A 55,231-nucleotide genomic window follows, 5' to 3' on the forward strand; every position below is an offset into this window, starting at 1 on the left:
CGCCGCGGCCGGACCCGACGCCTCCGACAACGCCGACGGGGAGCGCCCGTCGTGAGCCTGCTCGGACCCGATCCGACCGATCCGGCCGGGCACCGGGGCCTGCTCATCACCTTCGAGGGACCGGAGGGCAGCGGCAAGACGACCCTGATCCGGGGCATCGCCGAGCGCATGGCCGCGCGCGGCGAGCAGCCCCTGGTGATCCGCGAGCCCGGCGGCACCGAGGTGGGCGAACGAATCCGGAACATTCTCCTGGATCCGGCGTCTGAGGGGATGTGCAGCGAGACGGAGCTGCTGCTCATGGTGGCCAGCCGCGCCCAGCTCATCCGCGAGAAGATCGTTCCGGCCCTGGCCGCGGGGATGATCATCCTCTGCGACCGCTTCGCCGACGCCTCGGTGGCCTACCAGGGCTTCGGGCGGGGCCTGGGCGAGGATCTGGTGCGGCGGCTGAACGACGTCGCCCTCGGCGATCTCGCCCCCGACCTGACGTTCCTCTGCCTGCTGCCGCCGGCCGAGGGGCAGGCCCGCCTGGCCGGTCGCGACAAGTCGGACCGGCTCGACCGGGAGAGTCTCGATTTCCATGAGCGGGTCCACGAGGGCTACCGGGCCATGGCGGAATCCGGGGAAATGCGTTTTAAAGTGATCGATGCGGCAGCTTCCCCCGCGGCCATGCTCGACGCCGCGCTGACGCATCTGAAGCGACTGGAACACGGCTTGCTGAAGTACCTCTGACCCGCGATGCCGCCCGACCGGCGCCGCTTCCGCACCAGCACAGAAGGACGGGACATGAAGAATCTCCGCACCCCGAAGTCCATGCGGCCCAACAATTCCGACCGGTTCCGGCGCTTTTTGCTGCTGACGGTGCTCGGTGCCCTGTTCCTCGCCGCGGTGGACGTTTCTGCCGCCGAGACGGCAAATCGCCGCAAGGAGTTCTACGACAACCTGAAGATCATGACCGAGGTCTACGAGCGGATCATGAACAACTACGTCGACGAGAAGGACCCGCACGAGATCATGCAGGCGGCCGTCGACGGGATGCTGATGGAACTCGACCAGCATTCCAACTACCTGTCCCCGAAGCACTACGAGGACCTCGTGATGAGCACCGAGGGCGAGTTCGGCGGCCTCGGCATCACCATCAACATCCGCGACCACTTCCCGACGGTCGTCTCGCCCATCGAGGGGACCCCGGCCTACTACATGGGCATCCAGGGCGGCGACCAGATCGTCGAGATCGAGGGCGAGAGCTGCCGGGATTTCACGAGCAACCAGGCCGTGAAGCTCCTGCGCGGCGAACCCGGCTCCCAGGTGAACATCACCATCCAGCGCCCCGGCACCGAGAAGCCGCTGCCCTTCACCATCACCCGCGACATCATCAAGATCGAGAGCGTGCCCTACGCGTTCATGATCGACGACATCGGCTACATCCGGATCGCCAACTTCGCGCGCACCACCAAGGACGAGGTGCGGGACAAGCTCGAGGAGCTCACGGCGGCCGGCATGAAGGGCCTCATCCTCGACCTGCGTTTCAACCCCGGCGGGCTGCTCGACGCGGCCCAGGGCGTCAGCGAGCTCTTCCTCGAGAAGGACGAACTGATCGTCTTCACCAAGGGCCGGCTGCGCAGCCAGAACCACAGCTTCTACAGCGAGACGCGCGGCAAGGTGTACGACGACGTGCCGACCATCGTCATGATCAACGGCTCGTCGGCCTCGGCCAGCGAGATCGTCTCGGCCGCGATCCAGGACCACGATGCGGGCCTGGTCGTGGGCCAGACCAGCTTCGGCAAGGGATCGGTGCAGACCGTGTTCCGCCTCGACGAGGACGAGGCCCTGAAGCTGACCACGGCACGCTACTACACGCCGAGTGGCCGCAGCATCCACAAGGAGCGGCCGCGTCTCACCTACAAGGAACTCGAGACCATGGTCAACGAGGGCGTCGGCCCCCACGACGAGCTCGAGGAGGATCCGGCCGAGAAGGAGAGCCGCTTCGGCCACGAGAAGTTCTACACCGACAGCGGCCGGGTCGTGTACGGCGGCGGCGGCATCAAGCCCGACATCGAGATCGAGCAGGACTTCCTCAGCGACTTCGAGGTGGCCGTCGAGCGTGACGGGGCCCTGTTCAGCTTCGCCGTGGACTACGTGGCCGGCCATCCGGACCTGCCCGAGGACTTCCAGGTCGACGACGAGGACTACCGCCAGTTCAAGGACTTCCTCAAGGGCCGCGAGAACATCGAGGAGTACCTCGGCGTGTTCGAACTGGCCTACAGCGACTCGCTGGTCGACGCCAACGCCGACTTCATCCGCCGCGGCATCCGGCGCGAGGTGGCCCGGCGGGAGCACGGTCCGACCGCCGCCTACAAGGTCGCCATCGAGGCCGACACCCAGCTGCACGAGGCGCTCGAACTGTTCCGCAAGGCCGCCACGCTGCCCGAGCTGCTGGCGGTGGCGCAGCAGTGGAACGAGGCCGAGCTGGCGCGGATCGCCGCCGAGGAGGCGGCTCCGAGCGAGCCCGTCAAGAACTAGCGGCCGGGGTCCGCCGGCGGTTGGGACCGGGCGGGCTTCGCACCTGACGAACGCAGAGGCCCGCGAACGTGCGGGCCTCTGCGTTCGTCGGTGAAGGCGCCCGCCCGGCCCCAACCGCCGGCGCACCCCACGACCCGGTCGACGTGGGCCTCGCTCGCTGCGCTTTGCTCGGCGCCCGTGGGGACATCGGGGGCGAAGAGGGAATGCGGCGGCCTCGCGGGGATGTGGTGGAGGGGGTGGGGGATCGCGTTCCTTGTCGTGGTCGACGCGGCCGTGGTGGCGCCGGTGACCGCCCAGGGACGCCGCCTGCGAGAGCACGGCGGGTCCGCCATCACCTTGCCGCATCCGGGCACCGAACAACGGCCTCACCCGCCGTCGAGCACCACGCCTCCGTCCTCTCCGCCTCCCCCCGTGCCCTCCCAGCGGAGTTCCCCTGCGACCGCCGTCGCTCCTCAAGGCACCAGCCCTCTCAACCCCCTCGAGAGCGTCGGCTGGGGCGGTGGGCTCCGGCGGGGCGCCTTCACCGAGGACGGGAAAGGGTCCGCATGTTCGCGGACCCTTTCCCGTCCTCAGGTGCGAAGCCCCGCCGGAGCCCACCGCCCCAGCCGACCCTCCTACGTCCTCTTGATGAGGGAGGAAGCCGCCGCCACCATCCCCCCCACATCGGACAGGTCGGAGGGGATGATCAGCGTGTTCCCTTCCTTGGCCAGCTTGCCGAACTCGCCGAGGTACTGCTCGGCCACGCGCAGGTTCACCGCCTCCTTGCCGCCGGGCTGCTCGATGGCCTCGGCGATCTTGCGGATGCCCTCGGCCGTGGCGATGGCCACGAGTTCGATCTCGCGCGCCCGGCCCTCGGCCTCGTTGATGCGCTTCATCTTCTCGCCCTCGGAGTAGGCGATGGCCTCCTGCTTGGTGCCCTCGGCCACGTTGATCTTGGCCTGGCGCACGCCCTCGGACTCGAAGATGGTGGCGCGCTTCTCGCGCTCGGCGCGCATCTGCTTCTCGAGGGCGTCGCGCACGGTCTGCGGCGGGTGGATGTTCTTGATCTCGTAGCGGGTGATCTTCACGCCCCACGGATCGGACGCCTTGTCCACGGCGGCGATGATGGCGTGGTTGATGGCCTCGCGCTCCTCGAAGGTCCGGTCGAGCTCGAGCTTGCCGATCTCCGAGCGCATGGTGGTCTGCGACAGCTGCGTCGAGGCGAAGAGGAAGTTCTCGATGCCGTAGCTGGCCTTCACCGCGTCGACGACCTGCAGGTACAGCACGCCGTCCACCTCGACGGCGATGTTGTCGCGCGTGATGCAGATCTGGGGCGGCACGTCGACCGCGACTTCCTTCAGGCTGTGCTTGTAGGCGACCCGGTCGAGGAACGGGGTCAGGATGTGGAAGCCGGCGTTGAGCGTCCGCGAGTACTTGCCCAGGCGCTCGACGATGTAGGCGCTCTTCTGGGGCACGATGCGGGCCGTGTTGATCAGGGTGATGATGACCAGCAGGGCGATGCCGGCTCCGAAGATGGTCCCGATTTGCATGGCGTTCCTCCGTTGGGCGTCAGGTGGCGATTGACGAGAACTCAGTCCTGCGGCCGGACCATCAGGGTGATCCCGTCGGTGCGGACGATGACGGCGGTCTGGCCGTCGACCAGGGCGTCGGCGCTGCGGGCCTTCCAGTTGGCGCCCTTGTATTCGACCTCGCCGCTGCCGCCGGCGGGGATGGCGCCGCGCACGACGACCTCGTGCCCGGCCAGGTCGTCGAGATTGGCGGCGGGGTCCTGGTCGGCGCCCACGTAGCCGAAGAAGCGGGTCCGGAAGCGCCGCCGCAGGATGACGAGCAGGACCACCGAGCTCACGGCGAAGGTGAGCATCTGGCTCGTCCAACCGGGCGTCAGGCCCAGCCACGACGTGAGGGCCGTGAGCCAGGCGCCGGCGCCGAAGAAGACGAGGATGATCCCCGGCAGCATGAACTCGCTGAGGATCAGCGCGAGTCCGGCGACGAACCAGATCAATTCGGGTGAGAAGGACATCGGGCCCTCCTTAGCGGGGTGATGAACGGGATCTCGCTCGATCTACACTTCGGTGAACGGGGTTATTCAACCAGAAAACCGGGTGGGGCACCAGAGCCGATCGGGGGCACGGCAAGGCCCCCGCCGCGAGGCGACGGGGGCCGGGAAGGACCGATGCGCCGGGGCTCAGGCCAGGGCCGGCTCCGGGGCGGCGGTGTGGGCGTCCAGGAGGTTCACCAGCTCCTTGAACTGGGGCTTGGTGATGTAGGCGTCGGCGCCCACCTCCTCGCACTTGCGCGCGATCTGCTCGTTGATCAGCGAGCTGAAGATGATGACCGGGATCTCGCGGGTGGCGGGGTCCGACTTGAGGGCCCGGCACAGGGCCAGCCCGTCCATGGCCGGCATCTCGATGTCGGTGATGAGCACGTCGATCCGTCCCGCGAGGGAGGCGCCGCCGGACTCCGTCCGCAGGGCGCTGATGGCGTCGAAGCATTCCTTGCCGTTGGCGAAGGCGCGGATGTTCCCGTAGTTGCCGCGGCCCAGTTCGGTCTCGACGGTCTCGCGCACCACCGCCGAGTCCTCGGCGAAGAAGACGGTCTTGGCCGCCCGGCCGGCGAACAGGGGGTGGTCGGCGTCGGCGGCCACGGCGTTGCGGAGCTGGTCGCCGGGCAGGATCTCGGCCACGATCTTCTCGAGGTCGACGATGAGGATCTCGCGGTCCTCGATCTCCAGCGAGCCCGTGAACTTGCTGTCCGGGGTGTTGAGGAAGGCGCTGAGCGGGCTGATGGACTCCCAGCTCACCCGGTGGATGCGGTTGACACCGTCGACCAGGAATGCGGTCTTGCGGTTGTTGAACTCCATGACCAGCACGAGCCGGTTGTCGCTGTCGGCGCTTTCGGCGCCGATGACGGCGGCGGCGGTGCCACCGGCCTCCTCGATCGAGACGGGCGTGTCCATCTCCGCCCGCAGATCGACCAGGGTGATGCAGCTGTCGCGGAAGAGCAGCGTGCCCACGATGGAGGGATGGGAGAGCTGGATCTGCGTGACGCGCGAGGGATCGTACTGCTCGATCGCCTGGATCTTCAGCACGTTCACCCCGAAACTCTGGCTGTTCAGGACGAACTCGAGGATCTCGACCTCGTTGGTGCCCGACTCGAGCAGGATGCCTTCTTTCGCCATGGTCTTCCCTTCCTGGCCGTTCGTGTGTGCGTTCCCGCCGGGCCTGGTCAGCCGACGAGATTCAGTTTGTGCATGACGTCCTCGAGCAGGTAGCCGTCCTCGCCCGGCATGTTGAGGAACTGGGCGCCGACCTTGTAGAACGAGGGGTTGGCGTCGGGCTCGCACCAGACGACCTTGGCCTCGACGACGACGTCGGTCTTGTTGCGGGCCATGACCGGCAGGATGATGCGCAGCTTGTAGACCTTCCCGATCCGGGGCGGCTTCTTCGCCACCATCATCAGGCCGTCGGCGGTGATGTCCACGATGCGGCCCACGTACCCGCCCCGGGAGGCATCGTAGGCCTTGACCACGTGGGGGGTGTTCTTGCGGGGCCGATGGCGATAGTCTTCCATTGCCGTCCTTTCGGGCTCTGAGGTTCCTCTAGGATCATCGGCTTCCGGCGCGGGAACTTGAGCCCGGACGACGCCCGCGGCGGCGCCGCGGACCCCGCCGGTTGCCGGGGCGCGTCCGCCACGCTATCCTTGCGGAAATCATGGGATTGACGTGGCCGCGAGGAGGCTTCATGAGCGACCGTTTCGACATCAGGGTGGATTCCGAGGTGGGGCGCCTGCGCGGCGTGATCGTGCACGAGCCTGGGCCGGAAGTGGCCAACATGACCCCGGAAACCGCCGAACGGGCCCTCTACAGCGATATCCTGAACCTGACGGTGGCCCGGGCGGAGTACGCCCAGATGCTCGGCGTGCTGGAGAAGCGGGCCCGGATCCTCCGGGTCGGCGAGCTGCTGGGCGAGATCCTCGACAACGACCGCGTCCGGCGCGGGCTGGTGCGGCGCATCTGCGAGGCGGAGGGGGTGCCCGACGTGGCCGTCGACCTGCTGGAGGTCCCGTCGGCCGAACTGGCCCGGCTGCTGATCGAGGGCGTGGCGCTGCGCAAGGACAACCTGTCGCGCTTCCTCTCCCAGGACCGCTACAGCCTGCCGCCCCTGCACAACTTCTTCTTCACGCGGGACTCGGCGGTCGCCGTGGGCGATCGGGTGCTGATCAGCCGCATGGCGAACCGGGTGCGGGGACGCGAGACGCGGATCATGGAGGCGATCTTCGACTTCCATCCGCTCTTCGACGCCCGCACGGTGAATCCGGCCCGTCTCGGTGGCGCCGATCCTTCGGTGACCATCGAGGGGGGCGACATCCTCGTCGCCGGGCCGGAGGTGCTGGTCATCGGCTTCGGCGCCCGCACGACCCGTCAGGCCATCGACTTCCTGATCGAGCGGATCAAGGGCCTGGGCCGGCGCATGCACATCCTGGTGCAGGAGCTGCCGGAGTCGCCCGAGTCGTTCATCCACCTGGACATGGTCTTCACCTTCCTCGACGTGGACACCTGCATGGTCTTCGAACCGGTGATCATGCAGACGCACCACTTCGACACCGTCCACATCCACATCGAGGCCGGGCGCGTGGTGAGCATCCGCGAGGAGGACACCCTGCTGACGGCGCTGGCGCGGCTGGGGATCGCGGTCGAGCCGCTGTTCTGCGGGGGGCGGACCGACCGCTGGGTGCAGGAACGCGAGCAGTGGCACAGCGGCGCCAACTTCTTCGCGCTGGCGCCCGGGCAGGTCATCGGCTACGGGCGCAACACCCACACGGTCGACGAGCTGGCGGCGGCCGGATTCGCGGTCGTGCCCGCCGCCGACGTCATCGAGGGGCGGTCAGATCTCGAGCAGATCGGCCGCTGCGTCGTCACGATCGACGGCTCCGAACTGGCGCGGGGCGGCGGCGGGTGCCGCTGCATGACCATGCCGGTCGCCCGGGAACCCGTGGCCTGAGCCGCCGCCGCGGCGTCCGGCGCGCGGGGCGCCGGCGGCCTGGCCGTCGACGACGCCCTGGAGCTGCTTCACGAGATCCTGCAGCACGGCCGCCTGGGCCGAGAGCTCCTCGCTGGCCGCGGCCGACTCCTCGGCGCTGGCGGCGTTGGCCTGGGTCACCGCGTCGACCGTCGTCACCGAGCCGTTCACGTCCCGGACCTGGCGGGCCTGGGCGCTGTTGCTCTCGTCGACCTGGTGGGCCAGGTCGCCCACCGCCGTCACCTTCGCGGCGATCTCGGTCAGGATCCCCGATACCTCCTCCGAAACGGTGACGCCCTGGTTCGCGCTCTGGGCCGATTCCTCCAGCAACCGGTTCGTGTCGGCGGCGGCCTCGGCGCTGCGCTGTGCGAGGTTGCGCACCTCCTCGGCCACCACGGCGAAACCCTTGCCCGCCTCGCCGGCGCGCGCGGCCTCCACGGCCGCGTTCAGGGCGAGCAGGTTCGTCTGGAACGCGATCTCGTCGATGGTCTTGATGATGGTGGCCGTCTGGTCGGCCGAGTTCTTGATGCGGTCGATGGCCTCGCCCATGCGGCCCATGACCTGGCGGCCGTGGGCGGCGGCGTCGGCGGCCTCCTGCGACCGCGTGCGCACCTCGTTGGTGCGGGTGGCGTTGCGGGCGGTCTCCTCGGCCACATCGCCGAGGGTGCGGGCGATCTCCTGGAGGCTCTCGGCCTGGTCGATGGCCCCCTCGGCCATCCGGGTGCTCGACTGGGCCACGTGCTCGCTGGCCGACGACACCTCGCCGGAGTTGGCGCGCAGGTTGGTGATGACGCGGCGCACCGGATCGACGACCGAGCGGGTCACGACGAAGTAGAACACGCCCGAGCCCACGAGCAGGAGCACGAGGGTGGCGCCGATCTGCTTGAAGAGGCTGGCCCGGAGCATGGCGTCGACCGCGTCCATGCTCTGCAGGACCTCGAACGCCCCGTGCACTTCGCCGACCCGCCAGTTCTCCATGCGCGCGCCGGTGGGGTCGAGACCCTTGTCGTTGCCCCAGAGCTCGCGGCTGTCGGCCGGATCGCCGTGGCACAGCAGGCACTCGGCGGTCAGGTGGATGGGTTTGAAGTAGCGGATCCGGTTGGCTTCCTCGTCGAAGTGGACGTAGCTGGCCAGATTCTCGGTCTCGAAGCGGCGGAGCACCTCGGCTTCGAGTTCGTCGGGCATGTTCTCGGGGTTGCGGGGTTCGAACTTGGGGACGCGGAAGGTGTACCCTCCCTCGGCGGACTTGGCCATGGTCGTCTCCCAGGCCGACACCACGGGCACCGCCGCGATGACCCGCTCCATCTCGCCGTTGGCGGCCCACTCCTGGAGCATCTCTTTCGAGAAGAGGCCCAGGTCCCACTTGGCGGCCATGTTCTCGCGGGCGGACTCGGCGGCCAGCACCACGCTCTGCGCCTTGTCGACGTAGAGGCCGAACGCCTGTTCCCGCGCATCGCGGTAGGAGACGACGTTCAGCACGGTCGCCAGGATCACGAACCCGACGACACCGACGATGACGATTTTCATGCGCAGATCGATTCTCATGATTCCTCTCCGGGACGGAAGGGGCCCTGGGCGAGAGAATTCCGAGTGGATCCTGTATCGGGGAGTTGAGCGAAATCTTTATCGAATTCGGTGGATCAGGGCCCTGCGTTGTTGCGGGGGGCGGGCCGTGGTACATTGGGGACGACCGGGAACGCGCGTTTTCCGGCCATCCGGAGGCGCTCCCGACCAGCCGGCGCCCGCACCCGCAGCTCATTTCCGGTTCGCGGCGCCCCCGGCGGTGCCGAAAGCACCGTCCGGGAGGGTCCCGTGTCCCACGCCGTCGCCCGACTCCTGAACTTCAAGTCCGGTGAGATGCCGTTGGCCCTGCGGTCGGCGGCCTTCTACTTCACCGTCCTCTGCGGCTACTTCTTCCTGCGGCCCGTGCGCGAGGCCATGGGCGTCTCGCGGGGCATGGGCGACCTGCGCTGGTTGTTCATCACGACCTCGGCGGTCTCGCTGGTCATCGTGCTCGTCTTCGGCGGGGTGGTCAGCCGCACCGATCGGCGCCGATTCATTCCCGTCGGCTACGGGTTCGTGGTCGTGTGCCTGCTGGTCTTCGCCGGGCTGCTGACCGTCGACGCGTTCGCCGGCGGCGGGCTGATCGGCTCGGACGCCGAGACCGGGACCGCGCGTGCGGTCGGGTACACCTACTACGTGTGGCTGAGTGTCATCAGCCTCTTCGTGAACAGCCTGTTCTGGTCGTTCATGGTCGACGTCTTCGATGCCGACCAGGGCAAGCGGATGTTCGCCTTCATCGGCATCGGGGGCACCCTCGGGGCGCTCGTCGGCGGTTGGGCCACGACGACGGTCAGCGGGCTGACCGACTCGGTGCACCTGCCGGCGGGGTTGATGCTCGTGGGTGCGGCCCTCTTCGCTGGGTCCATCGCGCTCATGCTGGACCTGGACCGGCAGGCGGTGGCGTCGCGCCACTCGCGCCTGGGGGCGGACGTGTCCGGCGGCGGGAGCGCGGCGCCCGTCGGGGGCCAGTTCTGGACCGGCCTGACGACCCTCGTCCGGTCGCCCTACCTGCTGGGGATCGCCCTCTACATCATGCTGATGGCGGTCTCCAATACCCTGATCTACTTCACCCAGGCCAGCATCATCCTCGAGAGCACCGACACCTTCAGCCAGCGTGTGGGCAGCTTCGCCCAGTTCGACATGCTCGCCCAGCTGGCGACCCTGCTGACCCAGATCTTCGTGACCACGCGCCTGATCCAGCGCCTGGGCGTGGGCGGGACGCTCCTGGTCATGCCCCTGGTCACGGTGCTCGGCTTCGCCGTGCTCGCCGTCTGGCCCCTGTACGGGGTGATGATGATCTTCGCCGCCCTGCACCGGGCCTCCCGCTACGCCGTGTCGCGCCCCGCCCGGGAGACGCTCTTCAGCGTCGTGCCGGCCGAGACCAAGTACAAGGCGAAACCGTTGATCGACGTGTTCCTCTACCGCGGTGGCGACGTGGCCGGGGCCGGCCTCGAGGGCGGGCTGAAGGCGGCGGGGCTGACCATCGCCGGTCTGGCCTGGGCCACGGTGCCGCTGGCCGGGGTGTGGGGCGTGCTCTGCCTGGCGCTGGGCCGGGCGCAGCAGCGGAAACTGGCGGGAGAGCCGTCCGGGCGCGGGCGCTGAGGGGCGGGTGCTCAGCTGGTGACGGTGTGCGGCGGCTGTGCGGCGAGCGCCTTCTCCACGGCCGCACGCAGGTCCTTGGCCTTGATCGGCTTGGAGACGTATTCGTCCATGCCGGCGATGAGGCAGCGCTCGCGGTCGCCCGCCATGGCGTTGGCCGTCATGGCCACGATGGGCGTGTGCCGGTCCGTGCCCTCGGCCTTGCGGATCAGGTGGGTCGCCTCGAAGCCGTCCATCTCCGGCATCATGCAGTCCATCAGGATCAGGTCGTAGGGGGTGGTTTCCCACTTCGCCACGGCCTCGGCGCCGTTGTTGGCGGTGTCCGGAACCACGCCCAGCCGCTTCAGGATCCCCCGGGCCACCTTCAGGTTGACCAGATTGTCGTCGACGAGCAGCACCCGCAGGCCGGCGAACGGGCCGGTGGGCGGTTCCGGGACCGTCCGCGGGGACGCGTCGGCGGGCGCTTCCTCCCGCAACCGCTCGAGCCCGCGGCCGAGATTCTCGAACCGGACGGGTTCGGTGACCAGGACGACCCGCACGCCGTCGACGGCCGGAGGGCCGTCCTGCGCATGGCCGGGTCGGACGATCAGGACGACGTTCAGGCGGCGCTCGGGGAGCGTGTCGCGCAGGTGGGCGATGCGGCGGGCACCGGCCACGCTGCGGGTCACCACGGTCAGGGGGCCGTCGCCGCTCGCGAGTTCCGGCGGCGGCGGCTCGCGGCGCGAGATCCGGCGGCAGATCGGGTCGGCGCCCAGGGAGCGCAGTCCGGCGGCGACGGCGTCGGCCAGGGCCCCGGGCGGCAGATCGATCAGGGGGCGATCGCCGGCGGGAAGCGGGGCGATGGCCGGGACGTCGGCGTCGGCCACGGCCGGCAGGTGGGCCGTGAAGCGGAACGTCGAGCCGCGCCCCACTTCCGATTCCAGCGCGATGCCCGGGCCCATGAGCTCCGCGAGGCGCTGCGAGATGCTCAGACCGAGGCCCGTGCCGCCGTACTTGCGGGTCGTCGAACTGTCGGCCTGGGAGAAGGGCTGGAACAGGTTGGCCGCCTTGGGGGCGGCAATGCCGATGCCGGTGTCGACGACGGCGAAGGCCAGGAGGTCCGGTTCGGCGGCCGGGGCGGGCCGTGAGACCGTGATGGTCACCGAACCCTGCTCGGTGAACTTGACGGCATTGCCCGCGAGGTTGATCAGCACCTGCCGCAGTCGCGTCGGGTCGCCCTGCACGGCGCGGGGGACCTCGGGGGCGACGATGCCGGCCAGGGCCAGACCCTTCTCGTCGGCCCGCACGCCGAGCAGCGCGAGCACCTCGTCGACGACGTCGCGCGGGTCGAAGACCACCGTCTCGAGCTGCAGGTGCCCGGCCTCGATCTTGGAGTAATCGAGGATGTCGTTGATCAGGGCGAGGAGCGACTCGGCCGAGGACTGGACGAGATGGGCGTATTCCTCCTGCTCGGGCGTGAGGTCGGTCTCCAGCAGCATCTCGTTCATGCCGAGCACCCCGTTCATGGGCGTGCGGATCTCGTGGCTCATGGTGGCCAGGAACTCGCTCTTGGCCGCATTGGCCGCCTCGGCGGCCACGGCCATGTCGTTGGCCTTGGCGGCGACCCGCTCGAGTTCGAGGTTGGCGCCTTCGGCATCCTCCTTGGCCTGCCGCAGGGTCTCGCGGGTCATCACCATGTCGGTCACGTTCTTGCTCGAGCCGCGGATGCCGGTGCATGCGCCGTCGGGGCCGGTCACCGGCTCGCAGTTGAGCAGCATGCAGTATTCGGTGTCGTCGGGTCCCACGGCCCAGGACTCCTGGTTCACGATGGACGCCCGTTCGGCGAAGAGGCAGCCGCAAGCGGCGGCGATCGCCTCCCGTTCGTCCTCGGCGAAGAGCTCGAGCAGGGGGCGTCCGGCCCAGGCGTCCGCGGCCCGGCCCGTCAGGCCTTCGGCATCGCCGGCCAGGAAGACGAGGTTCAGGTCGACGTCGGCCTCCCAGACGAGGTCGCCCGTCAGCAGGGCGAGCCGGGCGAAGCGCCGCTCGGAATCGGAGAGCCGGGAGGCCACCGCGATCTCGTTGCGCCGGATCTGCCCGATGGAACGCGTGATCATCCGGGCCAGGGAGAGGAAGAGGGCCAGGGCGGCCAGGGTGGCCAGGGCGCCCGAGGCGACCCTCAGCTGCAGCTGTTCGTCGATCCGGTTGCGCAGCCGGGTGCTGTGGGAGCCCATGTCGGCATCGAGATCGGCGAGAGCCGCGGCGATGTTCTCGAAGTCCTCCCGGAACCCGAGCATGAGTTCGCGGATCTCGGCCTTCAGCTCCTGTTCCCGCCCGAAGAGTTCGACGAAACCCGCGGTGCGTCCCGCTTCCGTGCCGGTGCCGAAGAGCAGGTCGGCCAGACGCGCCTGACGCTCGCGCAGGGGGGCGGCCGCCTTCGTCCCGGCGAGCCGCTCCCAGTCGGCGAGCTGACCGGCGAGGACGTTCATGGCGGAGCGGAGGCGGTCGTCCCCGAGGGCGCGGACCTCGGCGGCATCGGTCGTCAGGCGGAGCAGCAGGATCTGCTCCTGGCAGGTCTCGGCGGTGCGCAGGGTCTCCCGCAGTTGCATCACCCGGAGGGCGTCGTCGCCGGTGAGAGCCCGGTCGATGGCCTGCCCCAGGCGGTCGCCGCCGACACCCGCCTCGGCCAGGATGCGCAGGTCGCGGCGCCGGCCCGCGTCGGCGATCATCGCGGCGTCGGTCTGCTCCTCGAGGTCGGACACCAGGCGGCCGGCGGCTTCGGTGGTGCGGGCCGCCAGGGTAGCCGTGCGGCTCTGCAGCACGAGGCGTTCGGCGCGCAGGTCGAGGGCCCGCATCGACTGGAACTGCCAGCCGGCGACATGGGTGGCGAAGCGATCGTAGGTTTCGTGCAGGCCGGCGGCCTCGACCGCGGCGGTCATCCGGTCGCGCGAGGCGTCGGTCCGCTCGCGGTGGCGGATGTACTCGGCCATGTCGCGGCGGGCGGCGCCGTCGTCGCGGTCGTTGGACAGCAGGGACGTCAGATGCCGCATCTGCAGGTTCATCTCGTTGCTGAAGACCTGCTCGGCGTGCTGGTGATCGGCGATCCGGACCGACAGGTCCTGCCGGCGGTGGGCGAACGAGCGTTCCTGCCACAGGAAGGCGGCCCCGAGGAGCAGCCCCGTGGACATGCCGGCCACCACGAGCAGCCAGAGGCGGCCCTCGATGGTCGAACGAAACGAAAACGGTCGGTGGGCCACGCACCCTCCCCCGTGGCGGAACGATCCGGGAGACCGTCCGGTCGGGACGGCCTTTCCCTCCGGTTTTCGGTCGCGATGACCCCTGCATTTAGCGAATGCTGCGGATTTCATTAGGTCGACGCGGTTGACAAGAGGGCCTTCCGCCACTAATCCTGTCCCGAATCCCACTGTTCAATCGTCCCAAGGAGAGGTCCCATGTCCGAGGCCCTGAAACGCATTCACCACGTGGAGTTCGTCGTGGGCAACGCCAAGCAGGCGGCCTACTTCTACCGCAAGGGCTTCGGATTCGACCAGGTCGCCTACCGGGGCCCCGAGACCGGCACGCCCGAGCGGGCGTCCTACGTCCTGAAGCAGGGCGACATCTTCCTCATCCTGACCACTCCGCTGCGCCACGACGACCCCCTGAACATCTGGCTGACCCTGCACGGGGACGGCGTCCGGGACGTCGCCTTCGAGGTCACCGACATGGACGACACCTACGGCCGCGCGGTGGCCAACGGGGCCGTCCCGGTGGCCGGGCCGTCCTTCAGCGAGGACGCCCACGGCAAGGTCCAGACCGCGGTCGTGAAGGCCTACGGCGAGGTGCTCCACACCTTCATCCGGCGCGACGGCTACCGCGGCTTCCTGCCCGGCTTCCAGGCCGCCCACGTGCCGGGCGAGAGCGTCGGGCTCGAATGCATCGACCACATCGTGGCCAACGTGGCCGACCAGCAGATGGACAACTGGGTGCGCTGGTACGACAGGACCCTCGGGCTCTCGCGCTTCGTCAGCTACGACGACAAGGACATCAGCACCGAATACACCGCCCTGCGCAGCACGGTGGTCGCCTCGGACAGCCGCAACATCAAGTTCCCCATCAACGAGCCGGCCGAGGGCCTCAAGAAGAGCCAGATCCAGGAGTACATCGACGCCAACCTCACCGCCGGCGTGCAGCACCTGGCCCTGAAGACCGACAACATCCTCGAGACCATCGCCCGGCTCCGGGCCAACGGCGTCGATTTCCTGCCCGTACCCGACGGCTATTTCGACACGGTCTGGGATCGCGTGGGGGCCGTGGCCGAGGACAAGGATCGCGTGCGCGACCTGGGCATCCTCGTCGACCACGACGACCAGGGATACCTGCTGCAGCTCTTCACGCGTCCGCTGCAGGATCGGCCGACGTTCTTCATCGAGATCATCCAGCGGCGCGGAAGCGAGAGTTTCGGGAAGGGCAACTTCAAGGCCCTCTTCGTGACGATCGAGCAGGAGCAGAAGCTGCGCGGCAACCTGTAGTTCCGGGTCCGGGCCAGGGGTCCGGACCGCAGACCGAAGGACACCCATGCCTTTCTACCAGCGACTGGGGGACATCCCGGCCAAGCGTCACGTCACGTTCCGGCGCGAGGGCGGGGCCCTGCTCTTCGAGCATCTCATGGGCAATCTGGGGTTCACGGGCCAGCAGTCCCTGCTCTACACGATCCGCCGCCCGACCAACGTCAAGCATATCGAGACCGCCTGGCGGGCGCCCCGCGAGGCGGCCGACGACCGCTTCGCCATGCGGCACCTGCGCACCCATCGCCTGGAACCGGGGCCCAGCGCGGTGCGCGACCGGGCCCTGCTGCTCTTCAACGACGACGTGGCTCTATCGCTGGCCAAGCCGCGCCGCGCCGACGATTTCCTCTACCGCAATGCGCGGGCCGACGAGGTCGTCTACGTGAGCTGCGGCGCCGGCGTGCTCGAGTCCCAGTTCGGCAATCTGGCCTACCGCGAGGGCGACTACGTGGTCATCCCGCGGGGCATCATCCACCGCTTCGTGCCCGACGCGGGGGAGCAGATCCATCTGGTCATCGAGAGCCGGGGCCACATCCGCACCCCGCAGCGCTACCGCAACCGGCATGGTCAGCTGCTCGAGCACAGTCCGTTCTGCGAGAGGGACATCCGCACCCCGACCGAACTCATGGTGCGCGACGAGGTGGGCGACTACGAGGTCATCACCCGCGTGGGCGACACCTGCCAGCGCGTCGTGATGGACCACCACCCCTTCGATACCGTCGGCTGGGACGGCTACTACTTCCCGTGGGCCTTCAGCATCCACGACTTCGAGCCCATCGTCGGGCGCCTGCACCAGCCGCCGCCGGTGCATCAGACCTTCGAGGGCGACGGCTTCGTCATCTGCTCCTTCGTGCCGCGGCTGTACGACTTCCATCCGGAGGCCGTGCCCGCTCCGTACAACCACTCGAACGTCATGACGGACGAGGTGCTGTACTACTGCAAGGAGGAGTTCATGAGCCGCAAGGGCATCGAGTTCGGCTCGATCACCCTGCATCCGGACGGGCTGCCGCACGGGCCCCAGCCCGGGCGCATGGAGGCCTCCATCGGCGCGAAGGAGACGGACGAACTGGCCGTCATGCTCGACACGTTCAAGCCCCTGCGGGTGGCGCGCGATGCGGCCGGCGTCGAGGACGACACCTACGGAACCTCCTGGCTCGACGGCGGCCGCACGTGAGCCGCGCCCTCGACCATTTCATGTCCGGCCTGGTGGACTACGCCGGGCTCTTCCCGCCGGCGGCGCTGGACGTGCCGACGGCGGTGGCCGCCTACGCCGCCCATCGGCGCGAGGACGCGGCCTGGATGCTCGGGCGCTTCATCGCGCCCGCCGGCCGGTTGGCCGAGGTGGGGCACGCGGCCGCGGCGGCCCTGGGCGCGGGGGAGAGCTGGGAGTTCTCGGCCCTCGTCGGCGCCCGCGACGACGCGGCGGCGGCACTCGGTGCGGTGGCCGCGCAGGCCGAGGCCATCGCGGCGTTCGAGGCCGACCACGACGACCGGCTGCTGGTGACCTGCCTCGAGGCGCCGGTGCCGCGCGATGCCGGTGCCGGCTTCGCCGCCGAGTTCGCCGCTGTCCTGGCCGACGAGGGCCTGGGCGGGCGCGAGCTCTTCCTCGAGGTGCTGCCCGGCGACGACGACGAGGCCGCGCTGGCGGCGATCGCCACGGCGGCGGCCACCTCCGACGACTTCGAGCGGATCGGGGCCAAGCTGCGCTGCGGCGGGGTGACGGCCGACGCCTTCCCCTCCTGCGAGCGCATCGCGGCGGTCATCGGCTCGTGCGCCCGGCTCGCCCTGCCCCTCAAGGCCACGGCGGGGCTCCACCATCCGGTGCGCCACCGGGCGGCCGAGCCGGACGTCATGATGCACGGCTTCCTGAACGTCTTCGGCGCGGGGCTGCTGGCGTGGTCCGGCGCGACCGACGCGGCCGGGCTCCTGGCCTGCGTGGCCGAGACCGAGGCGGCCGCCTTCGCCTTCGACGACGAGGCCTTCGCCTGGCGCGAGCGCCGCGTCGCCGCGGCGGACGTGGCCCGTCTGCGCGGCCGGGCCCTCTGCGGGTTCGGCAGCTGTTCCTTCGCCGAGCCGCGCGACGACCTGCGCACGCTCGGCCTGCTCGCCTAGCTCCTGACCGCTTCCGAAAGGCTGGTTTTCCGGATGGATCCCACCGTCGACCCCAAGATCCGCAGCTTCGTCGCCGTGGCGCCCGAGAGCCACTTTCCCCTGCAGAACCTGCCCTGGGGCGTGTTCTCGCCGACGCCCCGCGACGAGCCCCGGGTCGGCACGCGCATCGGGGACTTCGTGCTCGACCTGGCGGTGATCCAGAACGCGGGGCTGCTCGATGCGGCCGGGTTGCCGGAAGGGCTGTTCAGCCAGCCCGTGCTGAACCCGTTCATGGAGCTGGACCCCGTGCAGCGACGCGCCGTGCGCCTGCTCGTGCACGGCCTGCTGCGTGCGGACGAGCCGACCCTGCGCGACGACACCGTGCTGCGCGGGCGGGCGCTGCTTCCGGCCGACGCCGTCACCATGCAGTTCCCGGTGCACGTGCCCGACTACACCGATTTCTACGCCTCCCGCGAGCACGCCACCAACGTGGGCATCATGTTCCGCGGCAAGGAGAACGCCCTGATGCCCAACTGGCTGCACCTGCCGGTGGGCTACCACGGCCGGGCCTCTTCGCTGGTGCTGTCGGGGCACGACATCGTGCGGCCGAGCGGACAGGTCCTGCCCGCGGACGCCGAGACGCCCGTCTTTTCGCCCTGCCGTCTCCTGGACTTCGAGCTCGAGATGGGCGTCCTGATCGGCGGCGCCAACGCCATCGGTGCACCGGTGTCCATCGACGCCGCCCGGGATCACATCTTCGGCTACGTGATCGTCAACGACTGGTCCGCCCGCGACATCCAGAAGTGGGAGTACCAGCCGCTGGGGCCGTTCACCGCCAAGAACTTCGCCACGAGCATCTCGCCGTGGGTGGTCACCCCCGAGGCTCTGGCGCCCTTCCGCTGCCCCGCGCCGGTCCAGGCCGCGCCGGAGCCGCTGCCCTATCTGCGCGAAAGGGACCGCGGGACCTACGACATCTCCCTGGAAGTGCACGTCCGGGCCGAGGGCCAGACCGAGGGCCTGCGGGTGTGCGCGAGCAACTACCGGCACCTGTACTGGACGGCGGAGCAGATGATCGCCCACCACACCGTCACCGGCTGCAACCTGAACACGGGCGACCTGCTGGCCAGCGGCACCATCAGCGGTCCCGACAAGGAGAGCCGCGGCTCGCTGCTGGAGATCACCTGGCGCGGCACCGAGCCGATCACCTTGCCCGGCGGCGGCGAGCGGAAGTTCCTGCTCGACGGCGACACCGTCACCATGACCGGCTGGTGCGAGGGCGACGGCTACCGCGTCGGCTTCGGCGAGGTCGCCGGCACGGTGCGGCCGGCCGTGGGGGCGGGCCGGGCGGCGGGCCGATGAGCGACGGGATCGGCGACGTCCTCTGGCGCCCCGGACCCGACCGGATCGCCGGCGCGCTCGTGACCCGCTTCGCCGCCGCGGCGGGTGCGGCCGCAGGCCGCGACCTCGGCGCCCCCGCCGCGCTCCACGCCTGGTCGGTCGATGATCCCGCCGCGTTCTGGCGGGCGGTGTGGGACTTCACCGGCGTGATCGGCGAGGGCGGCATCGGCCGCGTGCTCGTGGACGGCGACCGCATGCCGGGCGCCCGCTGGTTTCCCGACGTGCGCCTGAACTTCGCCGAGAACCTGCTGGCCGACCGCGCGGGGGCCGACCCCGTGGCTCTCGTCTTCCGCGACGAGACCGGCGCCACCCGGCGCACGACCCGCGACGAGCTGCGGGCCGCGGTGGCCGCCCTCGCCGCGGCGCTGCGGGCCGACGGCATCGGCCCCGGTGACCGCGTCGCCGGCTTCCTGCCCAACATCCCGGCGGCCGTGGTGGCCATGCTCGCCACCGCGAGCATCGGGGCGGTGTGGTCGAGCTGCTCGCCGGACTTCGGGCGGCAGGGGGTGCTCGACCGCTTCGGCCAGATCGCGCCCCGGGTCCTGTTCACCGCCGACGGCTACCGCTACGGCGGCCGGGAGATCGACTCCCTCGCCACGGCCGCCGAACTGCGCGCGGCCCTGCCCTCGCTGGAGCGCGTCGTCGTGGCGGGCTTCCTGGCGCCGCACCCGGCGCTCCCCGACGGGGCCACCGCCTGGGACGACTACCTCGCCCCGCATGCCGGTGCGGCGCCGCAGTACGAGCGGCTGCCCTTCGACCATCCGCTCTACGTCATGTACTCGTCCGGCACCACCGGCCTGCCCAAGTGCATGGTCCACGGGGCCGGCGGCACGCTGCTGCAGCACCTCAAGGAGCACCAGCTCCACGGCGACCTGCGTCCCGGCGAGAAGCTCTTCTACTTCACGACCTGCGGCTGGATGATGTGGAACTGGCTCGTCAGCGGGTTGGCTTCGGGCGCGACGGTCATGCTCTACGACGGCCACCCGCTGAACCCGCGCACGGTCTTGTGGGACTATGCCGCGGACGAAGGCATCGCGGTCCTGGGCACCAGTGCCCGCTGGCTCGCGGCCTGCGAGAAGGCCGGATTGCGGCCGCGCGACAGCCACGACCTGGGCGCCCTGCGCGCCGTGCTCTCCACGGGGTCCCCGCTGGCACCCGAGAGCTTCGACTGGGTGTACGACGCGGTGAAGCCCGATCTGCAGCTCAGCTCGATCTCGGGCGGCACCGACATCATCTCCTGCTTCGCCCTGGGCAGTCCGGTCCTGCCGGTGCGGCGCGGCGAACTGCAGTGCCGCGGTCTGGGCATGGCCGTCGCGGTGTGGGACGACGAAGGCCATGCCGTTGCCGGTGCGAAGGGCGAACTCGTGTGCACCCGGCCCTTCCCGTCCATGCCCACCGGCTTCTGGAACGACGACGACGGATCGCGCTACCGCGCCGCCTACTTCGAACGCTTCCCGGGCGTCTGGTGCCACGGCGACTTCGCGGAGCTCAGGCCCGGCGGCGGGCTGGTCATCCACGGCCGGTCCGACGCGGTGCTGAATCCCGGCGGGGTGCGCATCGGCACGGCCGAGATCTCCCGGGTCGTCGACCAGTTCCCGGAGGTCCTCGAATCGGTGCTCGTGGGGCTCGAGCGCAAGGGCGACGTGCAGATCGGCCTCTTCGTGAAGCTGCAGGAGGGTCTGGTGCTGGACCAGGAATTGAAGGACGCGATCCGGGCGCGGATCCGCGCCGAGAAGTCGCCGCGGCACGTGCCGGCGGTCGTGCGCCAGGTACCGGACATCCCGCGCACCATCAGCGGCAAGACGGTCGAGCTGGCGGTGCGGGACGTGCTGCACGGGCGTCCCGTGAAGAACAGGGACGCGCTGGCCAATCCCGAGGCCCTCGAGCACTTCGCCCGCCTGCGCGACGAGATCAGTTGAGCAGGTCGCGCACCGCGGCCAGGATGTCCGGATTCTCGATCGGCTTCTGCATCGACCGATTCGCGCCGATGAGGCGGGCCGAGTGCAGGTAGTTGCGCGACACGTCGGCCGGACGCCGGTCGCCCCCGCTGATGGCGATGATCTTCAGGTCCGGATGCGACCGCTTCAGATCGGTGATGGTCTCGATCCCGTCCTTCTCCGGCATGACGATGTCCGTGATCACCAGATCCGCCGGACTGGCGTGGAACCGGTCCACACCCTCCTTGCCGTTGGTGGCCGCGATCACCTCGTAGCCGTTGCGGGTCAGCAGCGACTCGAGCCATTCCCGGGTCAGGGCGTCGTCTTCGATGATCAGGATGCGCGCCATGTCTTCTCCCCTTCCGCGCAGACCTCGAAACAATGAAATCATTATAGGGACATCGAGGTCGGATTTCCACCCCATCCCGGATGTTTCCGGTCTCCGCTTCAGACCGGGTCCGCCGCGTCGGCGGCGGCCGCCCCGGCCTCGGCGAGCACCCGCCGCACCGTGTCGCGCAAGGTGTCGCCCCCGAAGGGCTTGCGCAGCACGCCCTTGATCTGCGGGTGGCCGTCCCAGGCGGACGCGGGCAGGTCGTTCAGGCCCGTGATCAGGAGGATCGGCAGGTCGGGCCGGATTCGGCCCACTTCGGCCGCGATCTGCTGCCCGGTCATGTGGGGCATGGTCAGATCGGTGATGAGCAGGTCGAAGTCCGCCGGCGCCGTTCTCAGGCGGGTCAGGGCCACCCGGGTGTCGTCGACCGCGGTCACCAGATGCCCCTGCTTCTCCAGGAGGGCCTTGCCCAGCGCGCCGATGTCGGACTCGTCGTCGAGGAAGAGGATGCGGCTGCCGGCCATGATCTGGGCCGCGGCGCCGGTCCGGGGCACGTCGCCGCCGGCACCGACCTCGGCCTCGGGCCGATGCGCCGGCAGGAAGACATGGGCCCGGGTGCCCCGGCCGACCGCGCTCTCGATGACGATCTCGCCCTCGTGGGCCGCCACGATGCCGTGCACCACCGACAGCCCGAGTCCGGTGCCCTTGCCCACGTCCTTGGTGGTGAAGAAGGGGTCGAAGAGGCGGGTCAGCGTCTCGGCGTCCATGCCGCAGCCGGTGTCCGCGACCGTGATCTGCACGGTGTCGCGACCGCGGAGCGACTCGGGCACGATCTCGGGCGGCTTGCCGCCGGGCAGGAACCGCGTCGCGAACTCGAGCACGCCACCGCCCTGCTCCATGGCGTGGAAACCGTTGGTGGCCAGGTTCATCAGCAGCAGCTCGACCTGGGCGGGATCCGCAAGGACCGGCGGGCAGCTCGCGTCGAGGCGGGTGGTGATCTCGATGGTCGCGGGAATGGCATTCACCAGCAGCTCCACGGTCTCCTCGATGATCGCCGCGGCCTGGATCGGCTGGCGCTCCTGCTCCTGGCGACGGCTGAACAGCAGGATCCGGTTCACGAGCTCCCGGCCGCGCTGGGTGGCCTTCACCACGCGGGCGAGATCGTTGGCGATGAACTCGCCGCGCTCCTCATGCAGGGACTGGGCCTCCTCGAGCGCCAGGGTCGTGAAGCCGAGCACCGCCTGGAGGATGTTGTTGAAGTCGTGGGCGATGCCCTCGGCCAGGGCGCCGATGGCCTCCATCTTCTGGGCCTGACGCAGCTGGCCCTCTTTCGATTTGTTGGCCAGGTGGAAGTCGAGGATCGGCGCGAGGTAGCCGGCCAGGGACTCGAGGTCGCGCAGGTCGTTCGGGTCGTAGTCCCGCGCCCGGTCGCCCACGGCCACCATGCCGAGCACCCGGTCCTGCCTGAGGATCGGCACGAGGACCGCCCGCGCGACCGGGTGGGCCACGCCGGGCATGGGCGGGGCCACGTTCAGCGTGCGCCCGCGGGCCTGCTCGAGGATGCTGCGCCACGCTCCGGGCAGGGAATCGCGGCCGATCACCAGCTCCTCGTCGCGGGGGCCGCGCCGATCCTGGGCGGCGAGCCGGACGGTGGCCCCGGACTCGAAGGTGGCCAGCACGCCGACGGGGCTGTCGAGGGCGTCGCGGATCAGCCCGAGCACGCGGCCGAAGACCTGGTCGGGCGTCGCGATGAGGAAGGCCTCGGCGATCCGGTTCCGCAGTTCCAGGGCCAGTTCGGCCTCCTTGCGGGCCGTGATGTCGCGGTGGGTGCCGGTCATGCGGAGCGGCCGGCCGTCGGCGGCGCGCTCGACGACCTTGCCGCGGTCGAGCACCCAGATGTAGTGGCCGTCGGCGTGGCGCAGCCGCACCTCGACCTCGAAGGCCGGCGTCCGGCCCTCGATGTGGTCGCTGGCCGCCGCCAGGGCGCGCTCCTTGTCTTCGGGGTGGACCAGGTTCGCCCACGTCTCGGGACTGTGCTCGCCCACGAGGGGGTCGAGCCCCAGCATGCGGGCCCAGGCCTGGTTGTACACCAGACGGTCGTTGACCATGTCCCAGTCCCACACGCCGTCGCGGGCCGCTTCGAGGGCCAGGCTGAGGCGCTCCTGGCTGGCGGCGAGGCGCTTGCGCGTGGCGTGCTCGTCGGTGACATCGCGCACGAAGGTCAGCACGGCCGGCTGGCCCTCGAAGGAGATGCGCACCGAGCTGACCTCGGCCATGCGGGCCACGCCGTCGGGCAGGTTGAGCCGGATCTCCACCGCGCCGGGGACGTCCTCGCCGTCCAGGGCGCGCGTGCGACGCTCGAGCGAGCGCGCCCGGTCGTCCGGATGGATGAAGGTCTCGAGGGGAACCCGGGCGAGCTGCTCCGGCGAGTACGTGCCGAGATAGCTGCGGGCCATGCGATTCATGAAGAGGATGCGTTCGTCGCGATGGACGATGATGCTCTCGGGGCAGTTCTCGACCAGGTCGCGGTAGAGGTCCTTGGAGGCCTGCAGGGCGGCGCCCATGCGGATCCGTCGCCGGATGGAGATGCGCCAGATCACCGCCGCGCCGACGATGACCGCGCAGCCCATGCTGCGGATATAGACTTCGTGGGCGTCGGGGCTCAGCAGTTCGCCGCCGAACTCGTGTTCGGAAAAGAAGACGGCCTCGATGGTCGCCTCGACGATGCAGAAGGCGACGAGCAGGGCCACGATCAGGGCCACGAACCGGAATCTGTCCGCCATGGGCACCTCCGGGACCATCGTATCGCGTCCCTTGCGCCGGGTCAACCCGCTGGCAGGGGCCGATTTCCGGTGGACACCCCGGGCCCGTCCCCCATAATGCCCCCATGCAGATTCCCGCCGACAACTCCATGGTCGTCCTGGCCGTCCTGCTCGCGTTCGGCGCCGTGTGCGGCCAGCTCGCCCGCCGTGCCCACCTGCCCTCGGTAACGGGGCAGATCCTCGCCGGCGTCGTCCTCGGGCCGTCGGTGCTGCACGTCTTCGGGCACGAAGCCACGGTGAGCCTGCGGCCCATCGTCCACTTCGCCCTGAGCCTGATCGCCGTCGATGTCGGCACCCACCTGCACCTGCGCCAGCTGCGCAACGCCTTCCGCCGCCTCGGCCTCCTGCTGCTGCTCGAAGCGACCGTGACGCCCCTGCTGGTCTACGTGGCGGTGGTGTTCGGGGCGGGCGAGGACTGGACCCTGGGCACCCTCTTCGGCGCCCTGGCCATCTCCACGGCGCCGGCCACGGTCATCGCCATCGTCAAGGAGACCCGCTCGAAGGGCGTCTACGTGCGCACCCTGGTGGCGGCCGTGGCCCTGAACAACATCGCCTGCATCGCCCTCTTCGAGATGGCCCACACGGCGGTCACCGTGACCATGGACCCGGCGGGCGGCGTCTCGGCGGCCAGCGTGCTCGTGGCGCCCCTGGGCCAGCTCCTCGGCGCCCTGGCCATCGGCGGCTGCGTGGGGGCGGCGCTGGTCCTCGGCAGCCGGCACGTGATCCACGCCGAGCAGCTGACCACCGTCTCGATCATCGCCATCTTCCTGGCCACCGGCCTGGCCGACTGGCTGGGCGTCTCGAACCTGCTGGCGTGCCTCTTCGTGGGCATGACGATGGTGAACCTGGCCCCCGAGAAGGAGGAGATCGGCCACCGCGTCTTCGCCAACTTCGAGCCGGCGATCCTGGCCGTCTTCTTCACCCTGGCCGGCCTCGAGCTCGACTTCGGCTTCCTGGCCCAGGGCTGGATCATCGTCGCGCTCTTCGTGGCGGCGCGGGGGCTGGGCAAGATCCTGTCGGGCCTGATCGCCATGCGGCTGGCGGGCGCGACCGACAACGTGCGGCGCTACCTCGGTTTCGGCCTCGTGCCCCAGGCGGGCGTCGCGGTGGGCCTGCTGCTCGAGGTCCAGGACAACCCCGTGCTGGACGAGATCAGCGCCTTCATCCTGGCCATGGGCGTGACCGCCGTCGCCATCAACGAGATCGTCGGTCCGATCCTCGTGCGGATCGGCCTGGCCCGTTCGGGCGACCTCGGCAAGGACCGGGCGCGGCTGATCGATTTCATCCACGAGGAGAACATCGTCACCGGCTTCCGCGCCGATTCGAAGGAGGCGGCCATCCGGCAGCTCACCGACCTGCTCTGCGAGAGCCACGGGCTGCAGATCGACCGCGAGCGCTTCGTGCAGGGGGTCCTCGCACGCGAACACGCCATGTCGACGTGCATCGGCCGCGGCCTGGCCGTGCCCCACGGGCGCCTCGACACGGGCGACAGGCTGGTGGGGGTCATGGGGGTCAGCCGCGAGGGGCTGGCGTTCGGCACGCCGGACGGCCTGCCGGTGCGCTGCATGGTGCTCATGGCCACCCCGCCGGACGCCCGCCGCCGCCATCTGGAGGTGCAGGCGGCCCTGGCGCGGTCGGTGGGCGCCGACTGGAGCCTGCAGCTGCAGCTCTACAACGCCCGCACCCCGGCCCACGTCTACGAGATCCTGCACAACGAGGAGTTCGAGGACTTCAACTACTTCCTCGACGAGGCGAGCCAGGAGCGCGAAACCCGTCCGGCTGCCGCCGACTGAGCCGCTCCCGGCGGTCAGACCAGGGCCAGCGCCTGCCGCAGGTCCCCGACGATGTCCTCGACGTTCTCCAGACCCACCGAGAGCCGCACCATGCCGGGGTCGATGCCCACCTGCCGCAGCTCGTCCTCGCTGTAGGTCGAGTGGGTCATGGTGGCCGGATGCTCGATCAGCGTGTCCACGTCGCCGAGGCTCACCGCCAGCGTGCACAGCTTGACGTTGTCCATCACCACGCGGCCGGCTTCGCGCCCGCCCTTGACCAGGAAGCTGATCATGCCGCCCGGCCCGCGTTGCTGCCGCCGGGCCAGGGCGTACTGGGGGTGGGTCTTCAGGCCGGGGAAGATGACCTGGTCGACCTTGGGGTGGTAGGCGAGGAACTGGGCCACCTCGGTGGCGTTGGCCATGTGCCGGTCCATGCGCACGGGCAGGGTCTTCAGGCCGCGCAGCAGCAGCCACGCGTTGAAGGGGCTGATGCAGCCGCCCACGTCCCGCAGGGTCTCCATGCGGGCGGTCATGATCCAGTCCTGCCGGCCCACCAGGATGCCGGCGACCGTGTCGCCGTGGCCGCCGATGTACTTGGTGGCCGAGTGCATGACGATGTCCGCCCCGAGCTCGAGCGGGTTCTGCAGGTAGGGCGTGCAGAAGGTGTTGTCCACCAGCACGGGGATGCCGCGGGCGTGGGCGATCTCCGCCACCGCCGCGATGTCCGTCAGCACCAGGGTCGGATTCGCCGGCGTCTCCAGGTAGATCAGCTTCGTGTTGTCCTGGATCGCCGCCGCGAAGTTGGCCGGATCCTGCGCGGGCACCTCGGTCACGGTGATGCCGAACCGGGGCAGGGTCTGGGTGAAGAGCTGGTGGGTGCCGCCGTACAGCGTGTCGCCGGCCACGATGTGGTCGCCGGCGCGGCAGCAGGTGAGCACCGCGGTGGTGGCGGCGGCCATGCCGCTGGCCAGGGCCAGGGCCGCCTCGCCCTTCTCGAGGTACGCCATCTCGGTCTCGAGGGCGGTCTGGGTCGGGTTGCCCAGGCGCGTGTAGACGTAGCTCGGGTCCTCGCCGCGGAAGACCGCGGCCCCGTGCTCGGCGTTCTCGAAGGCGAAGGTCGAACTCTGGAAGATGGGCGTGCTCACGGCCCGGATCGGCTGGTCGCCCTCGTGCTTGTCCAGGTGCTTCTTGCCGTGGATGCACAGGGTCGCGAAGCCGGGTTCGTTCTTCTTCTGGTCCATCAGCGCCCTCCCTTGGCGCGGCCCGAAAAACGGGCCCGCAGCGCGGCCACCCGGTCCTCGGCCTCCCAGGGAAAGTCCAGGCCGGGCCGGCCGAAGTGGCCGTACACGGCCGTCGGGCCGTAGATCGGCCGCCGCAGGTCGAGGCTCTCGATGATGCCGGCGGGCGAGAGGTCGAAGACGGCCGCCACCGCCTCCTCGAGGCGCCGGTCGGGCTGTGTGCCGGTGCCGAAGGTGTCGACGGTCACGCTCAGGGGCTCGGTCATGCCGATGACGTAGGCGATCTCCACGCTGCAGCGCCGGGCCAGGCCCGCCGCGACGATGTTGCGGGCCACCCAGCGCGCGCCGTAGCTGCCGCTGCGGTCGGGCTTGGTGGGGTCCTTGCCGCTGAAGGCCGAACCGCCGTGTCCGCAGGCGGGCCCGTAGCAGTCGACGGTCTGCTTGCGGCCGGTGAGGCCGGCGTCGGCCCGGGGGCCGCCCTCGATGAACGTGCCCACCGGATTGATCAGCACCGCGGTGTCGGGCGTCAGCAGGCCGGTCGGTTCGAGCACGGGCTTGATCACCAGGCGCTTGAGGTCGCGGCGCAACCGGGCCAGGTCGGCATCCGCATGGTGGTGCGCCGAGACCACGACGGTGGTCAGGGCCACGGGTTTTTCGTTCCGGTACCGAACCGAAACCTGCACCTTTCCGTCTGGATAGAGGAAGGGCAGCTTGCCGCGCGTGCGCACCCGGCCCAGCTGCTCGGCGAGCCGGTTGGCCAGGAAGGCGGGCACCGGCATCAGTTGGGTGTCCACGGGCAGAGTCCGGCCCTCGTCGGTGGCGTAGCCCACGCACACGCCCTGGTCGCCGGCCCCCTTGCGGTCGACGCCGAGGGCCACGTCGCCGGACTGCTCCTCGAGCATCACCAGCACGGCGCAGCTCTGGTGGTCGAAGCCGGTGGTGGGGTCGTTGTAGCCCACCGCGGCCAGCGTCCGTCGGACCACCGCCGAGATGTCCAGGTAGCACTTGGTCGTGATCTGGCCGGTGACGATGACCATGCCGGTGGTCGCCATGACCTCGCAGGAGACGCGGGCGTAGCGGTCCTCGGACAGCACCGCGTCGAGGATCGCGTCGGCGATCTGGTCGCAGATCTTGTCGGCGTGGCCGGCGGTGACGGATTCGGCGGTCTGGATCCACTCGCGGGTCTTGGCGGCGGGCATCGCGAAAGCCTCCGGGAAGGGGTCCGGGCGGGCGGACCGGGGCCGGGCCGGCGGGCGAAGTTCGCGCTTTGCAAATGCCCGGCCGGCTGAAACAATCACGGTTCGGAAGCGTCTAGTGCGCGTTCCGCTTCTTCAACAATGGATGGGCCCGTGAACAAAGTCAACCGCAGCCGGACGGGGTCGGACTTCGGCATCTCCGTGTCGGACCTGAACTTCGCCTACCTCAAGACGCCCGTGCTGAAGGGCGTCGACTTCCGTCTCGAGAAGAAGGCCGTCGGCCTGCTCGGGCCCAACGGGTCGGGCAAGACGACGCTCCTGCGCTGCCTGCTCGGCCAGGTGCCCCTGAAGGCGGGCCACGTGTCGGTCCTCGGCTGGGACATGGCGGGCCAGGCCCGGGCGGCCCGGGCCGGCCTGGGCTGGATGCCCGAGACCGGCGGCATCATCCCCGGCATGAGCGGCGTCGGCCTGGTGGCCTACATGGGGGAGCTCTCGGGGCTGCCGGCGCGGGACGCCATGCAGCGCGCCCACGAGGTGCTGCATTTCGTCGGCCTCGCCGACGAGCGCTACCGGCCCTGCGACAAGTACAGCCAGGGCATGAAGCAGCGCCTGAAGCTGGCCCAGGCCCTGGTCCACGACCCGGACTGGATCTTCCTCGACGAGCCCACCAGCGGGCTCGATCCGCGGGGGCGCGTGGCCATCCTCGACCTGATCCGCGACCTCGCCCGCAACAAGGGTCTGGGGGTGATCCTCTCGACGCACCTGCTGGCCGACGTGGAGACCGTCTGCCAGGAGATCCTGGTGCTGCGGCAGGGCGAACTCATGGCGCGCGAAGAGGTGGGCGCCGGCACGCGCGAGCCGCGTCAGATCTTCGAGGTCGAGGGCTTCGGCGACAAGGAGGCCTTCGTGAACGGCCTCGCGGGTCTGGGGGCCGAGGTGGGCGAGGAGAACCGCCTGCTGCTGGTCACTCTCGATCTGGGCCGCATCGAGGGCGCCGCCACCGGCGACGGTTTCGACACGGCGGCCGGCGTGCGCGCCATCCTGGGCGTCGCCCGCACCCACGACTTCGCCCTGCGCCGCCTGCGGCGCCGGCCGGTCACCCTGGCCGAGGAATTCTATCGCATGGTGGAGGCCTGACATGCCCGTCTACGACCGCGGATACACCCACTGGGAACCCTCCGGGCGCCGGGCCTACCCGGCCTGGTGGGTCATCGCCCGGCGGGGCATCACCGAGCCGCTGAAGAAGCGCTGGCTGCTGCTGCTGGTGCTGGCGTCGTGGGTGCCGGCCATCGTCAAGGGCGGCATCATCTACTTCAAGCTCAAGGCCGGCAACCTGGCCGACATCGCCGTGGGCAACTGGACCAGCATCGACCCCGAGGGCTTCCTCGCCTTCATCGAGGGCCAGCGCTTCGCGGTGTTCGTGATCCTGGCCATCGTCGGCGCGGGGCTCATCGCCACCGACCGGCGCGACAACGGGCTCTCGCTCTACTTCTCGCGCCCCCTGAACCTCGGCCACTACGTGGGCGGCAAGGCCCTGATCGTCGTCTTCTACTACTTCCTGGTGACGCTCTTCCCGGTCTACGCCCTGTGCCTCTTCGCCTTCCTGATCGCGCCGGACGCCACGGGCCTGGACATGCTGCTGCTGACGCCCCTGCGCGCCACGGCCTACTGCGCCCTCGCCGGCGTGAGCATCAGCCTCGTGCTGCTGGCCTTCAGTTCGGCGGGCAAGCGCTCGATCTTCGTCATGGTGTGGTGGGCGATCATGGTCTCGGGCACCGAGACCCTCAGCGCCGTGGCCGAGGGCCTGGGCAAGGACAACCTGCAGGTGCTGAACTTCCTGGGCCAGTACCACAACGCCGGCGCGCCGCTCTTCGCGGCCCCGGCGCGGCTGGGGGTGTCGCCCGTGGCCAGTTTCATCGCCCTGCTCGTCTGGACCCTCGGCGCCGTCTGGCTGCTGCGCCGCCAGATCCGGCCGGTGGAGGTGGTCTCATGATGGGGGCCGGCGTGGGCAACGAGGCCGCCCGCATCAGCGCCGAGCGGGTCGGCAAGTGGTTCGGCGAGGTCATCGCCGTCAACAACTGCACCCTCAGCGTGGGCACGGGCGTGGTGGGCCTGCTGGGCGCCAACGGCGCGGGCAAGTCGACCCTCTTCAAGATGCTGGCCGGGCTCATCGAGCCCAGCCACGGCACGGTGCGCGTCTTTGGCCGCGAGCTGCGCAACGACGTGGGCTGGTACCGCCGCGTGGGTTTCTGTCCCGAGAGCGACGCCCTGCCGAGCTGGATGACCGGGCGCGAGTTCCTCTCCCTGATGCTGCGCCTGATGGGCCTGGAGAAGGCCGAGGTCGAGCGCCGCACCGACTACTGGCTCGAGCGCTTCGAACTGACCGGCGCGGCCCACCGCCGCATGGGCGGCTACTCCAAGGGCATGCGCCAGAAGATGAAACTGGCCCAGGCCCTGGCCCACGATCCGGACGTCATCTTCCTCGACGAGCCGCTCAACGGCATGGACCCGGTCAGCCGCAAGCAGAGCATCGACCTGGTGCAGGAGCTCGGTCGCGAGGGCCGCACGGTGCTGGTGTCGAGCCACATCCTGCCCGAGGTCGAGTCCATGACCAGCCAGATCATCCTCATCGACCGGGGCAAGGTCCTGGCCGAGGGCGGCGTGGCCGAGATCCGCGACAAGATCCCCGAGCATCCCACGACCGTGGCCCTGGTCTCCGACGACGTGCGCCGCCTCGCCGGCTTCCTCGTCGGCCAGGACCACGTCAAGGGCGTCGACATCGAGGCCGCCGGCCGCGTCGTCGTGCGCACCGACCACGCCCTCGGCTTCTACCGGGCCCTGCCCGGCTGGATCCTCGAGAACGACCTGACCGTGGACGAGATCCTCACCTTGGACGACAGCCTCGAGGCCGTCTTCCAGTACCTGACGGAGCGATAGGCCATGAGCGACACCCTGAGATCCGCCGCGCCGGCCCCGCGCCCCGCCGCCGTCGACACCGGCCACGCGCCGCTGCCCAGCCTGACGGCCGTGTCGTGGCTGGCCTGGTTCAGCTTCCGGGAGATGTCCCGCCGCAAGCGGCTGCTCAGCCTGGCGGCCATCAACCTGCTGCCGGTGCTGGTGGTGCTCTCGATCCGCATCTGGTTCCCCGACGAGGGCATCACCGCGCAGATGCAGCTGGCGAGCCTCAGCTACGAGGTCATCATCCCGTTCCTGATCCCCATCACCGCCATGGCCGTGGGCATCCCGGCCATCGGCGAGCAGATCGACGACGGCACGATCGTCTTCACCTGGACCCGTCCCATCAAGCGCCGCGCCATCTTCCTCGGCCGCCTGCTGGCGGCGCAGGTGGTCTCGATCGCGCTCATGTCCGGCGCGCTGGTGCTCTGCTTCCTGATCATGGTCAGCCAGGGCCTGGGGGTCATCGACTGGGCCTTCCTGAAGCTCTACCTGATGACGTTCCTGATCATCGCCATCGGCGCCGTGTCCTACGCGTCGGTCTTCGCGGCCATGGGCACCCACTTCCGCAAGCCGGTGCTGCCGGCCATCCTCTTCGCCTTCGGCTGGGAGAACCTCGTCACGAACATCCCGGCGCGGGTCCAGGAGTACGGGCTGCGCTTCCACCTGCGCAACCTGATCGAGCAGCCCCAGTCCGTGCCCGACGACCTGCCCGGCCTGCTCGGCGCCATCCTGACCCAGGCCTTCCAGCGCGACCCGGTCCCCAAGCTCCAGTCGGTGGCGGTGCTGCTCGGCGTGGCCCTGGTGGCCACCCTGGTCGGCACCTGGCTGCTGAAGCACAAGGAGATCACCAACTGAGATGAAGCCGGTCGGAGCCGAGTTCTTCGCGCGGGCCGCGCCGGACGTGGCCCGCGATCTCTTGGGGGCCGTGCTGCGCGTGCGGGCCGCCGACGGGCGCGCGACCGCCGGCCGCATCGTCGAGGTCGAGGCCTACGGCGGCCGCGACGACCCCGCCAGCCACGCCCACCGCGGGCCCACGCCGCGCAGCGCGGTCATGTTCGGCCCCCCCGGCGTGGTCTACGTGTACCTGATCTACGGCATGCACCACTGCCTGAACCTGGTCACGGGACCCGCGGGCGAGGCCGGCGCCGTGCTCGTGCGCGCCGTCGAACCCCTGGAGGGGCAGGCCCTCATGGCCCGTCGCCGCGATCTGGATGCCCACCGCCACCGCCCGCGCGACCTGGCCGCCGGCCCCGGCCGGCTCTGCCAGGCCTTCGGCATCGATCTCGCCTGGAACGGCCTGCCCGTGGACGACGGCGGCCCCGACGAGGGTGACGGTCCCCGGTTGGGCATCGTTCCGGCAGCGGCCCCGCCCACCTGCGCCACCGGTCCACGCATCGGCATCACCCGGGCCGCCGACCGGCCCCTGCGCTTCGTCATCCCGGACAGCCATTGCCTCAGCCGCTGAATCCGCTTATCCATGTCGGGTGCTCCGGAGCCGGCACGGCGGCAATTGTCCTGCAACCCGTGCCCGGCCGGTTCCGTAGGGTCGTTTGACATCGCCGAGGGGGAGTGTTAGCCTGCGGCGCGGATTCCCACCCGATTCGCGCGAGGCCCCGGATTCCAATGGCCTTGTTGCTCCAGTTTCCCATTCCGGACGGAAGCGACGTTTCCGCCGGTCCGTTTGCGCCCGGTTCCCGGCCCCTCCGGCCGGGAGCCCCAACCGTGGAGGCCTCCATGCCCGCGAAGTTCCGAATCCCGAGCCTTCTGGCCGCGGTCGCCCTGCTGCTGACCGCCGGCCTGGCCGGCGCCCAGACCTACCTCGATCTCGAGAGCCAGGTCCAGGAGTTCACCCTCGACAACGGGGTGCGCTTCATCGTGCTCGAGGACCACTCGGTCCCCGTCTTCAGTTTCCGCACGTTCGTCAACGTCGGCAGCGCCAACGAGGTGCGCGGCGTCACCGGCCTGACGCACATCCTCGAGCACATGGCCTTCAAGGGCACGCCCGAGATCGGCACCGACGACTACAAGGCCGAACTGAAGGCCATGGCCGGCGAGGACGCCGCCTTCGCCGCCCTCAAGGCCGAACGCCTCAAGGGCGTCAACGCCGACCCCGCCCGGCTCGAGGAGCTCGAGGCCGCCTTCACCGCGGCCAAGGACGCGGCCCGCGAGTACGTCGTCACCAACGAGTTCGGCAAGATCGTCGAGAACAACGGTGGCCAGGGCCTGAACGCCTACACCAACAGCGACGTGACGGTGTACCTGTACAACATGCCGAGCAACCGCCTCGAGCTGTGGGCCTACATCGAGGGCGCCCGCATGGCCAAGCCCGTCCTGCGCGAGTTCTACACCGAGAAGGACGGTCCGGTCACCGAGGAGCGCCGCATGCGCACCGACAACAACCCGATCGGCCGCATGATCGAGCAGTTCCAGAACCTGATGTTCATGGCCAACGGCTACCACCACTCGACCATCGGCTACATGTCCGACCTCGAGAACATCAGCCGCGCCGACTGCCAGAAGTACTTCGACGACAACTACGTCGGCCGCAACATCGTCGTCTCCATCGTGGGCGACGTCGACGCCGCCGAGGTGAAGAAGTACGCCGCGAAGTACTTCGGCGACATTCCCGCCGGCGATCCCGAACCGGTCGAGACCCTCGAGCCGAAGCAGCTCGGCGAGAAGCGCCTGGTCATGAAGGATCCCAGCCAGCCCGTCTTCGTCGCCGGCTACCACATCGAGAACGTGCGCCACCCGGACTGGCCGGTGTACGAGGTCATCGCCGACGTGCTCGGACAGGGCCGCACCAGCCGCCTCTACACCAGCCTGGTCAAGGAGCAGGGCATCGCCGTGCAGGCCATGACCTTCCCGGGCTTCCCGGGCCAGAAGTTCCAGACCGGCCTGCTCGCCTTCGCGATCCCCGTCAAGGGCAAGACCGCCTACGACATCGAGGACGCGGTGTACGCCGAGATCGACAAGATCGTCGCCGACGGCATCACGCAGGACGAGCTCGACGGCGTCAAGCAGCGCGCCCGGGCCAACTTCATCCGCGGCCTGCAGGGCAACGCGGGCATGGCCAGCCAGCTGGCGTGGTACCAGACCTACTACGGCGACTGGCGCGAGCTCTTCAACGAGGTCGCCCGCATCGAGGCCGTGACCCTCGACGACGTCAAGCGCGTCGCCGCCGACGTCTTCGCCCCGACGAACCGCACCGTCGCCCTCATCGAGACCGAGGACAGCGGGTCCTGACCGGAAACCGCGGCTCCCCGCAGCGGAGCCGGAAAGGATTGAGAACATGCAGCGAACGAACCGGAAGGCGGGCCTGGCGCTCCTGGCGCTGGCGGCCGTCATGGCCGTGGCGGCCCCAGCCGCCCTGGCCAAGAAGCCCTGGGAGAAGATCGAGATCCCCGAGCTGAACCCGATCCAGATGCCCGACTACGAGCGGGTCCAGCTGGACAACGGCATGGTCCTGTACCTGGCCGAGGACCACAAGTTTCCCCTCATCGAGCTGAGCGCGACCATCGACGCGGGCAGCATCTACGAGTCGGCCGACAAGGTCGGTCTGGCCGAGATGGCCGGCACGGTCATGCGCACCGGCGGCACCGCGACCCGCAGCGGCGACGACATCGACGCGCTGGTCGAGGCCCGCGGCATGTCGGTCGAGACCTGGATCGGCCAGAACAACGGCGGCGCCTACCTGTCCGCCCTGAGCGAGGACGTCGACCTGGGCCTCGAGCTCCTGGCCGACATCCTGCGCCATCCGGCCTTCCCCGAGGACAAGATCAAGCTGGCCAAGGAAGAGCAGAAGGCGGGCATCAGCCGGCGCAACGACCAGCCCATGTCCATCGCCCAGCGCGAGGGCCGCAAGGCGATCTTCGGTCCGGACCACCCGCTGGCCCGGCATCCGGAGTACGACACCATCGCCGCGGTGAGCCGCGACGACATGGTGGCCTTCCACCGCGACTTCTTCGGCCCCGACCGCACCTACCTCGTCGTCATCGGCGACTTCGACCGCAAGGCCATGGTCGACAAGATCAGGACGGCCTTCGACGGCTGGGCGCCCGCGGCCAAGCCGAAGCCGGCCGACCCCGAGATCCCCGACTTCCCGCGCACGGTGAACATCGTCGACAAGGGCGACCTCACCCAGACGACGATCCTGATGGGGCACAAGGGCATCCGCGCCGACGATCCCAACTACGCCGGCGTGCAGGTGGCCAACAAGATCCTGGGCGGCGGCTTCGCCACACGCCTGTTCAACGAGGTGCGCAGCCGCCAGGGCCTGGCCTACAGCGTGGGCAGCAGCTCGGGCACCGGCTTCCGCAACCCGGGCCTGTTCATGGCCTTCACCATGACCAAGAGCGAGTCGAGCCAGAAGGCCGCCGAGGCGGTGCTGGCCGAGGTGAAGAAGATGACCACCGAGGAGGTCACGGACGAGGAGCTGGCCCAGGCCAAGGACGCGATCCTCAACTCCGAGGTCTTCAACTTCGATACCGAGCGCGAGATCCTCGATCGGGCCGTCATGTACGAGCGCTTCGGCTACCCGGCCGACTTCCTGCAGAAGTACCAGGAAGAGGTCAAGAACATGACCAAGGCCGACGTGCTCGCGGCGACGCAGGCCGTGTGGCGGCCCGACGACATGACGGTCTTCGCCGTGGGCAACTACGCCGACTGGGACGGGGACTTCTCGACCTTCGGTCCGGTGACCATGGTCGACATCACGATCCCCGAGGCCTCCCTCGACATCCCCATGGCCACGCCGCTGAGCCTGGAGAAGGGCAAGGCCCTGATGATGGCCGCGGCCGAGGCCGCCGGCGGGCAGGCGAAGCTCGCCGCCATCGGCTCCTACAAGGAGACCCTCGTGCTCGACGCCACGGTGCAGGGCATGGAGCTGACCTTCACCATCGACAAGACCGTGGTCTATCCGGACAAGATCCACACGGTCCAGAAGACGCCCTTCGGCAACATGAAGAGCGTGGTCAACGGCGACAAGGGCTGGGCCGAGTCCCCCATGGGCAACAAGGACATGGAGGCCGCCGACGTGGCCGAGGCCAAGGAAGAGCTGAAGACGGACACCATGGGCATGATGCGCTACATGGACGAGTTCACCTTCCAGGCCCTCGAGCCCCGCACCATCGAGGGGCACAAGTGCAACCCGGTGTACGTGACGGGCGTCGGCGACTACCGGATCGTCTACCTCGACGCCGAGTCCAACCAGGTCGTGATGGTGCAGCAGCAGGGACAGAATCCCGGCACGGGGGCGCCTGCCACCCAGAAGGTGTACGTGGACGAGTACCAGGAGCTCGGCGGCCTGGTCATGCCGAAGAAGCTGCGCATGACCTACGACGACGAGCCGTTCGCCGCGGGCACCGTGGAGTCGTTCACGGCGAATCCGCAGGTCGACATGGGCCTGTTCGACAAGTAGGACCGGCGTCGACAGCCGGAAGAAGCGACGGGCGGCCCTGCGGGGCCGCCCGTTCGTCTGCGGGGGACAGGCCCGCGGTTGACCGTCGCGGGGGCGGGTGATACCCTTCGTCCCGGATGAGATATAGCTGCTTCACGGTCTACCCGAGAGATGAAAAATGAAGTGCGCGAGCTTCGACATTCCTCGGGGGCGTCGCCAATGAAGCAGCTATGTCTTTATCATAGCACATAAACACACATGAAATCGAGATCTTTTTGTGATTTTATAATAAAGTTCGGCATGAGGGCAGAATCGGCCAAAGAACCCCGGCCACGGAGGAATGGGGCCATGGCGCCACCGCGAATAGACGCGGATCCGGCGGGTATTTTTCCGGCATTCCCGCCCGTGCAACCCGTTCGCGGCCGTTGCGTAGGGGAGGGGTCGCCACCGTTCCCGTCTGACCTGCCGCCCTGGAGGACGCCCCATGTTGCTCGAAGCGATCGTCCTGCTGACCCTGCTCATGGTCGCCCTGAGCGTCGGCATGCTGCTGCTCAAATTCGTCTTCGCCGTCGTGATGATTCCCGTCAAGATCGCCTTCGTGTTGACCAAGGGACTGCTGGGGCTGGTGCTGTTCCTCCCGTTGCTGCTGCTCTTCGGCGTCCTGTTCTCGGCGGTCGCCCCGCTCGCCGCGGCGCTGCTCTTCCTGCCCCTGCTGGTCTTCGGCGGCGTGGCCGCGAAACTCGTCGGCTGCTGACCGGACGGCTTCTGGCCGCCCTGCTCCTGCTCGCGGCCTCCGGGGCCCGGTTCGCCCCGGGGGCCGCGTACGCTGCCGCATCGGCCGCGGGCGATCTCGGGCCGGTCGAACTCGATGCCCGCACCGTACCCTGGTCCGACGTGAACCGCTTCGCCCTCGCGGCGGGCTTCTTCCCGCCCGCCACCCGCCCCGTCTCCGGGGCCGAACTCGCCGACCTGCTCGATCGCGTCGACGCCGCCGCCCTGGGCGGCGCGGCGCCCGCCCTCGCCGACGATGCCGAGTACGCCCGCCTGCTCTGGCTGCGCGCGCGTTTCCGCGGCGAGTCGGGGCTCACGTGGTCGGGCTGCCCATGCAAGACGCACCCGCCGCGCGTCCGCATCGGCGGCCGCGTCCTGGCGGGCTTCTCCGGTCTCGGCGACGTCGTGCCCGACGAGGGCGGCCTGGGCTGGCCCGCCGGCACCAACCTCGCCTTCGAGCCGGCGGTCGAGGCCGCGGCCGGGGTCTTCTGGACCGCGGTGACATGGCGCCTGTCCGGCCGTCTCGCCGCCGGCGGTGTCGATTTCGCCGGCACCGACGGCACCGATCCGCTCACCTGGCCGGACTGGCATCCGGGCACCGGTCGCCGGGACACGCGCGACTGGCGCCTCGACGACGGCGCCTGGCGGGGCCGGCTGACCCGCGCCGTCGTGGGCGCCCGCCTCGGCCGCTGGGCCCTCTCGCTGGGTTGGGACCAGCGCCTGACCGGACCGGGCCTGAGCGGCGACCTGAACCTGGACCACGGCGGCCTGGCCTTTCCGGCCCTGACCGCCCGCCGCACGGCTCCCTTCCGCTGGTCCGGCATCATGACGCACCTGGCCCCGGACGACGCCCTGCTGCGGGTAGGGCAGCTGTCGCGCCGCGAGGTCCGCTACGCCGATCCCTTCGGCAACCACTTTAAGCAGGCTCGGCCCTGGTTCTTCCAGTGGTTGGTGGGCTGGAACGTCACGTCCTGGTTCCGCGCCCACGCGACGCACACGGTCATGGCCACGGCCCGCGACGGCACCCTCTGGCCCGATCTCCTGCAGATCAACTTCCCGGTCATCGGGACCACCTGGCGCGAGGGGGAGAGCGGGCCCATCACCGACCGCATCTTCTCGGTCCAGTTCGAGTTCCGCTGGCGCGACGCGCCCTGGCCGGTGCTGCCGGCGGAGGCGGGTCGGCTCTACTGGAACTATGGTGGGACCGATTTCCTGCCCTCGGGGCCGTGGGGCGTCGTGCCCGAGATCTCGATCCCGGCCAGCGTCGCCGGTTGCGAGCTGCTGAGTGCGGCCTGGGACGCGGCCTTCGAGATCAGCGAGTTGTGGCACGACAAGGGGCTGTGGTACTCCAACGGGGGCTACGTGGAAGGCTACACCCACGAGGGCACCCTCATCGGCCACCCCCACGGCGGTTCGTCGGAGGGTTTCATGGGTCTGCTGCGCTGGCGCCCGGGCGCGCGGCGCTGGGAGTGGGTGGCCCGGGGCGAGGGGCTGCGCTGGGGCACCCCGGGCCTGACGCCGGGATCGGGCAGCCGCCGCGGTCTCGGTCTGAGCCTGCGCCGTCGCCCCCTCGCGGGCACGGCGCCCGCCATCTGGGAGGTCGGCGTGGAGTGGTTCCGCGAGAAGGCCGACCCGGAGAGCTACGAGCCGGACCACACGACGGCGTCGCTGGTCAGTCGCGACTGGTGGCGCCTGACCTGCCGGATCGGCATCTGACACGGAGGACGGGACCATGGTCCGGACGAAGATCTGCTGCATTCGGGACGAGAATGAACTCGCGCTCGCCGTGCGGGCGGGGGCGGCCGCCCTCGGGTTCGTCTCGCACATGCCCAGCGGGCCCGGCGTCATTTCCGAGGACGTCATCGCCCGGCTGACGGCCGCCACGCCGTTCCCGGTCTACTCCGAGGTGCTCACGAGCCTGACCACGGCCGACGAGCTCGTGGCCCAGGTGGAGCGGCTGCGGCCGGCCGCGCTGCAACTCTGCGAGCGGGTGGCGCCGGCGGTCTTCCCGGAGCTGCGCCGCCGGGCGCGGGGCGTCCGGTTGATGCAGGTCATCCACGTCAGCGACCGCGGCGCCCTCGAGGTGGCCGAAGCCTACGCCCCCCTCGTCGACGCCCTGCTGCTCGACACCGGCCGCACGGAGGGACCGCGGCGCGAACTGGGCGGCACCGGCCGCACCCACGACTGGAGCGTCGACGCGGAGATCGTGCGCCGGGTGCAGGTTCCGGTCTTCCTGGCGGGGGGGCTGAACGCGGCCAACGTGGGCGAGGCCATCGCGACGGTGCGGCCGTTCGGCGTCGACGTGTGCACGGGAGTGCGGACGGACGATCGCCTCGATCCGGACAAGCTCCACCGTTTCATGGCCGCGGTGCGCGCGGCCGGCTGATCAGTCCCGGCGCTTCATACTGATCGTCAACCGGAAGGTCGCGACGGGTTCGGACCCCAGCCTGTCGGGCACGGTGGCGACCACGGTCACCGTGTCCTCGTCGCGCTCCCCGCTCGCTTCGGCCCGGTCGAGCAGCGCCCGCAGCCGGGCGCCGTCGCCGCAGGTGAAGACCACCGCCCCTTCGGCCCGCTTGTGGAAATCGGCCTGGAAGTCCTTGAAGAGGAAGGCGACCCGTGAGCGCCGCCGCCGGATCAGGTTCATGACGATCAGGCCGCCGGCCACGTCGGCTCCGATGCTCAGGGCACCGAAGTACATGGACTTCAGGTGGTTCCGTGTCAACCAGGTCAGGGGCAGGCGGACCACGCATCGCTCGGCGTCGGCCACCAGGAGCGTGGGGCGCACGAGGGCGATCAGCGGAATCCTGGCCAGGGCGTACAGGCGCAGGGACCAGGTCTCGCGCCAGAGGTTGCGGTCGGACATGACGGCGCTCCGGGAACGGGGAACGGGGGCGACGCGGCGCCCCCGTAGTATGACCCTTCCGGCCCGTCCGTCAACCCGCGCTAGACGGCGATGCGGCCCTCCGCCGGCCGGGGCAGCGGGTACACCTCGTGGATGTCCCGCAGCCCCAGCAGGGCGTAGGCGAGGCGCTCCACGCCGAATCCCCCTCCGGCGCAGGTGATGGCCTCGGCTTCCGGCCGCGCGGCCGCGAACAGCGCGAAGAAGGGCTCGAAGTAGGCGAGCGGGTAGCCGAGTTCCTCCATGCGCTCGCGCAGGTCGGGCAGCGACCGCGTGCGCTCGGCGCCCGACAGGCACTCGACCGGGTGGGGGTTGGCGCCGCAGGGCGGATACACCACGTCGTAGTTGAGGAATCGCCCGCTGACCCGGTCGAGGCAGTCGTAGGCCTCGCGGGCCAGGTTCGTCAGGATGAAGGGCCGGTCGCCGCACTCCTCGGCCAGGGCCGCCTCGACCTCGTCGTCGCGGGACAGGCCCCGCCGGGACTTCTCCCAGGCCGCATCGTACACGGCCGGCGGCCGGGCGAGATCCGGCAGCAGCGATCCCCGGACCCGCCGCAGCTCGTCCGCGCACACGTCGTTCAGGTGGGTGTGCAGCCGCGCGAGCAGCCCGCCGATGAAGGCGATCATCCCGCCCATGGTCGCGTCCCGCGCCTCGAAATCGACCTGCATGAACTCGGAGGCGTACTTGTGGCCCCTGGCTGCGACGCCCATCTCCATGCGGATGTTGGGCGAGGCCCAGAACACCCGCGTCGCGGGGGAGAGCATGACCAGCAGCATCTTCTGCAGGATCAGGGACTGGGTCACGGAGACCTCGTCGCCGTAGTAGCCGAGCCGCGCCGGCCAGGTCTGGTGGTTCAGGGGGTCGGTGCAGCCGCTGAGCATGTACACCGGCGGGTGCACGTACCCCGCGGCGGCGAGTTCGGCGCCGAGAAACTGCTGGATCGCCGTGCGCACGGCCAGGATGTCCCGCAGGCCCGGGCGGGTCAGGGCCGCGGCGGCGGCGGCGACGGCGGCCCGCACGGCGGGGTCGTGGACGTCGACCGGGGTGATGCGGCCGATGGCCAGATGGGGACCGGGGGCGGTCGGGCTCGGGGTGCTGCTCATGACGATCTCCTCGCGTGACGGGGTTCTGGAATGCCATAATTATATATATCGGCACAAAGTGTTGTCAATTAAGCATTTATTATGCTTTTTAAACTATCGAATCGTTATTATATTTGCCGTAGTTGAAAAAAATCAGCATTCTGACCGGAAGGATCGGCCCCATGGAGTACCGGATCGATAGCCTGGACCGCGATCTGCTGACGGCCCTGCGGGAGGACAGCCGGCGGCCGTATCTGGAAATCGCCCGGGAGCTGGGTGTTTCGGGGGGCACCATCCATCAGCGGATGGCGAAGCTGAAGGAGGCCGGGATCGTCACCGGATCCCGGCTGATCATCGATTACGGCCGCCTGGGCTACGACGTGACGGCCCTGGTGGGGATCCGGCTGCGGCGGGCCGGACACAGCGCGGCCGTGCGCGCGCGCCTGCTCGAGATCCCCGAGATCACCGAGATGTCGTACACGACGGGCACCTACAGTCTCCTGGCCAAGGTCGTGGCGCGCAACATGCGGGACCTGTACGAACTGCTTTCGGGCCGGCTGCAGAGCTTTCCCGAGATCCAGTCCACCGAGACCTTCGTGATCCTCGACACGGCCGTGCGCCGCGATCCGCCGCTGGTGGCGGTGGGGGACGGGCCCCGCGGCGGCTGATCCGGATTTTCCCCGCGGCGACCCCTGTGCTAGATTGGGAGCGTGCACAGACCCCGCCGGACCGTCCGGTCCGGCCCGCCCCCGTCCGCGAGGTGACCATGTCCGAGCATCCTGTCGGCACCGACCATGACGCCGCCCCCTACCGCCCCGAGAACCACGTGCGGATCGTCACGGCGGCTTCGCTCTTCGACGGCCACGACGCGGCCATCAACATCATGCGGCGCATCCTGCAGGCCAGCGGGGCCGAGGTGATCCATCTCGGACACAACCGCTCGGTCCAGGAGATCGTCGACTGCGCCATCCAGGAGGACGCCCAGGGCATCGCCATCACCAGCTACCAGGGCGGCCACGTCGAGTACCTGAAGTATATGCACGACCTGGTCCGGGAGGCGGGCGTCGACATCCGCATCTTCGCCGGGGGCGGCGGCACGATCCTGCCCGCCGAGATCGACGAACTGCACGCCTACGGCATCGCGCGCATCTTCTCGCCGGACGACGGCCGCGAGATGGGGCTGCAGGGCATGATCAACGAGGTGCTGCGCCGGTGCGACTTCCCCGTGGGACAGGCGCCGACGGACAAGGTCGTGGCGCCCCATCTGGCGGGCCTGGCCCGGCGCGACCCGCGCGCCCTCGGCCGCCTGATCTCCCTCGCCGAGAACCATCCCGACCGGAGCGACGAACTGATGCGCGCCGTCCAGGCCCAGGCGCCCGCTCACGTGATCCCCGTCCTGGGCATCACCGGCACCGGCGGGGCCGGCAAGTCGTCGCTGGTCGACGAGCTGGTCCGGCGCTTCCTGGCCGACTTCGACGACCGGACCATTGCCATCATTTCCGTCGATCCGTCGCGGCGCCGCAGCGGCGGGGCCCTCCTGGGCGACCGCATCCGCATGAACGCCATCGACCATCCGCGCGTGTACATGCGCTCGCTCGCCACGCGGCAGTCGAATCTCGCGCTGTCGAAGTACGTCCGCCACAGCATCGACATCTGCAAGGCCGCGGGCTTCGACCTCGTGGTCGTCGAGACCAGCGGCATCGGCCAGAGCGACACCGAGATCACCGAGCACTCGGACGTCTCGCTCTACGTGATGACCGCCGAGTACGGCGCCGCGACCCAGCTCGAGAAGATCGACATGCTCGACTTCGCCGACCTGATCGCCATCAACAAGTTCGACCACCGCGGCAGCCTCGACGCCCTCAGGGACGTGCGCAAGCAGTTCAAGCGCAACCACGGCCTCTTCGACACCGCCGACGACCTGCTGCCCGTCTACGGCACGATCGCCAGCCAGTTCAATGATCCCGGCATGAACACGTTGTACAAGGCGGTCATGGACCGGATCGTCGAGCGGACCGGCGCGGAGCTCCATTCGACCTTCGAGATCACCGCGGCCATGAGCCGGCGGGCCTGGGTGATTCCGCCCGAACGCGTCCGCTACCTGAGCGAGATCGTCGACGCCAGCCGCGAGTACGACCGCTTCGTGGCCGAACAGAGCGCCCTCGCGCGGCAGTTGTACCAGCTGGCCGGCACCATCGGCCTGCTGCGCGAGCGGGCGGGCACGACCACCGTCTCGGTGGAGGAGCCGGCCGGAAAGGGCGTCGTGCGCGCCATCGCCCGCATCGAGGGCGAGCCGGACTACCTGCAGGACCTGGTCGAGGTCCACAACGAGATCGAGCAGCGCCTCGATCCGCGCTGCCGCGACATGCTGCAGGAGTGGCCCCGCATGGTCGAACGCTACCGGGCCGACAAGTACGTCTTCCAGGTGCGCGACAGGACCATCGAGCAGGACCTCTTCACGACGTCGCTCAGCCACACGCGCATCCCCAAGGTGAGCCTGCCGCGCTACGAGGACTGGGGCGACGTCCTCCGGTGGCTCCTGACCGAGAACGTGCCCGGCTTCTTCCCCTACGCCGCGGGGGTCTTCCCCCTCAAGCGCGAGGGCGAGGACCCCACGCGCATGTTCGCCGGCGAGGGCGGTCCCGAGCGCACCAACCGGCGCTTCCACTACGTCTCGCAGGGCATGCCGGCGGCGCGCCTGTCGACGGCCTTCGATTCGGTCACGCTGTACGGCGAGGACCCCGACCGCCGGCCGGACATCTTCGGCAAGGTGGGCAACAGCGGCGTCTCCATCGCCACGGTCGACGACGCCAAGAAGCTCTACTCGGGCTTCGACCTGGCCTGCCCGACCACCTCGGTGTCCATGACGATCAACGGCCCCGCGCCCATGCTGCTGGCGTTCTTCCTGAACGCAGCCGTTGACCAGGGCTGCGAGAAGCACATCAGGGCCAACGGTCTCGAGGCCGAGGTCGAGGCGAAGATCGAGGCCATCTACCGGGAGAAGGGCGTGCCCCGGCCGCGCTACCAGGGCGAGCTGCCCCCGGGCAACGACGGCCTGGGCCTGATGCTCCTGGGCGTCAGCGGCGACGAGGTGCTGCCCCGCGGGGTGTACGAGAAGATCAGGGCCGAAACCCTGACCCAGGTGCGCGGCACGGTGCAGGCGGACATCCTCAAGGAGGACCAGGCCCAGAACACGTGCATCTTCTCGACCGAGTTCGCCCTGCGCATGATGGGCGACATCCAGCAGCATTTCATCGACCACAAGGTGCGGAACTTCTACAGCGTGAGCATCAGCGGCTACCACATCGCCGAAGCCGGCGCCAATCCCATCAGCCAGCTGGCGTTCACCCTGGCCAACGGCTTCACCTTCGTCGAGTACTACCTCTCCCGAGGCATGAACATCGACGACTTCGCGCCGAACTTCAGCTTCTTCTTCTCGAACGGCATGGACCCCGAGTACTCCGTCATGGGCCGCGTTGCCCGGAGGATCTGGGCCAAGGCCATGCGGAACCGCTACGGGGCCAACGAGCGCAGCCAGAAGCTGAAGTACCACATCCAGACCTCGGGGCGCAGCCTGCACGCGCAGGAGATCGCCTTCAACGACATCCGCACGACCCTGCAGGCCCTGTACGCCATCTACGACAACTGCAACAGCCTGCACACCAACGCCTACGACGAGGCCATCACCACGCCCACCGAGGAGTCGGTGCGCCGGGCCATGGCGATCCAGCTGATCATCAACAAGGAGCTGGGCCTGGCCCGCAACGAGAACCCGCTGCAGGGGGCGTTCATCGTCGAGGAACTGACCGACCTGGTGGAGGAGGCGGTGCTGGCCGAGTTCCAGAGCCTCAGCGAACGCGGCGGCGTCCTCGGGGCCATGGAGCGCATGTACCAGCGCACGCGCATCCAGGAGGAATCGCTCTACTACGAGGGCCGCAAGCACACGGGCGACCTGCCCATCGTCGGCGTGAACACCTACCTCGATCCCCAGGGTTCGCCGACGGTGGTCCCGGGCGAGGTCATCCGCTCCCGACCGGAGGAGAAGGAGTACGCCATCGCTTCGCTCGCGGCCTTCCATGCGCGCAACGCCGCGGCGGCCCCGCGGGCCCTGGCCGACCTGCAGAAGGCGGCGGTCGAGCACCGGAACACCTTCGAGACGATGCTGGAGACGGCGAAGACGTGCTCGCTCGGGCAGATTTCGGCGGCGCTCTATCAGGTGGGCGGGCAGTACCGGCGCAACATGTAGGCAGTTGAAAACAGGGGATTTCGGGTCCGGCGCGGGGGTGCCGGACCCGCTTTATTGAAAAACATCCTCACTTTGCTCCGGGAATTTGATAGGATGCTCGGGTCCGAAAGGGGCGGGGCGGGGGCACCGCCTCGCTAACCGACATCTTCCAGCCGTGCAGAAAACCAATCTGGAAGCCCAAACCATCACCGTTCGGAGGGACCACCCATGGCCTACTCTCGCCGAATCCTCGCCATGACCCTGCTGCTCCTGTTCGCCCTGGGCAGCAGCGCCTTCGCCGCCGTGGCGCCGGGTTACGAGTACGTACCCGGACAGATCATCGTCAAATTCAAGGATGGCGTCCCGGGCGCCGAGAAGAGCAACCTCTTCTCGAGCGTTGCCGGCGTCAAGCTGCGCGACTTCAAGCAGATCAAGGCCGAACACTGGCAGGTCACGGGGCGCATCGAGGACATCGTGTCCCGCCTCGAGGACGACCCCCGTGTCGAGTACGCCCAGCCGAACTACGTGCTGTATGCGCTGGAGATCCCCAACGACACCCGCTTCGGCGACCTGTGGGGCATGAACAACGACGGTGATTTCACCGATCCGAGCGGCAACGTGGCCGTGGCCGACGCCGATATCGACGCGGTCGAGGCCTGGGACGTCTACACCGGCAGCTCCTCGGTGCTGGTGGCCGTGATCGACTCGGGCGTGGACTACACCCACCCCGACCTGGCGGCGAACATCTGGTCGAACCCCGGCGAGATCCCGGGCAACGGCATCGATGACGACGGCAACGGCTTCATCGACGACATCCACGGCTGGGACTTCGCCAACGGCGATGCCGACCCCATGGACGACAACGACCACGGCACCCACTGCTCCGGCACCATCGGCGGCGTGGGCAACAACGCCACCGGCGTCGCCGGCGTCAACTGGAACGTCTCGATCATGGGCCTGAAGTTCCTCACGGCCGCCGGCAGCGGTTCGACGGCCAACGCCATCAGCTGCATCGAGTACGCCACCCTGATGGGCGTCGACGTGATGAGCAACAGCTGGGGCGGCGGTCCCTACGACGCGGCCATGGAAGCGGCCATCGAGGCCGCCTACGCGGCGGACATCTTCTTCGTGGCGGCGGCCGGCAACAGCGGCAGCAACAACGACGCCACCCCGCACTACCCGAGCAACTACCCCAACGGCAACGTGATCTCCGTCATGGCGACGGACTGCACGGACAGCCCGGTGAACGAGCCCGGCTGGTGGTCGACGAGCTTCGGCGCCACCACCGTCGACATCGCGGCCCCGGGCCTGCACATCTGGTCGACGACCCCCGGCAACACCTACAGCGACTTCTCCGGCACCTCCATGGCGACGCCCCACGTGGCGGGCGCCATCGCCATGCTGCGCGGCCGGTTCCCCGCCATCAGCGTCGATGACGGCAAGAACCTGCTGATGACCGTCGGCAACGATCCCCTGCCGAGCCTGACGGGGATGTGCGTTTCCGGCGCCCGGCTGAACCTGCTGAAGCTGGTGGCCGATCCCGACTCGATCCCGCCCTCGGCCGTGATCGACCTGGCGGCGGGCGCCGTCGCCTCGAACTGGGTCGAAGTGACCTGGACCGCCCCGGGCGACGACGGCACCGTCGGCACCCCGAGCAGCTACGACATGCGCTACTCCACCAGCCCGATCGTCGACCAGGCCAGCTGGGATGCGGCCACCGAGGTCACGGGCGAGCCGGATCCGGGCGTCTACGGCACCCCGGAGAGCATGCAGATCTTCGGCCTCGACGTGTCGACGACCTACTACTTCAACGTCCGGGCCAAGGACGAGTACGGCAACTACGGCGACCTGTCCAACAGCCCGTCCGCCACGACCCTCGGCCCCCCGACCATCGGCGTGGCCCCGTCCACCCTGGCGGCGACCCTCACGACCGGCGGCACCACCACCCAGACCCTGACCGTGACCAACACGGGCGTGGGCGTGCTGGATTTCTCGATCCCGACCGCCGAGTACATCATCCCGGCGAAGGCCACCTTCGCGCCGGTCCGCACCTGGGAATACGACCCGACCCTGAAGAAGGGCGACCACGGCCTGGCCCCGATCGTGTCGATCGACGGCTCCGGCGGCCCGGACGCCTACGGCTACAACTGGGTCGACAGTGACGCGGTGGGTGGTCCGGCCTACAACTGGATCGACATCAGCACGACCGGGACCAGCGTCTCGCTGTCCGACGACAACAGCGCCGGTCCGTTCGCCATCGGCTTCCCGTTCGAGTTCTACGGGACCGAGTTCACCTCGTTCAACATCGCCTCGAACGGCTTCATCAGCTTCACGAGCACCGACTCGCCGGCCGGCAACGGCCCGGTCCCGTCGACCAGCTCGCCGGCGAACATGGTGGCCCTCTTCTGGGACGACCTGAACCCCTCCACCGGCGGCAACGTCTACTACTACTACGACGGCACCCGCCTGATCGTGCAGTACGACGCGATCAACCACTACGACAGTGGCGGCAACTACACGATGCAGCTGCACCTGTATCCCGGCGGCACCATCGAGTACCACTACGAGACGATCGTCGATCCGAGCGACAGCGCCACGATCGGCATCCAGAACGGCGACGGCACCGACGGCCTGTCGGTGGTCTTCAACTCGGCCTACGTGCACAGCGGACTGGCCGTGCGCTTCGTGGCCATCTCGCCGTGGCTCAGCACCAGCCCGAACAGCGGCAGCCTGGCGGCGGGCGCGTCGGCCAACGTCGACGTCGTCTTCGACGCGACCGGCCTGTGCGGCAGCAGCTTCGACGCCAACCTGCACATCGTCAGCAACGACGCGGCCACGCCCGACTTCGTGGTGCCGGTGGGCCTGAACCTGATCGGCACGCCCGACATCCAGGCCGCGCCGACGGCGGTCGACTTCGGCGAAGTGTACATCACCGCCAACGCGACCATCGACGTCACCGTGACCAACGCGGGCTGTGCCGACCTGACGATCTCGGGCATCGGCATCGACAACGCCGACTACTCGACCACCGTCGCGGCGCCCCAGGTGCTCACGGCCGGGGCCAGCCTGATCGTGCCGGTGACGTTCGCGCCCACCAGCGCGGGGGCCATCGCGGGCAACCTGACCTTCACCAGCGACGATCCGGACGCGCCGTCCTACGTCGTCACCCTGGCCGGCGTCGGGCTCGAGTTCCCGGACATCTCGGTCGATCCGACGAGCCTGACCGAGACCCTGCCCACCGGCGGGACCTCGACCCAGACCCTGACGATCACCAACAACGGTCTCGGCGACCTGGACTTCACCATCCCCGACGCCGAGTACATCATCGTCAAGTCGGCCGGCGCCCTGCCGCGTCCCGGCAGCCTGCCCATCGAGCTGGCCAAGGGCGAGAAGGATCCCCGCATCGGCGGTCCGGTCGTGACCGGCTCCGGCGGCCCGGACGTCTTCGGCTACCGCTGGACCGACAGCAACGAGGTCGGTGGCCCGGCCTACAACTGGATCGACATCTCGGGCACCGGTACGGCCATCGCCTTCTCGGGCGATGACCAGAACCTCGGCCCGTTCCCGATCGGTTTCTCGTTCCCGTTCTACGGCAACGACTTCACCGAATTCCGGGCCTGCACCAACGGCTGGCTGAGCTTCACGAGCACGGCCACGACGTACACGAACTACGACCTGCCGAGCGCGAGCGCGCCGGAGAACCTGATCGCCCCGTTCCACGACGATCTGACGTTCACCAGCTCCGGTTCGGCCTACTACTACTACGACGGGCAGCGCCTGATCGTGCAGTACCAGGACGCCCCGCGCCTCACGTCGGGCGGCCCGTACACCTTCCAGGTGCACCTGTACCCGAGCGGACGCATCGAGTACCACTACAAGACGATGCTCGGCACCCGCCTCAACGAGGCGACGGTCGGCATCCAGAACGGCACCGCGACCGACGGTCTGGCGCCGGCCTTCAACGCCAACTACGTCGCCGACGGCCTGGCCGTGCGGTTCGAGTCCGTCGCTCCCTGGCTGAGCGCCGGTCCGGCTTCGGGCACGATCCTGCCGGGCCAGACCGCCGACATCACCGTGGGCTTCGACGCGACCGGCCTGTGCGCGGCGCAGATGCTCGCCAACCTGCACATCCTCAGCAACGACCCGGACACGCCGGACCTCGCGGTTCCGGTCACCCTGAACCTCGACGGCCAGCCGGACGTCCTGGTCTCGGCGACCGCCCTGGACCTCGGCGACGTGTTCCTGGGCCAGACGGGCACCCTGCCCCTCACCATCGCCAACGAGGGCTGTGGCGTGCTCAACGTCACCGACCTGACCGTCGACAACGGCGTCTTCACCCTCGACGTGGCGGCTCCGTTCACGGTCGATCCGGGCAGCGTCGCCCAGGTGAACGTCACGTTCACCCCGGCGGCCGTCGACACCCAGGCCGGGACGCTGACCATCACGACCAACGATCCGCTGGAGCCCGTGCACGCCGTCTTCCTGACGGGCGTGGGCGTGGCCCCCGGCGCGATCGCCGCCGCCCCGGGCAGCGTGGTCGCCGGTCTGTACCCGAACCAGCAGAGCACGGAGATCATCACCGTCACCAACAGCGGGACGGGCGATCTCAACTTCACCGTGCCTTCGCCGGACATGTACTCCAAGGCCATGGCCGCGCGCGGCGTGGTCGAGAAGCCCGAGTTCGTCGAGGCCCCGAAGGATGCCAAGGACGCCGGCATCGGCGCTCTCGGCGCCGGCGGCCCGGACCTCTTCGGCTACAGCTGGAAGGACAGCGACGAGGCGGGCGGTCCGGCGTTCTCGTGGATCGACATCAGCGAGACCGGCACCGCGGCCATCACCACCGGTGACGACACCAACAGCGGCCCGTTCCCGATCGGCTTCTCGTTCGACTTCTACGGGACGACGTTCACCGACTTCCGGGTCTGCACGAACGGCTTCATGACGTTCGGCAGCACGCTCACCGCCTACACCAACGCCGCCCTGCCGAACGCCTCGGCGCCCGGGTTCCTCATCGCCCCGTTCTGGGACGACCTGAACCTCGGCGCCACCGGCAGCGGCGACATCTACTACGAGGTCGTCGGCGGGAACCTGGTCGTGATGTACGACGGCGTGATGCCGTACAGCTCGACCAACAGCGGGACCGGCCCGTTCACCTTCGAGGTGATCCTGTCGCCCAACGGCGTGATCACGATGCAGTACCTGACGCTGGTCGGTTCGCCGGCGAGCTACACGGTCGGCATCCAGGACGGGACCGGCACGGTCGGTCTGCAGGTGGCCTACAACACGGCCTACCTGCACGACAACATGGCCATCCAGTTCCGCAGCCTGCCCGAGTGGATGACCTGCACGCCGACGGCCGGGACGATCCCGGCGGGCGGCAGCGTCGACCTGATGGTCGGCCTCGACTCGACCGACCTCGAGCTCGGCCTGCACGAAGGCATGGTCCGGATCCAGAGCGATGATCCGATCACGCCGGAGCTGCAGGTCCCGGTCAGCCTGACCGTGTCGGATCCTTCGCCGGTCGCCGACGAGATCCTGCCGCGTCGGGTCGCCCTGGACCAGAACGCGCCGAACCCGTTCAACCCCATGACCGAGATCCGGTTCAGCCTGCCCAAGGATGGCCGGGTGGTCCTGAAGGTGTACGACGTCCGCGGTTCGCTCGTGCGGACCCTGGCCGACGGCCGCTTCGTGGCCGGGCGCCACGTGCGCGTCTGGCAGGGTCAGGACGACGCCGGTCGCAGCATGCCGTCCGGTGTGTACTTCTACCGTCTGCAGGCGGGTGACGAGGTGTTCACCCGTCGGATGACCCTGCTCAAGTAGCGGCGGTCTTCCACCACACGGCAACGGCCCCGGGAGCGATCCCGGGGCCGTTGTCTCGTTTCGGGCCGGAGTGGTTTCAGACGCGGCCGCCGCTGAGGGCGGCGAAGCGCCCGGCCCGGCCCTGCTCGCGCCGGTGGCTGGGGTAGGGGCCGGTGCCGCAGATGGTGCAGATCCCGCTCGGCCGGATGGCCGCGGCCGGCACGCCGCCCGTCTCCAGCTCCCGGGCCGCGGCCCGCCACAGGTCGAAGGCGCGACCGTCGCCGAGCAGCGGGAACCAGTCCGACGCGGCGGCGCCGAAGTGATCCCGGGCCGCGGCGGCCACCTCCGGACCCACTTCGTAGCAGCACGGGCCCGCCGACGGCGCGATGACCGCCCGCGTGCGGTCGGGCCGCATGCCGTCGGCGGCCATGTCGGCGAGCAGGCCGCCGGTGATGCCGGCGACGGTGCTGCGCCAGGAGGCATGGGCGAACCCCCAGCGCCCGGCGCCGGCCGCGTCGGGCCCCATGACGAGGACCAGGGGGCAATCGGCCCCCCGTCCGACGACGGCGAGTCCGGGTCGGGCGGTCCAGAGCGCGTCCGCGTCCCCGAGGCAGCCGGGGCCGTCGGCGCGCAGGGCTGTGCCGCCATGGACCTGTCGGGCCCACGCCGCCGCCGCCACGCCGGCGGCCGACGCCAGGTCGGCGACGGCGCGGGCGTGCGCGGGGGAATCGGGGGCGGAGGCGAAGTCGGGGCCGGCGGTCGTGCTCCAGCCGCAGGCCCAGCCGGATTCGGCGGTTACGCCGGGGGCGTCGCGCCACCAGGCGGGCCGCATCTCAGTTGCCGCGGCTGCCCGGCTTGACCACCGGGACGCCGTCGGCGCACAGGGGGCACGCGGCCGGCTCGAAGGTCGCGACCGTCACCCGCGCCAGCGACTGCAGGGGCAGGGGCAGCCCCGCGTCGCCCCCGGTCCGGTCGATGATGCTCGTCAGGCCGGTGACCACGCCGCCGGCCGCCTCGACGCACGCGATCACCTCGAGCAGGCTCGTGCCGCGCGTCACCACGTCCTCGGCGACGATGACCTTCTCGCCGGGGGCGATCTCGAAGCCGCGGCGGATCATCATCTCGCCGTCCTTGCGCTCGGAGAAGACGAAGCGGCGGCCGAGGGCCCGGGCCACCTCGTGCCCGATGAGGATGCCGCCGAGGGCCGGGCTGACCACCAGGTCGTGGGGCGTGTCGGCGAAGAACTCCGCCATGGCGGCCCCGAGTTCCCGGGCCAGATCGGGGAACTGCAGGATCTTCGCGCACTGGAAGTAGGTGTCGCTGTGCAGGCCGCTGCTCAGCAGGAAATGGCCGCTGTGCAGGGCGCCGAGCTCCTTCATCAGGGAGAGAACCTTGTCTTCGGTCATGTCGCCTTCCTCGGGCGGCTGGGCCCGGCCGGTCCGTCGGGCCGGTCTAGGCCAGTTCCGCGGCTATGGCGGCCAGGGCGGCCGCCGGGTCCGGAGCCTTGGTGATGGGGCGGCCGATGACGAGGAAGTCGGCTCCCGCGTCCATGGCCTGCCGGGGGGTGGTCACCCGATGCTGGTCGTCGACGGCGGCGCCGGCCGGCCGGATGCCCGGGGTCACGATGAGCGGGTCGGGGCCGATCGCCTCGCGCAGGCGCGGCAGGTCGGCGGCCGAGCAGACCAGGCCGTCGCAGCCGGCGTCCCAGGCCAGTCGCGCCAGCCGGATGACCCGCTCCTGGAGCGAGTCGGGCGAGGGGCCCGTCTCCTGGAGCTCGTCCTCGGAGAGGCTCGTCAGGACGGTGACCGCCAGCAGGGCCGGGCGTCGACCGGTCACCGGATGGGGCGCGCCTGCGGCCAGGGCTGCGGCCGCCGCGGCGATGGCGGCGCGGCCGTTGCCGGCGTGCATGGTGCACAGGCCGGCCCCCAGGGCGGCCGCGACCCGCGCCGCGCCGGCCACCGTGTTGGGGATGTCGTGGTACTTCAGGTCGAGAAAGATGTCGCGACCGAGGTCCTGCAGGCGACCGACCACCGCGGGCCCGGCGGCCGAGAAGAGTTCCAGGCCGACCTTCACGAAGCCCCCGGCGGGGCCGAGGCGGGTGGCGAGGTCGAGGGCCTCGTCGGCCCCGGGCACGTCCAGGGCGGTGATCACACGCCGGCCGGGGGGCAGGGCGCGCAGGGCGGAGAGCAGGCTCGAGCGGTCCATGCTGGTGACGGTCTTTCGGTCGGGGCGTCCGGGACGTCGCCGGGTGAGGGGCACCCGGGATTCACCTGCGGATGGGGCCCGCACGGGGCGATTTGCCTTGCCGAGCCCGACATCCTGCTACTAACCTTCTAACAGTCGGGACACCGGATTGCAAATTCATTTCCCGGTCGGAAGCCGGGGACCGGTGCCCGTGCGTCCGTGTGCCCGCCGGCGGCGGGTCGAAAGTGAGGCTGCTCCGTGCTGGACCGCAAATTCCTGCGTGAGAACCGGGACCTGGTGACCCGCGCCGTCGCCCTGAAGAACGAGTCCGTCGACATCGACGCCTACTACGAGGCCGACGAGCGCCGGCGGGCCGCCCTGCAGGAGATCGAGACCCTGCAGGCCGAGGCGAACCGCGCCAACAAGGCCATCTCCGAGGCCAAGAAGGCGGGCGCGGACGCCGGCGCCGCCATCGCGGCCATGAAGGACGTCTCCACGCGCATCAAGGACCTCAAGGCCCAGACCGACGCCCTCGAGGCGGAGGTGGAGGCCCTCTACCTGCGCATCCCGAACATCCCGCACCCGTCGGCCCCCGAGGGCGGCGAGGAGAACAACCAGGTCGTGCGCACCTGGGGGGAACCGGTCACGCCCGATTTCGACGTCCTGCCGCACTGGGACCTGGGCGCCGAGCTCGGCATCCTGCACCCGGAGCGCTCGGCGCGCATGTCCGGCAGCGGCTTCACGATCCTCAGCGGCGCCGGGGCGCGCCTCGAACGGGCGCTCATCAACTGGTTCCTCGACGTCCATGCCGTGCAGGGCTACACCGAGTTCAACGTGCCGTACCTGGTGAATCCGGCCGCCATGCAGGGCACCGGCCAGCTGCCCAAGCTCGCCGACGACATGTACCACTGCACCGTCGACGACCTGTACCTGATCCCCACGGCCGAGGTCTCGGTGACGAACGTGCACATGCAGGAGACCCTCGACGAGGCCGACCTGCCCCTGAAGTACTGCGCCTTCTCGCCCTGCTTCCGGCGCGAGGCCGGCGCGGCGGGAAAGGACACCCGCGGCCTGCTGCGGGTGCACCAGTTCCACAAGGTGGAGATGGTGAAGTTCGTGGCGCCGGAAACCTCGTGGGAGGAGCTCGAGTCGCTCACCGCCGACGCCGAGGAGCTGCTGCAGAAGCTCGGGCTGCCCTACCGCGTGCTGGCCCTGGCCACCGGCGACCTCAGCTTCGCCGCCAGCAAGTGCTACGACCTGGAGGTGTGGTCGGCGGGGGTCGGCAAGTGGCTCGAGGTCTCGTCCTGCAGCAACTTCGTCGACTTCCAGGCGCGCCGCGCCGGGATCCGCTACCGGGGGGCCGAGGCCAAGGGCTTCGTCCACACCCTGAACGGATCCGGCCTGGCCCTGCCGCGGGTGCTCGTCGCGATCCTCGAGAACTACCAGACCGCCGACGGGCGCGTGCGCGTGCCCGACGTCCTGCGCCCCTACCTGGGCGGACTCGAGCACATCGGCTGATGAGCGGCCTCTTCGGCAGGATCAGGGTTCCCGGGCTGCGCCGCCGCTACCTTTTCAACATCTACCTGCTGCTCGGCAGCGTGAGCATCGTCGTGATCACGACGGTCTTCACGATCCGGGTCAGCCAGAGCGTCGAGCGGCAGGCCTACCTGACGACCAAGCTGCTCAGCGGGGTGGCCAGCCGCCTGTTCACGGCCCAGGACCTGTCCGAGGTCCAGCCGATCATCGAGATCATCAACGAGAACGAGGTGCCGTTCATCCTGACGGACAACGCGGGACGGCCCCTCGTCTGGAACACGCCGGTGATCGGCATCCCGGTGCCGGAGTACCAGATCCTGCTGAGCGAGAACCTGTCGCGGCCGAGCAAC

The 55,231-nt window shown here is 69.7% G+C and carries 40 protein-coding genes; 25 read left to right on the forward strand and 15 right to left on the reverse strand.

Annotated elements, in window-relative coordinates; translation table 11 throughout:
* The first annotated feature begins 57 nt into the window (after positions 1 to 57).
* Positions 58 to 729 carry a dTMP kinase gene (locus tag KDM41_01395; GenBank protein ID MCB1182055.1) on the forward strand — a complete coding sequence of 224 codons (672 nt, stop codon included), beginning with the start codon at positions 58 to 60 and terminating at the stop codon, positions 727 to 729.
* A gap of 54 nt (positions 730 to 783) precedes the next feature.
* A complete protein-coding gene (locus KDM41_01400) occupies positions 784 to 2,520 on the forward strand; it encodes a S41 family peptidase (GenBank protein ID MCB1182056.1) in 1,737 nt (578 codons plus the stop codon).
* A gap of 614 nt (positions 2,521 to 3,134) precedes the next feature.
* On the opposite strand, the gene KDM41_01405 is transcribed toward KDM41_01400, so the two are convergent.
* The 4 genes from KDM41_01405 to KDM41_01420 form a co-directional block, all read right to left on the reverse strand.
* On the reverse strand, positions 3,135 to 4,049 hold the full coding sequence (locus KDM41_01405; GenBank protein ID MCB1182057.1) for a paraslipin: 915 nt from the start codon (positions 4,047 to 4,049) through the stop codon (positions 3,135 to 3,137).
* 41 nt (positions 4,050 to 4,090) lie between these two features.
* A complete protein-coding gene (locus KDM41_01410; protein ID MCB1182058.1) occupies positions 4,091 to 4,540 on the reverse strand; it encodes an NfeD family protein in 450 nt (149 codons plus the stop codon).
* Positions 4,541 to 4,705: 165 nt separating this feature from the next.
* A complete protein-coding gene (locus tag KDM41_01415; protein MCB1182059.1) occupies positions 4,706 to 5,698 on the reverse strand; it encodes a chemotaxis protein CheV in 993 nt (330 codons plus the stop codon).
* A gap of 47 nt (positions 5,699 to 5,745) precedes the next feature.
* Positions 5,746 to 6,090 carry a PilZ domain-containing protein gene (locus KDM41_01420; protein ID MCB1182060.1) on the reverse strand — a complete coding sequence of 115 codons (345 nt, stop codon included), beginning with the start codon at positions 6,088 to 6,090 and terminating at the stop codon, positions 5,746 to 5,748.
* Positions 6,091 to 6,260: 170 nt separating this feature from the next.
* Here KDM41_01420 and KDM41_01425 point away from each other — a divergent pair, with 170 nt between their 5' ends.
* Entirely contained in the window at positions 6,261 to 7,520 is a 1,260-nt protein-coding gene (locus KDM41_01425) for an arginine deiminase (protein MCB1182061.1), read from the forward strand.
* Here the strand turns inward: KDM41_01425 and KDM41_01430 are convergent.
* The gene (locus tag KDM41_01430) at positions 7,404 to 9,083 is read right to left on the reverse strand and encodes a DUF3365 domain-containing protein (protein ID MCB1182062.1); all 1,680 of its coding nucleotides are present in this window, start codon (positions 9,081 to 9,083) and stop codon (positions 7,404 to 7,406) included. The two genes, KDM41_01425 and KDM41_01430, sit on opposite strands and share 117 nt — an antisense overlap.
* Before the next feature lie 267 nt (positions 9,084 to 9,350).
* On the opposite strand from KDM41_01430, the gene KDM41_01435 reads away from it, so the two are divergent.
* Positions 9,351 to 10,703 (forward strand): MFS transporter, encoded by a 1,353-nt coding sequence (locus KDM41_01435; protein ID MCB1182063.1) that lies wholly within the window; start codon positions 9,351 to 9,353, stop codon positions 10,701 to 10,703.
* Positions 10,704 to 10,714: 11 nt separating this feature from the next.
* On the opposite strand, the gene KDM41_01440 is transcribed toward KDM41_01435, so the two are convergent.
* Positions 10,715 to 13,933 carry a response regulator gene (locus KDM41_01440; protein MCB1182064.1) on the reverse strand — a complete coding sequence of 1,073 codons (3,219 nt, stop codon included), beginning with the start codon at positions 13,931 to 13,933 and terminating at the stop codon, positions 10,715 to 10,717.
* Positions 13,934 to 14,128: 195 nt separating this feature from the next.
* Here KDM41_01440 and hppD point away from each other — a divergent pair, with 195 nt between their 5' ends.
* From hppD to KDM41_01465, 5 genes are read left to right on the forward strand one after another with little or no spacing between them, the layout of a single operon-like run.
* Positions 14,129 to 15,205: a 4-hydroxyphenylpyruvate dioxygenase gene (gene hppD, locus KDM41_01445; protein ID MCB1182065.1), complete on the forward strand. Its 1,077-nt coding sequence runs from the start codon at positions 14,129 to 14,131 to the stop codon at positions 15,203 to 15,205.
* 46 nt (positions 15,206 to 15,251) lie between these two features.
* On the forward strand, positions 15,252 to 16,415 hold the full coding sequence (locus KDM41_01450; protein ID MCB1182066.1) for a homogentisate 1,2-dioxygenase: 1,164 nt from the start codon (positions 15,252 to 15,254) through the stop codon (positions 16,413 to 16,415).
* Entirely contained in the window at positions 16,412 to 17,353 is a 942-nt protein-coding gene (locus KDM41_01455) for a hypothetical protein (protein ID MCB1182067.1), read from the forward strand. Before KDM41_01450 ends, KDM41_01455 begins: the two co-directional genes overlap by 4 nt.
* Before the next feature lie 33 nt (positions 17,354 to 17,386).
* Complete coding sequence (fahA, locus tag KDM41_01460) at positions 17,387 to 18,691, forward strand: fumarylacetoacetase (GenBank protein MCB1182068.1); 1,305 nt, start codon at positions 17,387 to 17,389, stop codon at positions 18,689 to 18,691.
* Positions 18,688 to 20,649, forward strand: coding sequence for an acetoacetate--CoA ligase (locus KDM41_01465; GenBank protein ID MCB1182069.1), 1,962 nt, complete (start codon positions 18,688 to 18,690; stop codon positions 20,647 to 20,649). The genes fahA and KDM41_01465 overlap by 4 nt, the downstream gene beginning before the upstream one ends.
* Here the strand turns inward: KDM41_01465 and KDM41_01470 are convergent.
* Complete coding sequence (locus KDM41_01470; protein MCB1182070.1) at positions 20,642 to 21,016, reverse strand: response regulator; 375 nt, start codon at positions 21,014 to 21,016, stop codon at positions 20,642 to 20,644. The two genes, KDM41_01465 and KDM41_01470, sit on opposite strands and share 8 nt — an antisense overlap.
* A 98-nt stretch (positions 21,017 to 21,114) precedes the next feature.
* Entirely contained in the window at positions 21,115 to 23,781 is a 2,667-nt protein-coding gene (locus KDM41_01475; protein MCB1182071.1) for a PAS domain S-box protein, read from the reverse strand.
* A 104-nt stretch (positions 23,782 to 23,885) separates the two neighbouring features.
* Here KDM41_01475 and KDM41_01480 point away from each other — a divergent pair, with 104 nt between their 5' ends.
* Entirely contained in the window at positions 23,886 to 25,613 is a 1,728-nt protein-coding gene (locus KDM41_01480; GenBank protein MCB1182072.1) for a cation:proton antiporter, read from the forward strand.
* Between the two features lie 14 nt (positions 25,614 to 25,627).
* Here KDM41_01480 and KDM41_01485 read toward each other — a convergent pair whose 3' ends face one another.
* The gene (locus KDM41_01485; GenBank protein ID MCB1182073.1) at positions 25,628 to 26,833 is read right to left on the reverse strand and encodes an aminotransferase class I/II-fold pyridoxal phosphate-dependent enzyme; all 1,206 of its coding nucleotides are present in this window, start codon (positions 26,831 to 26,833) and stop codon (positions 25,628 to 25,630) included.
* Positions 26,833 to 28,029 carry a methionine adenosyltransferase gene (gene metK / locus KDM41_01490; protein MCB1182074.1) on the reverse strand — a complete coding sequence of 399 codons (1,197 nt, stop codon included), beginning with the start codon at positions 28,027 to 28,029 and terminating at the stop codon, positions 26,833 to 26,835. Before metK ends, KDM41_01485 begins: the two co-directional genes overlap by 1 nt.
* A gap of 150 nt (positions 28,030 to 28,179) precedes the next feature.
* Between metK and KDM41_01495 the strand changes: the two genes are divergently transcribed.
* The 10 genes from KDM41_01495 (at position 28,180) to KDM41_01540 (ending at position 39,539) form a co-directional block, all read left to right on the forward strand.
* Positions 28,180 to 29,163 (forward strand): ABC transporter ATP-binding protein, encoded by a 984-nt coding sequence (locus KDM41_01495; protein MCB1182075.1) that lies wholly within the window; start codon positions 28,180 to 28,182, stop codon positions 29,161 to 29,163.
* A gap of 1 nt (position 29,164) precedes the next feature.
* On the forward strand, positions 29,165 to 30,019 hold the full coding sequence (locus KDM41_01500) for a hypothetical protein (GenBank protein MCB1182076.1): 855 nt from the start codon (positions 29,165 to 29,167) through the stop codon (positions 30,017 to 30,019).
* A complete protein-coding gene (locus KDM41_01505; GenBank protein ID MCB1182077.1) occupies positions 30,016 to 30,963 on the forward strand; it encodes an ABC transporter ATP-binding protein in 948 nt (315 codons plus the stop codon). The genes KDM41_01500 and KDM41_01505 overlap by 4 nt, the downstream gene beginning before the upstream one ends.
* Positions 30,964 to 30,966: 3 nt before the next feature.
* Positions 30,967 to 31,839 carry an ABC transporter permease subunit gene (locus tag KDM41_01510; protein ID MCB1182078.1) on the forward strand — a complete coding sequence of 291 codons (873 nt, stop codon included), beginning with the start codon at positions 30,967 to 30,969 and terminating at the stop codon, positions 31,837 to 31,839.
* Between the two features lies 1 nt (position 31,840).
* Positions 31,841 to 32,449, forward strand: coding sequence for a DNA-3-methyladenine glycosylase (locus KDM41_01515; protein MCB1182079.1), 609 nt, complete (start codon positions 31,841 to 31,843; stop codon positions 32,447 to 32,449).
* A gap of 269 nt (positions 32,450 to 32,718) precedes the next feature.
* Positions 32,719 to 34,230, forward strand: coding sequence for an insulinase family protein (locus KDM41_01520; protein MCB1182080.1), 1,512 nt, complete (start codon positions 32,719 to 32,721; stop codon positions 34,228 to 34,230).
* A 46-nt stretch (positions 34,231 to 34,276) separates the two neighbouring features.
* Positions 34,277 to 36,403, forward strand: a complete 2,127-nt coding sequence (locus KDM41_01525) for an insulinase family protein (protein ID MCB1182081.1) — start codon at positions 34,277 to 34,279, stop codon at positions 36,401 to 36,403.
* Positions 36,404 to 36,866: 463 nt separating this feature from the next.
* Positions 36,867 to 37,136, forward strand: a complete 270-nt coding sequence (locus KDM41_01530; GenBank protein ID MCB1182082.1) for a hypothetical protein — start codon at positions 36,867 to 36,869, stop codon at positions 37,134 to 37,136.
* Positions 37,137 to 37,276: 140 nt separating this feature from the next.
* Positions 37,277 to 38,869 (forward strand): hypothetical protein, encoded by a 1,593-nt coding sequence (locus KDM41_01535; protein MCB1182083.1) that lies wholly within the window; start codon positions 37,277 to 37,279, stop codon positions 38,867 to 38,869.
* Between the two features lie 16 nt (positions 38,870 to 38,885).
* On the forward strand, positions 38,886 to 39,539 hold the full coding sequence (locus KDM41_01540; protein ID MCB1182084.1) for a phosphoribosylanthranilate isomerase: 654 nt from the start codon (positions 38,886 to 38,888) through the stop codon (positions 39,537 to 39,539).
* Here KDM41_01540 and KDM41_01545 read toward each other — a convergent pair whose 3' ends face one another.
* Together KDM41_01545 and KDM41_01550 are read right to left on the reverse strand one after the other, a co-directional pair.
* Positions 39,540 to 40,019, reverse strand: a complete 480-nt coding sequence (locus KDM41_01545) for a DUF4442 domain-containing protein (protein MCB1182085.1) — start codon at positions 40,017 to 40,019, stop codon at positions 39,540 to 39,542. It lies immediately after the preceding gene.
* Between the two features lie 80 nt (positions 40,020 to 40,099).
* Positions 40,100 to 41,158: a hypothetical protein gene (locus tag KDM41_01550; GenBank protein ID MCB1182086.1), complete on the reverse strand. Its 1,059-nt coding sequence runs from the start codon at positions 41,156 to 41,158 to the stop codon at positions 40,100 to 40,102.
* Between the two features lie 161 nt (positions 41,159 to 41,319).
* Here KDM41_01550 and KDM41_01555 point away from each other — a divergent pair, with 161 nt between their 5' ends.
* The 3 genes from KDM41_01555 to KDM41_01565 all read left to right on the forward strand — a co-directional run bounded on the left by KDM41_01555 (position 41,320) and on the right by KDM41_01565 (position 51,182).
* The gene (locus KDM41_01555; GenBank protein MCB1182087.1) at positions 41,320 to 41,805 is read left to right on the forward strand and encodes an Lrp/AsnC ligand binding domain-containing protein; all 486 of its coding nucleotides are present in this window, start codon (positions 41,320 to 41,322) and stop codon (positions 41,803 to 41,805) included.
* Between the two features lie 98 nt (positions 41,806 to 41,903).
* Positions 41,904 to 45,383 carry a methylmalonyl-CoA mutase family protein gene (locus tag KDM41_01560; GenBank protein ID MCB1182088.1) on the forward strand — a complete coding sequence of 1,160 codons (3,480 nt, stop codon included), beginning with the start codon at positions 41,904 to 41,906 and terminating at the stop codon, positions 45,381 to 45,383.
* 207 nt (positions 45,384 to 45,590) lie between these two features.
* Positions 45,591 to 51,182 (forward strand): S8 family serine peptidase, encoded by a 5,592-nt coding sequence (locus tag KDM41_01565; protein MCB1182089.1) that lies wholly within the window; start codon positions 45,591 to 45,593, stop codon positions 51,180 to 51,182.
* A gap of 76 nt (positions 51,183 to 51,258) precedes the next feature.
* On the opposite strand, the gene KDM41_01570 is transcribed toward KDM41_01565, so the two are convergent.
* The 3 genes from KDM41_01570 to pyrF are packed head-to-tail and all read right to left on the reverse strand — an operon-like array spanning position 51,259 to position 53,366.
* Positions 51,259 to 51,993, reverse strand: coding sequence for a polyphenol oxidase family protein (locus KDM41_01570; protein MCB1182090.1), 735 nt, complete (start codon positions 51,991 to 51,993; stop codon positions 51,259 to 51,261).
* A 1-nt stretch (position 51,994) separates the two neighbouring features.
* A complete protein-coding gene (pyrE, locus tag KDM41_01575; GenBank protein ID MCB1182091.1) occupies positions 51,995 to 52,567 on the reverse strand; it encodes an orotate phosphoribosyltransferase in 573 nt (190 codons plus the stop codon).
* Positions 52,568 to 52,613: 46 nt separating this feature from the next.
* Positions 52,614 to 53,366, reverse strand: coding sequence for an orotidine-5'-phosphate decarboxylase (pyrF, locus tag KDM41_01580; protein ID MCB1182092.1), 753 nt, complete (start codon positions 53,364 to 53,366; stop codon positions 52,614 to 52,616).
* A gap of 237 nt (positions 53,367 to 53,603) precedes the next feature.
* Here pyrF and serS point away from each other — a divergent pair, with 237 nt between their 5' ends.
* Both serS and KDM41_01590 read left to right on the forward strand, forming a co-directional pair.
* Entirely contained in the window at positions 53,604 to 54,863 is a 1,260-nt protein-coding gene (serS, locus tag KDM41_01585; GenBank protein MCB1182093.1) for a serine--tRNA ligase, read from the forward strand.
* Positions 54,863 to 55,231: hypothetical protein (locus KDM41_01590; GenBank protein ID MCB1182094.1), on the forward strand; the 369-nt coding region annotated here is incomplete at its 3' end. The genes serS and KDM41_01590, both read left to right, overlap by 1 nt.

The sequence above is a fragment of the bacterium genome, assembly GCA_020440705.1.
GTDB lineage: Bacteria > Krumholzibacteriota > Krumholzibacteriia > LZORAL124-64-63 > LZORAL124-64-63 > JAGRNP01.

Coding starts and splice junctions, on each gene's coding strand:
- KDM41_01475 (MCB1182071.1), bottom strand. CDS start 23,781: ATGGCGGACAGATTCCGGTTCGTGGCCCTGATCGTGGCCCTGCTCGTC.
- KDM41_01505 (MCB1182077.1), top strand. CDS start 30,016: ATGATGGGGGCCGGCGTGGGCAACGAGGCCGCCCGCATCAGCGCCGAG.
- KDM41_01570 (MCB1182090.1), bottom strand. CDS start 51,993: ATGCGGCCCGCCTGGTGGCGCGACGCCCCCGGCGTAACCGCCGAATCC.
- KDM41_01500 (MCB1182076.1), top strand. CDS start 29,165: ATGCCCGTCTACGACCGCGGATACACCCACTGGGAACCCTCCGGGCGC.
- KDM41_01530 (MCB1182082.1), top strand. CDS start 36,867: ATGTTGCTCGAAGCGATCGTCCTGCTGACCCTGCTCATGGTCGCCCTG.
- KDM41_01420 (MCB1182060.1), bottom strand. CDS start 6,090: ATGGAAGACTATCGCCATCGGCCCCGCAAGAACACCCCCCACGTGGTC.
- KDM41_01450 (MCB1182066.1), top strand. CDS start 15,252: ATGCCTTTCTACCAGCGACTGGGGGACATCCCGGCCAAGCGTCACGTC.
- pyrE (MCB1182091.1), bottom strand. CDS start 52,567: ATGACCGAAGACAAGGTTCTCTCCCTGATGAAGGAGCTCGGCGCCCTG.
- KDM41_01555 (MCB1182087.1), top strand. CDS start 41,320: ATGGAGTACCGGATCGATAGCCTGGACCGCGATCTGCTGACGGCCCTG.
- fahA (MCB1182068.1), top strand. CDS start 17,387: ATGGATCCCACCGTCGACCCCAAGATCCGCAGCTTCGTCGCCGTGGCG.
- KDM41_01560 (MCB1182088.1), top strand. CDS start 41,904: ATGTCCGAGCATCCTGTCGGCACCGACCATGACGCCGCCCCCTACCGC.
- KDM41_01565 (MCB1182089.1), top strand. CDS start 45,591: ATGGCCTACTCTCGCCGAATCCTCGCCATGACCCTGCTGCTCCTGTTC.
- KDM41_01545 (MCB1182085.1), bottom strand. CDS start 40,019: ATGTCCGACCGCAACCTCTGGCGCGAGACCTGGTCCCTGCGCCTGTAC.
- KDM41_01485 (MCB1182073.1), bottom strand. CDS start 26,833: ATGGACCAGAAGAAGAACGAACCCGGCTTCGCGACCCTGTGCATCCAC.
- KDM41_01430 (MCB1182062.1), bottom strand. CDS start 9,083: ATGAGAATCGATCTGCGCATGAAAATCGTCATCGTCGGTGTCGTCGGG.
- KDM41_01415 (MCB1182059.1), bottom strand. CDS start 5,698: ATGGCGAAAGAAGGCATCCTGCTCGAGTCGGGCACCAACGAGGTCGAG.
- KDM41_01520 (MCB1182080.1), top strand. CDS start 32,719: ATGCCCGCGAAGTTCCGAATCCCGAGCCTTCTGGCCGCGGTCGCCCTG.
- metK (MCB1182074.1), bottom strand. CDS start 28,029: ATGCCCGCCGCCAAGACCCGCGAGTGGATCCAGACCGCCGAATCCGTC.
- KDM41_01550 (MCB1182086.1), bottom strand. CDS start 41,158: ATGAGCAGCACCCCGAGCCCGACCGCCCCCGGTCCCCATCTGGCCATC.
- hppD (MCB1182065.1), top strand. CDS start 14,129: ATGTCCGAGGCCCTGAAACGCATTCACCACGTGGAGTTCGTCGTGGGC.
- KDM41_01515 (MCB1182079.1), top strand. CDS start 31,841: ATGAAGCCGGTCGGAGCCGAGTTCTTCGCGCGGGCCGCGCCGGACGTG.
- KDM41_01480 (MCB1182072.1), top strand. CDS start 23,886: ATGCAGATTCCCGCCGACAACTCCATGGTCGTCCTGGCCGTCCTGCTC.
- pyrF (MCB1182092.1), bottom strand. CDS start 53,366: ATGGACCGCTCGAGCCTGCTCTCCGCCCTGCGCGCCCTGCCCCCCGGC.
- KDM41_01425 (MCB1182061.1), top strand. CDS start 6,261: ATGAGCGACCGTTTCGACATCAGGGTGGATTCCGAGGTGGGGCGCCTG.
- KDM41_01540 (MCB1182084.1), top strand. CDS start 38,886: ATGGTCCGGACGAAGATCTGCTGCATTCGGGACGAGAATGAACTCGCG.
- KDM41_01470 (MCB1182070.1), bottom strand. CDS start 21,016: ATGGCGCGCATCCTGATCATCGAAGACGACGCCCTGACCCGGGAATGG.
- KDM41_01410 (MCB1182058.1), bottom strand. CDS start 4,540: ATGTCCTTCTCACCCGAATTGATCTGGTTCGTCGCCGGACTCGCGCTG.
- KDM41_01525 (MCB1182081.1), top strand. CDS start 34,277: ATGCAGCGAACGAACCGGAAGGCGGGCCTGGCGCTCCTGGCGCTGGCG.
- KDM41_01465 (MCB1182069.1), top strand. CDS start 18,688: ATGAGCGACGGGATCGGCGACGTCCTCTGGCGCCCCGGACCCGACCGG.
- KDM41_01400 (MCB1182056.1), top strand. CDS start 784: ATGAAGAATCTCCGCACCCCGAAGTCCATGCGGCCCAACAATTCCGAC.
- KDM41_01510 (MCB1182078.1), top strand. CDS start 30,967: ATGAGCGACACCCTGAGATCCGCCGCGCCGGCCCCGCGCCCCGCCGCC.
- KDM41_01405 (MCB1182057.1), bottom strand. CDS start 4,049: ATGCAAATCGGGACCATCTTCGGAGCCGGCATCGCCCTGCTGGTCATC.